This window comes from Aeromonas sp. R7-4, from assembly GCF_040908055.1.
Lineage (GTDB): Bacteria > Pseudomonadota > Gammaproteobacteria > Enterobacterales > Aeromonadaceae > Aeromonas > Aeromonas sanarellii.
In genome coordinates, this window is sequence record NZ_JBFODA010000018.1 from 1 (window position 1) to 51,956 (window position 51,956).

56 protein-coding genes and 2 pseudogenes are annotated in these 51,956 nt (G+C 62.6%); 51 read left to right on the forward strand and 7 right to left on the reverse strand.

Translation table 11 applies throughout. The features are described from left to right. Positions 1-427 (reverse strand): annotated as a pseudogene (locus AB5Y72_RS03290) (IS1595-like element ISKpn3 family transposase); the annotation flags it as partial. A 446-nt stretch (positions 428-873) separates the two neighbouring features. On the opposite strand from AB5Y72_RS03290, the gene AB5Y72_RS03295 reads away from it, so the two are divergent. Beyond that, positions 874-1,314 (forward strand): antitoxin Xre/MbcA/ParS toxin-binding domain-containing protein, encoded by a 441-nt coding sequence (locus AB5Y72_RS03295; protein ID WP_232105312.1) that lies wholly within the window; start codon positions 874-876, stop codon positions 1,312-1,314. A gap of 667 nt (positions 1,315-1,981) precedes the next feature. Here AB5Y72_RS03295 and AB5Y72_RS03300 read toward each other — a convergent pair. Continuing rightward, positions 1,982-2,209, reverse strand: coding sequence for a helix-turn-helix domain-containing protein (locus AB5Y72_RS03300; protein WP_042019791.1), 228 nt, complete (start codon positions 2,207-2,209; stop codon positions 1,982-1,984). Between the two features lie 110 nt (positions 2,210-2,319). On the opposite strand from AB5Y72_RS03300, the gene AB5Y72_RS03305 reads away from it, so the two are divergent. The 43 genes and pseudogenes from AB5Y72_RS03305 to AB5Y72_RS03515 all read left to right on the forward strand — a co-directional run bounded on the left by AB5Y72_RS03305 (position 2,320) and on the right by AB5Y72_RS03515 (position 41,011). Beyond that, the gene (locus AB5Y72_RS03305) at positions 2,320-2,571 is read left to right on the forward strand and encodes a hypothetical protein (protein WP_017778755.1); all 252 of its coding nucleotides are present in this window, start codon (positions 2,320-2,322) and stop codon (positions 2,569-2,571) included. 81 nt (positions 2,572-2,652) lie between these two features. Further along, positions 2,653-2,752, forward strand: a pseudogene (locus tag AB5Y72_RS03310) (IS630 family transposase); the annotation flags it as partial. A gap of 51 nt (positions 2,753-2,803) precedes the next feature. Continuing rightward, complete coding sequence (locus AB5Y72_RS03315; RefSeq protein ID WP_042878961.1) at positions 2,804-3,106, forward strand: hypothetical protein; 303 nt, start codon at positions 2,804-2,806, stop codon at positions 3,104-3,106. 574 nt (positions 3,107-3,680) lie between these two features. Further along, positions 3,681-4,457 (forward strand): hypothetical protein, encoded by a 777-nt coding sequence (locus AB5Y72_RS03320; protein ID WP_325782553.1) that lies wholly within the window; start codon positions 3,681-3,683, stop codon positions 4,455-4,457. A 160-nt stretch (positions 4,458-4,617) separates the two neighbouring features. After that, positions 4,618-4,935 carry a flagellar hook-basal body complex protein FliE gene (gene fliE, locus AB5Y72_RS03325; protein WP_325782552.1) on the forward strand — a complete coding sequence of 106 codons (318 nt, stop codon included), beginning with the start codon at positions 4,618-4,620 and terminating at the stop codon, positions 4,933-4,935. A gap of 55 nt (positions 4,936-4,990) precedes the next feature. Then, a complete protein-coding gene (gene fliF / locus AB5Y72_RS03330; RefSeq protein ID WP_368198591.1) occupies positions 4,991-6,697 on the forward strand; it encodes a flagellar basal-body MS-ring/collar protein FliF in 1,707 nt (568 codons plus the stop codon). Beyond that, a complete protein-coding gene (fliG, locus tag AB5Y72_RS03335; RefSeq protein ID WP_042076986.1) occupies positions 6,690-7,751 on the forward strand; it encodes a flagellar motor switch protein FliG in 1,062 nt (353 codons plus the stop codon). The genes fliF and fliG overlap by 8 nt, the downstream gene beginning before the upstream one ends. Before the next feature lie 70 nt (positions 7,752-7,821). Next, entirely contained in the window at positions 7,822-8,625 is an 804-nt protein-coding gene (gene fliH, locus AB5Y72_RS03340; RefSeq protein WP_368198592.1) for a flagellar assembly protein FliH, read from the forward strand. A gap of 59 nt (positions 8,626-8,684) precedes the next feature. After that, the gene (fliI, locus tag AB5Y72_RS03345; RefSeq protein ID WP_368198593.1) at positions 8,685-10,016 is read left to right on the forward strand and encodes a flagellar protein export ATPase FliI; all 1,332 of its coding nucleotides are present in this window, start codon (positions 8,685-8,687) and stop codon (positions 10,014-10,016) included. 26 nt (positions 10,017-10,042) lie between these two features. Next, complete coding sequence (fliJ, locus tag AB5Y72_RS03350) at positions 10,043-10,483, forward strand: flagellar export protein FliJ (RefSeq protein ID WP_104455532.1); 441 nt, start codon at positions 10,043-10,045, stop codon at positions 10,481-10,483. Between the two features lie 83 nt (positions 10,484-10,566). Then, positions 10,567-12,744: a flagellar hook-length control protein FliK gene (locus tag AB5Y72_RS03355; protein WP_368198594.1), complete on the forward strand. Its 2,178-nt coding sequence runs from the start codon at positions 10,567-10,569 to the stop codon at positions 12,742-12,744. A 57-nt stretch (positions 12,745-12,801) separates the two neighbouring features. Continuing rightward, positions 12,802-13,308: a flagellar basal body-associated protein FliL gene (gene fliL, locus AB5Y72_RS03360; protein ID WP_209793468.1), complete on the forward strand. Its 507-nt coding sequence runs from the start codon at positions 12,802-12,804 to the stop codon at positions 13,306-13,308. 10 nt (positions 13,309-13,318) lie between these two features. Continuing rightward, positions 13,319-14,389 (forward strand): flagellar motor switch protein FliM, encoded by a 1,071-nt coding sequence (fliM, locus tag AB5Y72_RS03365; RefSeq protein WP_042076826.1) that lies wholly within the window; start codon positions 13,319-13,321, stop codon positions 14,387-14,389. A gap of 44 nt (positions 14,390-14,433) precedes the next feature. After that, positions 14,434-14,829, forward strand: coding sequence for a flagellar motor switch protein FliN (gene fliN / locus AB5Y72_RS03370; protein ID WP_010673924.1), 396 nt, complete (start codon positions 14,434-14,436; stop codon positions 14,827-14,829). Next, positions 14,826-15,209 (forward strand): flagellar biosynthetic protein FliO, encoded by a 384-nt coding sequence (fliO, locus tag AB5Y72_RS03375; protein ID WP_042076828.1) that lies wholly within the window; start codon positions 14,826-14,828, stop codon positions 15,207-15,209. The genes fliN and fliO overlap by 4 nt, the downstream gene beginning before the upstream one ends. Next, positions 15,196-15,951, forward strand: coding sequence for a flagellar type III secretion system pore protein FliP (gene fliP / locus AB5Y72_RS03380; RefSeq protein WP_042076830.1), 756 nt, complete (start codon positions 15,196-15,198; stop codon positions 15,949-15,951). Before fliO ends, fliP begins: the two co-directional genes overlap by 14 nt. A 26-nt stretch (positions 15,952-15,977) precedes the next feature. After that, complete coding sequence (gene fliQ / locus AB5Y72_RS03385) at positions 15,978-16,247, forward strand: flagellar biosynthesis protein FliQ (RefSeq protein WP_042076832.1); 270 nt, start codon at positions 15,978-15,980, stop codon at positions 16,245-16,247. Between the two features lie 52 nt (positions 16,248-16,299). Further along, positions 16,300-17,097, forward strand: coding sequence for a flagellar biosynthetic protein FliR (fliR, locus tag AB5Y72_RS03390; RefSeq protein WP_042076833.1), 798 nt, complete (start codon positions 16,300-16,302; stop codon positions 17,095-17,097). A gap of 86 nt (positions 17,098-17,183) precedes the next feature. After that, entirely contained in the window at positions 17,184-18,314 is a 1,131-nt protein-coding gene (gene flhB, locus AB5Y72_RS03395; protein ID WP_368198595.1) for a flagellar biosynthesis protein FlhB, read from the forward strand. Positions 18,315-18,588: 274 nt separating this feature from the next. Then, positions 18,589-20,691 carry a flagellar biosynthesis protein FlhA gene (gene flhA, locus AB5Y72_RS03400; RefSeq protein ID WP_368198596.1) on the forward strand — a complete coding sequence of 701 codons (2,103 nt, stop codon included), beginning with the start codon at positions 18,589-18,591 and terminating at the stop codon, positions 20,689-20,691. Between the two features lie 16 nt (positions 20,692-20,707). Further along, positions 20,708-22,207: a flagellar biosynthesis protein FlhF gene (flhF, locus tag AB5Y72_RS03405; RefSeq protein WP_368198597.1), complete on the forward strand. Its 1,500-nt coding sequence runs from the start codon at positions 20,708-20,710 to the stop codon at positions 22,205-22,207. 1 nt (position 22,208) lies between these two features. Next, positions 22,209-23,084 carry a MinD/ParA family protein gene (locus AB5Y72_RS03410; RefSeq protein WP_209428960.1) on the forward strand — a complete coding sequence of 292 codons (876 nt, stop codon included), beginning with the start codon at positions 22,209-22,211 and terminating at the stop codon, positions 23,082-23,084. Beyond that, positions 23,077-23,793: an RNA polymerase sigma factor FliA gene (locus AB5Y72_RS03415; RefSeq protein ID WP_042076843.1), complete on the forward strand. Its 717-nt coding sequence runs from the start codon at positions 23,077-23,079 to the stop codon at positions 23,791-23,793. The genes AB5Y72_RS03410 and AB5Y72_RS03415 overlap by 8 nt, the downstream gene beginning before the upstream one ends. 110 nt (positions 23,794-23,903) lie before the next feature. After that, on the forward strand, positions 23,904-24,287 hold the full coding sequence (gene cheY, locus AB5Y72_RS03420) for a chemotaxis response regulator CheY (RefSeq protein WP_010673934.1): 384 nt from the start codon (positions 23,904-23,906) through the stop codon (positions 24,285-24,287). 12 nt (positions 24,288-24,299) lie between these two features. Further along, on the forward strand, positions 24,300-25,040 hold the full coding sequence (locus AB5Y72_RS03425) for a protein phosphatase CheZ (protein WP_042076845.1): 741 nt from the start codon (positions 24,300-24,302) through the stop codon (positions 25,038-25,040). An 11-nt stretch (positions 25,041-25,051) separates the two neighbouring features. After that, the gene (locus AB5Y72_RS03430) at positions 25,052-27,184 is read left to right on the forward strand and encodes a chemotaxis protein CheA (protein ID WP_325782544.1); all 2,133 of its coding nucleotides are present in this window, start codon (positions 25,052-25,054) and stop codon (positions 27,182-27,184) included. A 31-nt stretch (positions 27,185-27,215) separates the two neighbouring features. Continuing rightward, a complete protein-coding gene (locus AB5Y72_RS03435) occupies positions 27,216-28,328 on the forward strand; it encodes a chemotaxis response regulator protein-glutamate methylesterase (protein WP_042076849.1) in 1,113 nt (370 codons plus the stop codon). Between the two features lie 2 nt (positions 28,329-28,330). Then, the gene (locus tag AB5Y72_RS03440; protein WP_042076851.1) at positions 28,331-29,068 is read left to right on the forward strand and encodes a flagellar motor protein; all 738 of its coding nucleotides are present in this window, start codon (positions 28,331-28,333) and stop codon (positions 29,066-29,068) included. Positions 29,069-29,070: 2 nt separating this feature from the next. Beyond that, positions 29,071-29,979 carry a flagellar motor protein MotB gene (locus AB5Y72_RS03445; RefSeq protein ID WP_279987666.1) on the forward strand — a complete coding sequence of 303 codons (909 nt, stop codon included), beginning with the start codon at positions 29,071-29,073 and terminating at the stop codon, positions 29,977-29,979. Between the two features lie 4 nt (positions 29,980-29,983). Continuing rightward, complete coding sequence (locus tag AB5Y72_RS03450; protein ID WP_209793473.1) at positions 29,984-30,778, forward strand: ParA family protein; 795 nt, start codon at positions 29,984-29,986, stop codon at positions 30,776-30,778. Next, complete coding sequence (locus AB5Y72_RS03455) at positions 30,775-31,635, forward strand: chemotaxis protein CheW (protein ID WP_368198598.1); 861 nt, start codon at positions 30,775-30,777, stop codon at positions 31,633-31,635. The genes AB5Y72_RS03450 and AB5Y72_RS03455 overlap by 4 nt, the downstream gene beginning before the upstream one ends. A 69-nt stretch (positions 31,636-31,704) precedes the next feature. Further along, positions 31,705-32,193, forward strand: a complete 489-nt coding sequence (locus AB5Y72_RS03460; RefSeq protein WP_005333026.1) for a chemotaxis protein CheW — start codon at positions 31,705-31,707, stop codon at positions 32,191-32,193. A gap of 79 nt (positions 32,194-32,272) precedes the next feature. After that, positions 32,273-32,659, forward strand: coding sequence for a DUF2802 domain-containing protein (locus tag AB5Y72_RS03465; RefSeq protein ID WP_010673943.1), 387 nt, complete (start codon positions 32,273-32,275; stop codon positions 32,657-32,659). Between the two features lie 214 nt (positions 32,660-32,873). Continuing rightward, positions 32,874-33,509, forward strand: a complete 636-nt coding sequence (gene ccmA / locus AB5Y72_RS03470) for a cytochrome c biogenesis heme-transporting ATPase CcmA (RefSeq protein WP_325782541.1) — start codon at positions 32,874-32,876, stop codon at positions 33,507-33,509. A gap of 3 nt (positions 33,510-33,512) precedes the next feature. After that, entirely contained in the window at positions 33,513-34,181 is a 669-nt protein-coding gene (gene ccmB / locus AB5Y72_RS03475) for a heme exporter protein CcmB (RefSeq protein ID WP_042076860.1), read from the forward strand. 165 nt (positions 34,182-34,346) lie between these two features. Continuing rightward, positions 34,347-35,087 carry a heme ABC transporter permease gene (locus AB5Y72_RS03480; RefSeq protein ID WP_325782540.1) on the forward strand — a complete coding sequence of 247 codons (741 nt, stop codon included), beginning with the start codon at positions 34,347-34,349 and terminating at the stop codon, positions 35,085-35,087. Between the two features lie 2 nt (positions 35,088-35,089). After that, positions 35,090-35,296, forward strand: a complete 207-nt coding sequence (gene ccmD / locus AB5Y72_RS03485; protein ID WP_209793477.1) for a heme exporter protein CcmD — start codon at positions 35,090-35,092, stop codon at positions 35,294-35,296. Further along, the gene (gene ccmE, locus AB5Y72_RS03490; protein WP_325782539.1) at positions 35,293-35,784 is read left to right on the forward strand and encodes a cytochrome c maturation protein CcmE; all 492 of its coding nucleotides are present in this window, start codon (positions 35,293-35,295) and stop codon (positions 35,782-35,784) included. The genes ccmD and ccmE overlap by 4 nt, the downstream gene beginning before the upstream one ends. Positions 35,785-35,866: 82 nt before the next feature. After that, entirely contained in the window at positions 35,867-37,822 is a 1,956-nt protein-coding gene (locus AB5Y72_RS03495) for a heme lyase CcmF/NrfE family subunit (RefSeq protein WP_368198599.1), read from the forward strand. Further along, the gene (locus AB5Y72_RS03500; RefSeq protein ID WP_119196864.1) at positions 37,819-38,349 is read left to right on the forward strand and encodes a DsbE family thiol:disulfide interchange protein; all 531 of its coding nucleotides are present in this window, start codon (positions 37,819-37,821) and stop codon (positions 38,347-38,349) included. The genes AB5Y72_RS03495 and AB5Y72_RS03500 overlap by 4 nt, the downstream gene beginning before the upstream one ends. Before the next feature lie 10 nt (positions 38,350-38,359). Continuing rightward, on the forward strand, positions 38,360-38,842 hold the full coding sequence (locus AB5Y72_RS03505) for a cytochrome c-type biogenesis protein (protein ID WP_325782536.1): 483 nt from the start codon (positions 38,360-38,362) through the stop codon (positions 38,840-38,842). After that, positions 38,839-40,122, forward strand: a complete 1,284-nt coding sequence (gene ccmI, locus AB5Y72_RS03510; RefSeq protein WP_325782534.1) for a c-type cytochrome biogenesis protein CcmI — start codon at positions 38,839-38,841, stop codon at positions 40,120-40,122. Before AB5Y72_RS03505 ends, ccmI begins: the two co-directional genes overlap by 4 nt. Positions 40,123-40,201: 79 nt before the next feature. Continuing rightward, the gene (locus tag AB5Y72_RS03515) at positions 40,202-41,011 is read left to right on the forward strand and encodes a VacJ family lipoprotein (RefSeq protein ID WP_325782533.1); all 810 of its coding nucleotides are present in this window, start codon (positions 40,202-40,204) and stop codon (positions 41,009-41,011) included. 112 nt (positions 41,012-41,123) lie between these two features. Here AB5Y72_RS03515 and sodB read toward each other — a convergent pair whose 3' ends face one another. Beyond that, positions 41,124-41,708, reverse strand: a complete 585-nt coding sequence (sodB, locus tag AB5Y72_RS03520; protein WP_325782532.1) for a superoxide dismutase [Fe] — start codon at positions 41,706-41,708, stop codon at positions 41,124-41,126. Between the two features lie 287 nt (positions 41,709-41,995). Between sodB and AB5Y72_RS03525 the strand changes: the two genes are divergently transcribed. Next, on the forward strand, positions 41,996-42,337 hold the full coding sequence (locus AB5Y72_RS03525) for a Grx4 family monothiol glutaredoxin (RefSeq protein ID WP_325782531.1): 342 nt from the start codon (positions 41,996-41,998) through the stop codon (positions 42,335-42,337). 209 nt (positions 42,338-42,546) lie between these two features. On the opposite strand, the gene AB5Y72_RS03530 is transcribed toward AB5Y72_RS03525, so the two are convergent. After that, positions 42,547-43,758: a methyltransferase domain-containing protein gene (locus AB5Y72_RS03530; RefSeq protein WP_325782530.1), complete on the reverse strand. Its 1,212-nt coding sequence runs from the start codon at positions 43,756-43,758 to the stop codon at positions 42,547-42,549. Positions 43,759-43,968: 210 nt separating this feature from the next. On the opposite strand from AB5Y72_RS03530, the gene AB5Y72_RS03535 reads away from it, so the two are divergent. The 5 genes from AB5Y72_RS03535 to AB5Y72_RS03555 all read left to right on the forward strand — a co-directional run bounded on the left by AB5Y72_RS03535 (position 43,969) and on the right by AB5Y72_RS03555 (position 48,756). After that, entirely contained in the window at positions 43,969-45,954 is a 1,986-nt protein-coding gene (locus tag AB5Y72_RS03535; protein WP_325782529.1) for a reprolysin-like metallopeptidase, read from the forward strand. Beyond that, positions 45,951-46,274 (forward strand): hypothetical protein, encoded by a 324-nt coding sequence (locus AB5Y72_RS03540; protein WP_042076881.1) that lies wholly within the window; start codon positions 45,951-45,953, stop codon positions 46,272-46,274. Before AB5Y72_RS03535 ends, AB5Y72_RS03540 begins: the two co-directional genes overlap by 4 nt. 163 nt (positions 46,275-46,437) lie before the next feature. Further along, positions 46,438-47,076 carry a pyridoxamine 5'-phosphate oxidase gene (pdxH, locus tag AB5Y72_RS03545; RefSeq protein WP_325782528.1) on the forward strand — a complete coding sequence of 213 codons (639 nt, stop codon included), beginning with the start codon at positions 46,438-46,440 and terminating at the stop codon, positions 47,074-47,076. A 134-nt stretch (positions 47,077-47,210) separates the two neighbouring features. Beyond that, entirely contained in the window at positions 47,211-48,158 is a 948-nt protein-coding gene (locus AB5Y72_RS03550; protein ID WP_325782527.1) for a GNAT family N-acetyltransferase, read from the forward strand. A 91-nt stretch (positions 48,159-48,249) separates the two neighbouring features. After that, positions 48,250-48,756, forward strand: coding sequence for a GNAT family N-acetyltransferase (locus AB5Y72_RS03555; RefSeq protein ID WP_209793489.1), 507 nt, complete (start codon positions 48,250-48,252; stop codon positions 48,754-48,756). Between the two features lie 72 nt (positions 48,757-48,828). Here AB5Y72_RS03555 and AB5Y72_RS03560 read toward each other — a convergent pair whose 3' ends face one another. After that, positions 48,829-49,329: an SRPBCC domain-containing protein gene (locus AB5Y72_RS03560; protein ID WP_042076887.1), complete on the reverse strand. Its 501-nt coding sequence runs from the start codon at positions 49,327-49,329 to the stop codon at positions 48,829-48,831. Positions 49,330-49,511: 182 nt separating this feature from the next. Between AB5Y72_RS03560 and AB5Y72_RS03565 the strand changes: the two genes are divergently transcribed. Further along, positions 49,512-49,946 (forward strand): GNAT family N-acetyltransferase, encoded by a 435-nt coding sequence (locus AB5Y72_RS03565; RefSeq protein WP_325782526.1) that lies wholly within the window; start codon positions 49,512-49,514, stop codon positions 49,944-49,946. Between the two features lie 462 nt (positions 49,947-50,408). On the opposite strand, the gene umuC is transcribed toward AB5Y72_RS03565, so the two are convergent. Both umuC and AB5Y72_RS03575 read right to left on the reverse strand, forming a co-directional pair. Next, positions 50,409-51,668, reverse strand: a complete 1,260-nt coding sequence (gene umuC / locus AB5Y72_RS03570; protein WP_368198600.1) for a translesion error-prone DNA polymerase V subunit UmuC — start codon at positions 51,666-51,668, stop codon at positions 50,409-50,411. Continuing rightward, the coding region (locus AB5Y72_RS03575; protein WP_368198601.1) for a LexA family protein at positions 51,649-51,956 on the reverse strand (308 nt) is incomplete at its 5' end. The genes umuC and AB5Y72_RS03575, both read right to left, overlap by 20 nt.

Here is a 51,956-nt window from a genome sequence, read left to right on the forward strand (position 1 = left end):
GCTGAATGATGCCGCTGATGGGCTGCTTGTCATCGGACTCTTTCATGGCTTGCAGCAGCTTGTGCTTGAGCATCCAGGCGGTGTCATATTTGACGCCCAACTGGCGCTTTAGCTCCATCGCTGACAAGCCTGTTTTGGTTTGTGACAACAGGTGCATTGCCAGAAACCACTTGGTCAGTGGGAGCTTGGTGTTTGCGAAAATCGTGTTTCCAGTCAATGACATCTGGTGACGGCAGTGATTGCATTGCCACACACGTGGCCGCCTTCTCAGGCGACAACAGGTCTTGTTGGCACATTCAGGGCAGACAAAGCCGTTAGGAAAACGCCAAGTGAACAGCGCGTTTTCGCACTGAGCCTCAGTGCCATAGTCCTTGAGAAACTCAAACAGGCTGTAGCCTTTCTGGAATTGGATTTTGCTTTTGGCCATGATCTCGCACCTCGATAACTGTACGTAAGATCAGTATAGTTCGTGGTAACTGACTGCTAATCATGGGTAATCTTGATCTGCTATGAAACTATGTAGCTAAAAATTAAATCCAAGTGGTAGTGAGCGTTGAGACCACCTCACCAGATGAGCCGATGAAGGATCTTGTTCGGCTCACGAAATGAGCCGATAGGACAATATCATTGGCTCACAGAATGAGTCGATGATAAGAAATATTTCTCTCCACACAAACTAGAGTATGGAAGCATATTATTCTTATTATCTCCCTATCCAAGTTCAATGCCTAAACCTGATTCAGTACAGACCAACTCGGTCATCAGCTCTCCTCAATGCAGGGGCATTTTGTTGCTAATCTTCTACTGAAAACGACAGTTTGGGGTAGGATAGCTCATGAGAGGTCGTGTTTGTATAATGAGGAATGCTACATGATGCCCTATGCAACCTATCAAGCAGCTACTGCGAACTTTCTCCTAGAAGCTCTTGGTATTCCTCGTGACCCACTAGGAGCACATCTATGGATCGTGGCTGGCGTATCACCGGACATACTCTATCGGCTCGCTGAATTGATGAAGACGGATGTGGGGACGGTTTGCCAATGGGCTGGTATTAGCCGGAGTGCACTGGCCCGAAAGCTTCGGATTGAGGTTCCCCTATCAATATCGCAGGGTGCTAGGGTATACGGAGTTGCACAGGCCCTCGATGTGGTACTCCTCTTCCACAGGAACGATGCCATCAAGGCTGTGTCATGGTTAAACCGCACAGCCTGGGGGCTCGGTGGCGCGGCTCCAGCCACGTTGTTGACTACACAGATGGGAGTCCAGGCTGTTGTCGAGCTTGTAGGGCGGATTGAGCATGGGGTTTGTCAATAAGTAATAAGTCGGCTGGCCTATATGCTAAAACTAGCATAGTAGATTGAAATTTGATCAGCCAGATTGATTTTGAAGATTTTTTCACATCCCCCCACTTGAAAAAATTGGAAAACTGTCCATTTACTAATTATGAGAGCTATAAATAAATTTTTTCCATTTCAACATTCCGCTGCTGCGCAGCGAAGAGAGACCAGTTTTACAAACCCACACCTTATTTTTATTCAATCGGTGAGTTGGTGTTGATGAATTAAAATTCATTAAGTTAGCTTGAAAATCAATGCACCATCACTTGGTAATGGTTTTTCTATGATCTGACAGAAAATAGAAAATAGAAAATAGAAAATAGAAAATAGAAAATAGAAAATAGAAAATAGAAAACATAGTATCAATAAAATATGGCTATATTCGCCCATGTTGGGCGGAAATAAAAAACGTGCTTTTGCAGAGTATGATTGTTTTACCAATGCAAACTCTTCTCTGCTGCGCCTGTCGCAGGTTGTCACAACCAGATCGTTTTCTTGCACCCGTTGAATCCCAGAACAATCAGATCCCGTCGGACTCCATCTGACCTTCAAGTCGATGGATGCGTTGTGCTATGGCTCCTAGACAAGCGAGAAAATCCCCCCATGCTGGAACGTGCAATATTTGGTTAGAGTAACAGCTATGGTTATGGCAGCAATGATGCAGGCGAGACCCCAAGAGCTTTGGCGATCAGATAAACTTTTTCCAAGGTTACCCTAGTCTCCCCACGTTCGATTTTTCCCATGTGACCACGATCTATACCAGCAATTAGCGCAAGTTTTTCCTGTTGCATACCGCGTGCAGACCGCAGTTCCCGTACATTTTTACCGAATGCAGTTGCGAGCACCGCAAGATCAAACTCGTCAGAATCCATGTTATCTCCTCACAAGAGGAGATATGGTCTACATTATACGGCACACTGTACACGGCTATGAGTACACGCCTATAATGACACTGCATATAAGCATCATTTGAGGGTGGAAAATGTCCAATCAACAGATCGTTTTGAGTCAGAATCAAAAAAGTAGCACCGTGACACTAATTTTTCAAAACGCGGATTTCTTAGCCGCAGTAGGAGATTCTCTGAGAGTGGAGTCATTCTTACATGTCACTATTAATCAATCCACATATGATGAATTTGTTAAGGGTGTTATGGCTTCGTTTGTTGCCGAATTTATGGATTTTAAGGAGCAATGGCCGATACCTCAGGAGCTTCAGGAGCTAAGGAAGGTCTGAACAAGTCTCTGGCATGGGATGTCGGAATTCATACGGATCTTCATCTCGGAGGGGTGGTCATTAGTAATGCTTGGTATTCCACAGTCAGTCTACAGCCCTTGGGTGAATCACATAGAGCGGCAGTAGCAAAGTTAGAGAGACCATCACACGCAATCATCAATGCAGAGGAGTGGTCAACCTGCGGACTCGATGCAGTTGATTCGCAGATGCTGCATGAATGGAGTAACAGGATATGAAAATCATGACCAAAAAAGAGGTCGAGGTAATCAGCGATATTCGCTGTGATGTTTGTGAAGAGAGTTGCCAAACGGAGGGGGCTGTTAGCAATATCGAGTTTGGCACATTGAGTGCCCACTGGGGTTATGGAACTCAGCACGATGGCGAAAGTTACGAGGTTCACCTGTGCGAGAGTTGCTTTTTTCAGGCCATAGCAAATCTGAAAGAGCAGCGGCGAGGTGCACTGATGTTTTCAGAGAAAGGGTATGAACCAGTTGCTGATTTTGGATTGATTAACCGGCACCTTGAACTTATCTGAACAGATTCGATATTGATCTTTGTAGGTTGTGTTTGAGCCAAGTTGCTTCAACTTTGATGTCTTCCAACGGAAGACCGCCGCTCTTCGCTCATCGTGGTTTGTCGCAGCGGTGGATGCATTTGTCGCTGGACCTCGTAAAGTAATGCTAACCCAGCCTCAGCTTGTTTTGGATTATAACCGGCGCTAAGTGATGGGATACCGCTAGCACAAGCCTGACTGTATTAGATGTGGATTGGTCTTGCGATCTTAGGTCAACCCAAGGAGACGAATCCTACTTTGGGGGCCTGTTTTGTGTTGGACATCGCTCAATCACTCTTAGGTGGCTCTTATTCAAGGGCGCGGATTTTACCGGAATGGCTAACCAAAAACTATACAACTGGCGTCGCTGGTCCGAACATTCTTTCGCGCCACGGCAAGGCCTGCCCCCGTGCGGCCGTGTGCCTGCCCGGAAAGGACGGGAACGGGCCCGTGGCGGTTTCATTGACGCAGGCTGAACGGGAGAGAATCAAGCCCTTCTTCGAGTAAGCTTGAGTCTGTTAGGCTGAGTCTTGGCACAACGAAAGAGGAGCTGATCATGAAGAGCCGATCCTGGCTGATTGCCGCCACCCTGGTGCTGGCGTCGACCCCCGGCCATGCCGACTGGGCGAAGTTGAAGGAGGCCGCCTCCGAACTCGGTACCGCGGTGAGCGATACCGGCAAGGAGGCGTGGAAGGGGATCACCGATTTTTCCAAGGAGACCTGGGAGTCTGTCTCCAACTGGGGGGCTGAGGCCTACAACAAGGCCGGTGCCTGGACGGCGGAGAGCGCGGCCACCGGCAAGGAGTGGCTGGCGGCCGCCGACAAGAAGCTCGACACCATGCTCGAGCCCAAGACCCCGGAGGAGGCCCGCACCGCCCTCGACACCATGGCCGATACCGCCCTGGTGCGGCTGTTCAACGAGCAGCCCTCTGCCAAGCTGTTGTTTGACAAGGCTTATGGCTATGCGGTGTTCGATTCGCGCAAGTTCTCCCTGATGGTGCACACCAACCAGGGATCCGGGGTGGCGGTGAACCGCTCGAGTGGCAAACACACCTATATGAAGATGTTCGGCGCCGGCATGGCGGCTGGCTTCGGCGGCAAGTTCTACCAGCAGGTGATGTTGTTCGAGACCAAGCAGACCTTCGACAACTTCGTGAACAAGGGCTGGGAGGCGACCTCGGAGGCGGGGGTCGTGGCCGGCAAGGAGAGCGCCTCCCTCGACTCGGGTTACAACGGGGGCATGGCCATCTACCAGCTTGGGGAGAAGGGGCTGCTGTACGGCGTCAGCGTCACGGGATCCAAATACTGGATCGACGAGGATCTGACTCAATAACCTCAGGATCCGTCCTGATGATGGCCCGCACCCTGCGGGCCATTTTTATGTCTGCCGGGCGGGTCCATCCCCTGGCGGTGAGGCTTTTACGGATCCTTCCTGATTGGCACTCTAATTGCTTAAGGCTTGCCAGTGTCAATGATTTGTCTGGGAAGGGAAGATGGAAATAAGCGCAAGCAGTCTGATGCAAGAGATGCAGGCTCTCAGGGTGGAAGCCGGTGCCACGCCGCTGACCCAGCCCGGTCGTCCGGTCAATTCGGACTTCGGCCAGATGCTCCAGCAGGCCCTCGACAACGTCAACGAGTTGCAGGGCAGCGCCAACGATCTGCGCACCCGGTTCGATCTGGGTGACAAGTCGGTGGATCTCTCCGAGGTGATGATCGCCGGGCAGAAATCCTCCATCGCCTTCGAGGCGACGGTGCAGGTGCGCAACAAGATGGTCGAAGCCTACAAGACCATCATGAACATGCCGGTGTAACTCGGGCCCATGGCGACCGAGCATCATGAACATGTCAGCAATAAGGACATAAACCGTGGCTAACGATCCAAACGGCGATCTGCTGATGAACAACGAGGGGGCGGCGGCCCTCGACGAGAACGAGCAGAAGAGCTCGGCGCTGGGCTTCCTGTCCAACACCGATGTGCTGCGCCAGATCACCCTGATCCTGGGGCTGACCATCTGTCTGGCCATCGCCGTCTTCATCCTGCTGTGGGGCAAGGAGCCGGAGATGCGCCCCCTCGGCACCTTCAACACCCAGGAGCTGGTCTCCACCCTCGACTATCTGGATCAGCAGAAGATCCCCTACCAGGTCGACGGCAAGAGCGTGCTGGTCAGTGCCGAAAACTACGCGGACATCCGTCTGCGCCTGACCCGGGCCGGCCTGGCCGGCAGCAGCGAGGTCAGCAACGACGGGGAAGCCATCCTGCTCAAGGACTCCAGCTTCGGCGTCAGCCAGCGCATGGAGAGCGAACGCCTGAAACTGAGCCGCGAGCGCCAGCTGGCGAGCGCCATCGAGCAGTTCCAGAACGTGGCCAAGGCCCAGGTGCTGCTGGCCATCCCGAAAGACAACGTGTTCGCCCGCAACGAGCGCAAGCCGAGTGCTACTGTGGTGCTGAGCCTGAAAGGGGCTGCGCTGGGCCAGGGGGAGGTGGACTCCATCGTCGACATGGTGGCCTCCGCCGTCCACGGTCTGGAGCCGACCCGCGTCACCGTGACCGATCAGAACGGCCGTCTGCTCAACTCCGGCTCCCAGGATCCCCTCTCTGCCCAGACTCGCAAGGAGTTTGCGATGCAGCAGAAGCAGGAGCTGGAATACAAACAAAAAATTGACGCCATCCTGATCCCGGTATTGGGGGCGGACAACTACACCGCCGAGGTGGATCTCTCCCTCGACTTCTCCCAGCAGGAGCAGACCCGCAAGACCTACAACCCGGATCTGCCCGCCGTGCGCTCCGAGATGACGGTGGAGGAGAACAGCGCCAACGGCAGCAACGGCGGCGTGCCCGGCGCCCTCTCCAACCAGCCGCCCGCCGCCTCCAGCATTCCCGAGCAGGCCGCCGGCGGGGAAGGGGGAACCGGCTCTTCCGGCCGTTCTCGCAAGGAGGCGACCCGCAACTTCGAACTGGACACCACAGTCAGCCACATCCGGCGCCAGCAGGGCGGCATTCGCCGCATGACGGTGTCGGTGGCGGTGGACTACAAGGCCGTCCCCGGTGCCGACGGGGCCGTGACCCGGGAGGCGCGCAGCCAGGCCGAACTCGATACCCTGCGCCGTCTGCTGAGCGGCGGCCTGGGTTTCGACGTGACCCGGGGCGATACCCTGGAGGTGGTCGCCATCCCGTTCAACCGTCCGGAGCTGGAAGCCGTCGCCGAGACGCCGCTCTACGAGCAGCCCTGGTTCTGGCGCGCGGTGCGCATCGCCGCCTCGGTGCTGGTCATCATAGTGCTCATCGTCACCGTGGTAAGGCCCATGCTCAAGCGCCTGCTCTACCCGGATGCCAAGCCGGAAGGGGAGCTGGACTTCGACAACCACACCGTACTGGGTGGGGACGACGAACTGAGCCTGCTGGCGGCCCAGGCGGAAGCCGAACCCGTGTTCGGTCTGCGGGATGGCCAGCTGAAGCTGCCGGATCTGCACCGTGACGAGGACCTGCTCAAGGCCGTGCGCGCCCTGGTAGCAAACGAACCCGACCTGGCCGCTCAGGTCATCAAAGAATGGGTAACGAACCGAGATGCCTGAAGAGAAGAAAACCCAAGTCACCGGTAACGAGATTACCGATACCCAGCGTCAGATCCTGGATCAGATGAGCGGGATGGAGATGGCGGCGGTGCTGATGCTGAGCCTGAGCGAGGAAGATGCCGCCCAGATCTTCCGCCACCTCGAGCCCAAGCAGGTGCAGCGGCTCGGCATGTCCATGGCCTCCATGTCGGATTTCAGTCACGACCGGGTGGCGGCGGTGCATCGTCAATTTATCGACGACATCCAGAAATACACCAACATCGGCATCGGCAGCGAAGACTTCGTGCGCAAGGCCCTGGTGGCGGCGCTCGGGGAGGACAAGGCCAGCAACCTGGTGGATCAGATCATCCTGGGCTCGGGTGCCCGCGGCCTCGACTCCCTCAAGTGGATGGATGCGCGCCAGGTGGCCAGCATCATCCAGAACGAGCACCCTCAGATCCAGACCATAGTCCTCTCCTACCTGGAGCCGGAGCAGTCCGCCGAGATCCTGAGCCAGTTCCCGGAGCAGGTGCGCCTGGATCTGGTGATGCGGATCGCGAACCTGGAAGAGGTGCAACCGGCGGCGCTGCAAGAATTGAACGACATCATGGAGAAGCAGTTCGCCGGTGCGGCGGGCGCCCAGGCGGCCAAGATGGGTGGCCTCAAGGCCGCCGCCAACATCATGAACTACCTGGACACCAACATCGAAGGCCAGCTGATGGACTCCATCCGCGAGTCGGACGAGGAGATGAGCCAGCAGATCCAGGATCTGATGTTCGTGTTCGAGAACCTCATCGACGTGGACGATCGCGGCATCCAGACCCTGCTGCGGGAAGTGCCGGGGGATCTGCTGCAACGGGCCCTCAAGGGGTCGGACGATCAGATGCGGGAGAAGGTCTTCAAGAACATGTCCAAGCGGGCCGCCGAGATGCTGGCGGACGACCTGGAGGCCATGGGGCCGATCCGGGTCTCCGAGGTGGAGGCCGCCCAGAAGGAGATCCTCTCCACCGCCCGCCGTCTGGCGGATGCGGGCGAGATCATGCTGGGGGCCGGCGGTGGCGAAGAGTTCCTCTAAGCCATCGGCCATCATATGTGCGATGATGTCGGGCCCTGCATCCGGCTCTCGATAGGAGTGTCTTCGGCACATGAACAACAAGAACAACAAGCTGCGCGGTTACCTCAGGCCCGAGGCTGACGAGGTGCAGATTGAAGCCTGGGGCTGGCCCGAGATGGAGACCGAGGCCGAAGTCGAGACCAACGCCTTGGGGCTGGCCCCGGACTGGTATCGCCAGGAGCAGGCTCCCGAGCTCCCGCCGGATGCCCCTGTGGAGGAGCCCGCTCCCAGCATCACCGCTGAGGAGGTGGAGGCGATTCGCCAGGCCGCCTGGGAGGAGGGCATGCGCGAAGGCCGGGAAGCCGGCTTCGCCAAGGGGCTGGAAGAGGGCAAGCTGGAGGGGCTGCAACAGGGCCATCAGGCGGGTCTGGAGCAGGGCAGGGAAGAAGGGCTCGCCCTGGGCCGGGATCAGGTGGAGCAGGAGGTGGCCCGCTGGCAGGCGCTCGCCACCCGCCTCGCCACGCCGCTCAGCGAACTGGATGGGGCGGTGGAGCAGCAGCTCATCGCCCTGGTGCAACAGCTCGCCCGCGCCCTCATCCGCCATGAGGCGCAAACCTCCCCCACGCTGCTGCTGGAGGCACTCAAGCAGGGGTTGGCCCTGCTGCCTGCCGCCGAGCAGGGGGTCACCCTGATGCTGCACCCGGAGGATGTGACCCGGGTAGAGGCCGCCTTTGGCGCCGAGGAGTGCGCCAGGCGCCACTGGCGGCTGCAAAGCGAGCCCACCTTCTCCCCCGGCGATCTGCAACTGGCCACCGAGCTCTCCAGCATCGATCTCACCCTCTCCGGGCGCATCGATCAACTGCTGCGCAATTTCCTGCGTGACAATGCGGGCTGAGCCGTGGCCTGGCGCTTGAACACCCTGGGCATCTTCCACGATCTATCTTCGGAGGCGACATGACTGCATCCCTGCTCAACCGGCTGCAAGGCTACCGGGTGCGCGATCAGGCCCCCATACCGCCGGTGGCGGGCAAGCTCACCCGGGTGGTGGGGTTGACCCTGGAAGCCATTGGCTGCCGCGCCGCCATCGGCTCCCTGTGCCGGATCGACACCCAGGATGGGGCCCTGGAGGCCGAGGTGGTGGGCTTCTCCGGAGATCGCCTGTTCCTGATGCCGAGCGAACAGCTCAAGGGGGTCATTCCCGGCGCCCGGGTGGTGCCCGTCACCGAGGATCACGGCATTCCGGTGGGCATGAACCTGCTCGGGCGCGTCATCGACGGCATCGGCCAGCCCCTGGACGGGATGGGCCCCATCATCTCCTCCCAGACGGTGCAGTTCGCCCAGCACCGCATCAACCCGCTGGCCCGCCGCCCCATCCACCAACCGATGGACGTGGGGGTGCGCGCCATCAACGCCGTGCTCACCGTGGGCCTGGGCCAGCGCATGGGGCTGTTTGCCGGCTCCGGCGTCGGCAAGTCCGTGCTGCTCGGCATGATGACCCGGGGCTCGGTGGCGGACGTGGTGGTGGTGGGCCTCATCGGCGAGCGGGGCCGGGAGGTGAAGGAGTTCATCGAGGAGATCCTGGGTGCTGAGGGGCGCGAGCGCGCCGTGGTGGTGGCGGCCCCCGCCGATGCCTCCCCACTGATGCGTCTCAAGGGGTGCGAGACGGCGCTCGCCATCGCAGAATACTTCCGGGATCAGGGGCTCAACGTGTTGCTGCTGATGGACTCCCTCACCCGTTACGCCCAGGCCCAGCGCGAAATCGCCCTGGCGGTGGGAGAACCGCCGGCCACCAAGGGCTATCCCCCCTCGGTGTTTGCCAAATTGCCGGCGCTGGTGGAGCGGGCCGGCAACGGCAGCGACGGTCAGGGCTCCATCACGGCGTTCTTCACCGTGCTGACGGAGGGGGACGATCTGCAGGACCCCATCGCCGATGCGGCGCGGGCCATCCTCGACGGCCACATCGTGCTGGCGCGGGAGCTGGCGGATGCGGGGCACTACCCGGCCATCGACATCGAGAAGTCCATCAGCCGGGTCATGCCCATGGTCACCTCGCCGGAGCACATGGAGCTGGCGCGCACCTTCAAGCAGTTCTACTCCCTCTACCAGCAGAACCGGGATCTCATCACCATAGGCGCCTACAGCCAGGGATCGGATCCCAGGATCGACCGGGCCATCATCCAGAAACCCTATCTGGATCAGTTCTTGCAACAGAAGATGCGCGAGGTCATCCCCTACGACGAAGGCCTGCAATCCCTGCACATGGTCGCCATGCCATTGATGCGTTGAGCCGATAATGCCGCTGGAGTGCCGAGATGAGTAAAGGATTGGAGTTGCTGGCGACTCGATTGGTGGAGGCCGAGAACCAGGCCGCCATGGCGCTGGCCAAGGCGCAGCAGGACTTGAAGCTGTTTATGGAGCAGCAAGAGGCGCTGAATCAGTACCGCCAGATCTACCACCAGCAGTGGACCGACCGCGGTCTGCAGGGGATCAGCCCCCAACAGAACAGTCAGTATCACGCCTTCATCAACAAGCTCGAGAATGCGGCCACCCAGCAGTACCAGGGGGTGCTTCAGGTGCGCGAGGCGCTGGCCCAGTGCCGTACCCAGTGGCTCGAGGCCCAGCAGCGGCGCAAGGCGGTGGAGCTGCTGCTGGAGAAGAAGGCGGACAAGGTGCGCCAGAAGGCCCAGCGCCAGGAGCAGAAGATGCTGGACGATTACGCCATCCAGCGTCGGTACCACCAATCTGGCCTGTAACTTGCTTTCCATAGTCTGAACGGGCACGTGGCCTACCCCGCTGCTCGTGCTGTCATCACCGAATCGTCGCCAGGGATCCCAGCATGATACAGACCCAGTTGATTAAAACGCCCGCTCAGGTGCTTTCCAGCGACAGCAGTGCGTCCTCGGCGCTTCCCATCGGGGGAGTAGAGGGGGGTCAGCTGCCGGTCGATGGCAAGGTTGCCTTCTCCGACGTCATGGTCAGGGCCCAGCTGATGGGCAAGGCCCCCGCCAGTCAGGCCGCGATGACGCCTCAGGTGAGTGACGATATCCCGCAGACGAACGGCGCTGATGCCAAATCTTTGGCGTCTGGCGAGCTGGCTGGCGAGGAGACCCAAGCCGCCAAGGCCTCAGGTGACGAGCCGGCCCTGCCCCCCGACGATTTCCTTCAGCAGTTGCAGGCCTCCCTGCGCCAGGACGTGAGCCTGGTGCACCCCGCCGTGCCTCCTTCACCTCAGGGAGAGAGTGCGCCCGTCGACGGCAATGACTTGCCGCCCGAGTCGCAGCCGCCGGTCGAGTCCCGTGTCCTGTCCGGGCCCGGTGCCGAAGGCAAGGGCGTTACCGCAAAGCCTGCACCGATGCCGCCGAGCGGCCCTGTGCCGGGCAGCGCAGGACTGACCGAGCTGGCACAGACCGATCCGGTCCAGACCGTGGCGACGGCGCATGGCCCGATGCAGAATGCGTTGGCAGAAACCGGCTTGGCACAAACAGATCTGGCACAGACCGGGGCGACAGCCCGTGGCCCGATACAGAGTGGCCAGGCACAGGGCGACGTGACACAAAGCGACCTTGCCAGAGGCGCCCTGGCTCAGACCGGATTCGCAAAGGCTGAGCCAGCACTAGCAGCGGACGGCGAGACGACGCAAACCGCGGTGCGCGGCGATGTCCAGAGCGTGGATAAATCTGCTACGACCGAGGCTGGCGCAAGCAAGGGGGGACAAGGGACCCTGGCAGACGCCCTTGTGGCGAGCGACGCAGAGCTCGGATCCGCCGCTCCCGACCAGATTGCGGAGAAAGGCACGGAGAAGGGGACAGACAAGGCCGCCGACACTGGCGCCACACGGGCCAAGACCGAGGGGCCATCCCCCCTGTCCGGCGCGGAGCGGGCGGCTTTGCTATCAAAAGTGATCCCGAGCCCGGAGGCCGCTGCTGACAAGGGAACCGGCACTGCGGTACACCTCGAAGCCCCAACGGCGCAGGCCGGTGCGGCCAGGTCCTTCGGCGAGGGGCTGGTCAAGGTTGGTCTGGACAGCCAGGTGACAGCCCAGGGTGACGCGCCCAATGCCGCTGGGAACCTGCCCCGTGAGGCCAGCACCCGGGACGGGCTGACGGGCACGACCGGGGACGGCAAGCCCGGCTCGGCTCAGGACGCACCGGAGAACAAGCCGGTGCAGGCAGCCAGGCTCGAACAGAATACGACCAAGCCGGAACAGAATACGGCTCAGACCGGCAGCCCCAGCCCGGCAGCCGCCCCCGTGAGCACCCCGGAGCCGACGCTGGCGGCGCCGCAACAGATCCTGGCACGCCAGGAGTCCCAGGGGCCCCAGGCCTCTCTGACGGCCTTGTCGGACGGCATCCAGCAGATGGAGTCGGCCCCCGCGATGGTCAAGGTTGCCGCCGAGTTCAAGAAGAGCGATATGAAGGGATCCCTGGACGAAGTGGGCAAGCCTGGCGGGGTTGAGACCAAGGGGGCGGGACAGACCGACGCCACGGCCTCCCTGCCGCCTGCCCAGACGGCGGCTGGCGAGAGCAAGCCCGCGGCCGAGCTCGCCGCACGGCGGGAGCCCCAGAGCCTGCCCCACCTCAAGCTGGCGACCCCGGAGGCGCCGGCCCAGTTGCACCAGAAGGTGAACCTGATGCTGGCGGACAAGCTGCAACAGGCGGAGATCCAGCTCGACCCCCTGGGCCTTGGCAAGATGAAGATCCAGATCCAGATTGATGCCTCCAGCCAGGCCAACGTCCACTTCGTGGTGCAGCATGGCCAGACCCGGGAGATGCTGGAGCAGGCCATGCCGCGGCTGAGGGAGATGCTGGCGGGACAGGGGATCCAGCTCGGCCAGACCCAGGTGCAGCAACAGGGCCAGCAGCAATCCCAGGGCCAGTCAGCCTTCGGCGGTCAGGGTCAACAGGGGGGGCGCGGCTTCGGTGGCGGCGAGCAGACGGGGGGCGAGGGCGGATCCCGCACCCTGAGCCTGCTGGTGGAATCGGCAAACGATGCCGGGATCGATTTCTATGCTTGATGCATTCATAAGTAAGTTTATGATACCGAACAAGTTTAAGACTAGGGTGGACAAGGGATGGCAGAGGATAACGAGCTGACGCTGAAAGACCCGGCGGCGGCCAAGAAAAAGAAGTTGATCATGATAGTCGCCCTGGTTGTCGTCCTGCTGGGCGGCGGCGGGGCCGGCGCCTGGTTCATGTTCGCCGGCTCGGATACACCGCCGGCCGAGCAGGCCGAGGCCAAGCCTGAGGCCAACACGCCCCAGCCCTCGCTCTATGTGGGCATGCCGCGCCCCTTCGTGTTCAACGTGGCGGGCAGCCAGCGGGATCGGCTGGTGCAGATCAAGATCCAGCTGATGGTGCGGGGGGCCCCCGACGAGACCCTGGCCAAACAGAATATTCCCCTGATCGAAGGCACCCTGCTGCGGGTCTTCAGCGCGGCGACCGCCGAACAGCTGATGACCTTCGAAGGCAAGGAGAAGCTGCGACAGGACTCGCTGGAAGAGTGTCGCCGGGTGCTGAACGACCTGGTCTCTTCCCCCGTAATCGAACAAGTGCTGTTTACCGGCTTTGTCATGCAATAGAAGGTGAAGCGTGAGCGATCTGTTAAGTCAGGACGAAATTGATGCCCTGCTGCACGGTGTCGATGATGTCGAAGAGGAAGAGTTAGGGCCTGCCGGGGATCCCGGCATCACCCAGTTCGACTTTTCTTCCCAGGACCGCATCGTCCGTGGCCGCATGCCGACCCTGGAGCTGGTGAACGAACGCTTCGCCCGCCACATGCGCATCAGCCTGTTCAACATGATGCGGCGCACCGCGGAGGTGTCGATCAACGGCGTGCAGATGCTGAAGTTCGGCGAGTACGTGCACACCCTGTTCGTGCCGACCAGCCTGAACATGGTGCGCTTCCGCCCCTTGAAGGGCACGGCGCTCATCACCATGGAGGCCCGCCTCGTCTTCATCCTGGTGGAGAACTTCTTCGGCGGTGACGGCCGTTACCACGCCAAGATCGAGGGGCGCGAGTTCACCCCCACCGAGCGGCGCATCATCCAGATGCTGCTCAAGCTGGTGTTCGAGGACTACAAGGATGCCTGGGCGCCGGTGATGGACGTGGGCTTCGAGTACCTCGATTCCGAGGTGAACCCGGCCATGGCGAACATCGTCAGCCCCACCGAGGTGATAGTGGTGAGCTCCTTCCACATCGAGCTGGACGGCGGTGGCGGCGATTTTCACGTGGCCATGCCCTACTCCATGTTGGAGCCCATCCGCGAGTTGCTCGATGCCGGGGTGCAGAGCGACAAGGGCGACACCGACGTGCGCTGGAGCAAGGCCCTGCGCGACGAGATCATGGACGTCAAGGTGGAGCTGAGGGCCAAGCTGCTGGAGACCGAGCTCTCCCTGCGGGAGCTGATGGAGCTGAGGCCCGGCGACATCATTCCGGTGGAGATGCCGGAGAACCTGCTGGTCTTCGTGGAGGACCTGCCCACCTTCCACGCCAAGATGGGGCGTACCAAGGAGAACGTGGCGCTCAAGATAGTCGACAAGATCAAGCGCCCTGACGGGGTCAAGACAGAGATGCATCTGGTGACCCGGGGGGGCGTGCGCATCGATGGCGAGGCCGAGCTGGAAGAGCTCGAACGCAGCATAGCGGACAAACACCCCTGAATTGATCCTCCCCGAGGGGAGCTTGCAACACTGAGGAATTGAAGATGAGCGGAACCGATGACGAGCAGGATTTGATGGCTGACGCCTGGGCGGCCGCGCTGGAGGAGCAGGTCACGGCCGAGGCCAAGCCCGCCCCCCTGGAAGAGCTCAAGGACGAAGCCCCCATCAGCGCCGAGGAGCGGCGCAAGCTGGACACCATACTGGACATCCCGGTGACCATCGCCATGGAGGTGGGACGCAGCCAGATCAGCATCCGCAACCTGCTGCAGCTGAACCAGGGTTCTGTCGTGGAGCTCGACCGGGTGGCGGGCGAGCCGCTGGATGTGCTGGTCAACGGCACCCTGATCGCCCACGGCGAGGTGGTGGTGGTGAACGACAAGTTCGGCATCCGTCTGACCGATGTCATCAGCCAGATTGAAAGGATCAAGAAGCTCAAATGATCCGTCTCTTGCCGCTGTGGCTGTTGTCCCTGCCCGCCCTGGCCAACCCGGGGACGGGCGCCAACCCTCCCAGCATCACCTCCTGGCTGCTCTCCAGCCTGATGGTGATCGGCCTCATCCTGGTGCTGGGCTTCCTGCTCAAGAAGAGCAAGCTCACCCAGGTGATGGGCGGGGGCCAGATGAAGGTCGTCGCCACCCTGCCGCTCGGCTACAAGGAGAAGCTGATGGTGGTCAAGGTGGGGGAGCAGCAGCTGCTCATCGGGGTGACGCCGCAGCAGGTCAATTTCCTCTATCGCCTGGAGACGCCGCTGGACGAGAGCCAGCCCCAGGCCTTCTCCCAGCAGCTCGGCAAATTGATGGGCAAGCATGAAAAACGTTAACTGGACTGGATGGCTGGCCCTGATCTCCCTGCTGCTGTCGCCCCTGGCGATGGCCCAGGACGGCATGTCGGCTCTCACCGTCAAGACCATGGCGGATGGCAGCCAGGAGTACAGCCTGACCCTGCAGGTGCTGGCGCTCATGACCGCGCTCTCCTTCCTGCCGGCCATGGTCATCATGATGACCTCCTTCACCCGTATCATAGTGGTGCTCGGGATCCTCAGACAGGCTATCGGCCTGCAGCAGAGCCCCTCCAACCAGGTTCTGATCGGCATCGCGCTCTTCATGTCCTTCTTCATCATGTCGCCTGTGCTGGATCGCATCAACGACGAGGCGCTGCAGCCCTACCTGGCCGAGACCATAGGGGCCAAGGAGGCCCTGGAGAAGGCGGAGCTGCCCATCCACCAGTTCATGCTGGCCCAGACCCGGGTCAAGGATCTCAATACCTTCATGGAGATAGCGAACGTCCAGGTGGCGCAACCCGAGGAGGTGCCCCTGCGGGTGCTGATCCCGGCCTTCGTCACCAGCGAGCTCAAGACCGCCTTCCAGATAGGCTTCATGCTGTTCCTGCCCTTCCTGGTCATCGATCTGGTGGTCGCCAGTATCCTGATGGCCATGGGGATGATGATGCTCTCCCCCATGCTGGTCTCCCTGCCGTTCAAGCTGATGCTGTTCGTGATGGTAGACGGTTGGAACCTGATCCTGGGCTCGCTCGCCAACAGCTTCGGGCTGGGTGCAGGCTAAGCCGGTCAATGGAAAGGAGCCGATAGATGAGCCCTGAAACCTTTGTCGACGTCTTTCGCGAGGCGCTCTGGCTGGTGACCATCATGGTCTGCGCCGTGATCCTGCCGAGCCTGATGGTGGGCCTCATCGTCGCCATCTTCCAGGCCGCGACCTCCATCAACGAACAGACTTTAAGCTTCCTGCCCCGCCTGGTGGTGACCCTGCTGGCCCTGGGGGCCGGTGCCCACTGGGGCCTGCAGAGCCTGATGGACTTCTTCTTGCTGATGGTGAGCCAGATCCCCGAGGTGGTGGGGTGAGTCAGGGGGAGGCCGTGGTGGTGCCGGCATCACGCAGCCACGAGGTAGGGGCATGAGCTACACCACGGCGGTGATCATGGAGTGGCTGACCAGCATCCTCTGGCCGCTCGCCCGGGTGAGCAGCCTGCTGATGGTGATGGCGGTGTTTGGCAGCCGGCTGGCCCCTGCCCATATCCGCATCGGCCTGGCGCTCGCCATCACCCTCATCATCGCGCCCCTGCTGCCCCCCATGCCCAAGATTGAGCTCTTCTCCGTCGGCAGCTTCCTGGTGCTCGGCCAGCAGCTGCTCATCGGCATCGCGCTGGGCCTGATGACCCAGTTCCTGCTGGAAACCTTCGTGATGGCGGGCCAGGTCATCGCCATGCAGACCAGCCTGGGCTTCGCCACCCTGGTGGACCCCATGAACGGTCAGTCGGCCCCCGTGGTGGGCCAGTTCTACCTGATGCTGGCGACCCTGGTGTTCCTGGCGGTGGATGGTCACCTGCTGATGCTGCGCATGGTGGTGCTGAGCTTCGAGACCCTGCCGGTGTCGGACAGCGGGCTGACCCTGCCCGCCATCCGCAGCCTGGTGAGCTTCCTCGGGATCATGTACCAGGCCTCATTGGTGATGGCGCTGTCGGCCATCATCGCCCTGCTGCTCATCAACTTCGCGTTCGGGGTCATGACCCGGGCGGCGCCCCAGCTCAACATCTTCAGCATCGGCTTCGCGGTGAGCATGATGTCGGGTCTCTTCATCCTCTGGTTCACCATAGGCGGCTTCATGGGGCACTTCGATGCCCTCTGGGAGCGGGTGCAGGAGACCAGCTGCGAGCTGATCAACGTCCAGTGCCTGGGGGGTCAGCATGGCTGATCTCGTTCGGGGCGATGGCATCGAACAACCGAGTGGGCTGCCATTGTGGCAGGCTGCTGGCGGGATGATCCCCATCGGAGGTCAGCATGGCTGATACCGATCAGGAACGCACAGAACAACCCACGGGCAAACGACTGCAACAGGCCCGGGAAAAAGGGCAGATTGCACGCTCCAAGGAACTGGGTACCGCCAGCGTCCTGCTGGCGACCGTGTTCGGGCTTCTGATGATCAAGGAGAGCCTGGCCGATGCCATGGTCAAGGTGCTCACCATGGGCTTCACCCTGGACCGGGATCAGGCGTTCGATCCCAACGCCATGGGGGTCATGGTGCCGGCCCTGCTGGGAGAGCTGCTCCAACCCCTGGGGCTGCTGTTTCTGCTGGTGATCATCGCCGCCTTCGTCGGCAATACCCTGCTCGGCGGGATGAACTTCTCCTCCGAGGCCATGCTGCCCAAGTGGAGCAAACTGAGCCCCTTGAGTGGTTTGAAGAGGATGTTCGGGGTGCAGTCCCTGGTGGAACTGGTCAAGTCCATCGCCAAGGTGTTGTTCATCTCCCTGTTCGCCTGGTGGATGCTCTCCAGCCAGTTCAACCACCTGCTCAACCTCTCCCAGGAGGGCTTCCCTGGTGGCATCATAGACGCCCTGGACCTGCTGCTCTGGATGCTCATTATCCTCTGCTGCGCCCTCATTCCCATCGTCGCCATCGACGTGCCGTTCCAGACCTGGAACCACAATCGCCAGCTCAAGATGACCAAGCAGGAGGTCAAGGACGAGTTCAAGGACAGCGAGGGCAAGCCCGAGGTCAAGGGGCGGATCCGCCAGCTGCAGATGCAGATGGCGATGCGCCGCATGATGGGGGACGTGCCCAAGGCGGACGTCATCATCACCAACCCGACCCACTACTCGGTGGCCTTGAAATACGATGCGGGCAAGCCGGGGGCGGCGCCCAAGGTGCTGGCCAAGGGGGTCGACGAGGTGGCCATGAAGATCCGGGAGATAGCGCGCGAGTACGACATCCCCGTGATGTCCTCGCCGCCGCTGACCCGGGCCATCTACCACGCCACCGAGATTGGCCAGGAGATCCCCGAGGGGCTCTTCGCCGCCGTGGCCCAGGTATTGGCCTATGTCTACCAGCTCAAGAAGTTCCGCCGCGGCCGTGGCCGGCGGCCGACCCCCCTCGCCAAGGATCTGCCCATCCCGCCCGAGTTTCGCAAGTAAGGCGCTGGCTGCTGTCTGGCTTTGTCGCCAGGGGCTGCTCCAAGCTTCCACTTGAGCGTCGTAAGGCGCTAGCTGGAGCCTGACCTGTTCGCCTGGGACCCGTCCCCAATGTTCTCCCGGCAGGGAGACGCCAGCCTCCTTGCCGCCCCGGCCCGGAAAGCCTGCGACGGACTTCTGACAGCATCAAAATAAAACCCATGTAGATCAATGGACTGAATCATTGGCTTGATATTTGCTTTAATCCGGCATCGGTAGTTGAACATTGAGAAGCACGATGGGATTGAAGGCAGGGCTGGGCCGTTTCAAAGAGTACAGGTGGTTGCTGACCAAGGGGATCGGGACCCCGCTGCTGGTGCTCGCCTCCCTCGGCATGGTGGTACTCCCCATTCCGCCCCTGATGCTGGATATCCTCTTCTCCTTCAACATCGCCCTCTCCATCGTGGTGCTGCTGGTGGCCGTCTATACCCGCCGGCCGCTGGAGTTTGCCGCCTTCCCCACCGTGTTGCTGATAGCGACCCTGCTGCGACTCGCCCTCAACGTGGCCTCCACCCGGGTGGTGCTGCTGGAGGGGCACAACGGCAGCGCGGCGGCCGGCCACGTGATCGAGGCGTTCGGCAACGTGGTGATCGGCGGCAACTACGCGGTGGGCATCATCGTCTTCATGATCCTGATGATCATCAACTTCGTGGTGGTCACCAAGGGTGCGGGGCGGATCTCCGAGGTGAGCGCCCGCTTCACCCTGGACGCCATGCCCGGCAAGCAGATGGCCATCGACGCGGACCTGAACGCCGGCCTCATCAACCAGGAAGAGGCCAAGAAACGCCGTCAGGACGTGACCCAGGAAGCGGACTTTTACGGCTCCATGGACGGTGCCTCCAAGTTCGTGAAGGGGGATGCCATCGCGGGCATCATGATCCTCTTCATCAACATCATCGGCGGCTTCATCATCGGCATGCTGCAACACCAGCTCACCTTCGCCGAGGCGGCCCAGATCTACACCCTGCTCGCCATCGGCGACGGCCTGGTGGCCCAGATCCCCTCGCTGCTGCTCTCCATCGCCGCCGCCATCATAGTGACCCGCCAGAACACGGATCAGGACATGGGCACGGCCGTGCTCGGCCAGCTGTTCGAGAACCCCAAGGCCCTGGTCATCTCCGCCGGCATCCTCTTGATGATGGGCAGCGTGCCCGGCATGCCGCATCTGGCCTTCCTGAGCCTGGGGGCCGTGGCGGCCGCCGGTGCCTGGTGGCTGCTGCGCCGGGAGAAGCAGAACAAGGCGAGGGCGGCGAGCGGCGAACTCCTGCCGGCCCAGGGGGATGCCCCGGTGGAGCAGAAGGATCTGAGCTGGGACGACGTCATGCCGGTGGACATCATCGGCCTGGAGGTGGGCTATCAGCTCATCCCGCTGGTGGACAAGAACCAGGGCGGCGAGCTGCTCAACCGGATCAAGGGGGTGCGCAAGAAGCTCTCCCAGGAGCTCGGTTTCCTGGTGCCTGCGGTGCACATTCGCGACAACCTGGATCTCGCCCCCAACCAGTACCGCATCACCCTCATGGGGGTGAGCACCGGCGAGGCCACCGTCTATCACGACAAGGAGATGGCCATCAACCCGGGCCAGGTGTTCGGCCAGATCCACGGCATCGCCACCCAGGACCCGGCGTTCGGGCTGGAGGCGGTCTGGGTCGCCAAGGAGCAGGTCTCCCAGGCGCAGACTCTGGGCTATACCGTGGTCGATGCGGCCACCGTGGTGGCCACCCACCTGAGCCAGATCCTCTCCAACCACGCCGCCCTGCTGCTTGGCCACGACGAAGTGCAGCAACTGCTGGACATGATAGGGAAACACCAGAGCAAGCTGGTGGAAGGGCTGGTTCCCGAGGTGATCAGCATGGGCAACCTGGTGAAGGTACTGCAAAATCTCCTCAATGAAGGCGTGCCAATTCGCGATATGCGCACTATCCTGCAGACCCTCGTGGAATATGCGCCCCGCAGCCCGGACCCGGAAGTGCTGACCGCGGCCTGCCGCATCGCCCTGCGCAGACTCATCGTGCAGGAGATCGCCGGCCCAGAGCCCGAGCTGCCGGTGATCACCCTGTCACCGGAGTTGGAACGTATATTGCATCAATCCCTGCAGGCAGGTGGGGGAGATGGCGCCGGCATCGAGCCGGGACTGGCGGAGCGGATGCAGCGCTCCCTGGTGGAAGCCACTCAACGACAAGAACTGGAAGGCCAGCCGGCCGTGCTTCTGACATCGGGGATATTGCGCAATACCCTGGCGAAATTTGTCAAGAATGCCATTCCTGGATTACGCGTGCTGTCCTATCAGGAAGTGCCTGACGACAAGCAGATCCGCATCGTCAGTGCGGTGGGACAGGGCTAGTTAGCGGAGATGACGGGTGAAGATTAAGCGGTTTTTTGCCAAAGACATGCGCACGGCGCTGGCCGAGGTCAAGGAGACTCTCGGGCCCGATGCCGTCATCATGTCCAACAAGAAGGTCACCGGTGGGGTGGAGATAGTCGCGGCCGTCGATTACCAGTCCCAGGTGCCGGGGCCCAAAGACGCGCCGGTTCGCCGTCAGTTGAACGAAGAGAGCGTCAATATCTCGTCTGCGGGCAAGCAGATGACGCGTGCGGCGCCGCCCAAGGAACAGAACGAATACTATGCCGATACCCTGGCCGCCCTGCTGGCGCGCCAGCAGAAGCTCAACCCGGCCAACCCCGCGGGCGGCAATGCAGCCCAGGGCCCCTGGTCCGGGAATGGGGCGGGCAACGGCAATGCTGCGCCGGCCTCCTGGCAGACCAATAGCGCTGCCGGCACCCAGTCCGCCGGGCTGGCCGCGGCCGGCAGCGCCCCCAGAACCCTGGCCGAACAGGGCCAGTGGGGGGCGGCGCCCGAGCCCGCCAAGCCCAAGCCGCGTCCGGCCGCCGCGTCCCGTCCTGCCCAGTCCCCCCAGCGGGATCAGGAGATGGAGGGGATGCGCAAGGAGATGGCCAGCATCCGCAAGTTGCTGGAGCACCAGATCTCCGGCCTGATGTGGCAGGAGGTGGAGCGCCGTGAGCCCATGCGCGCCCTGCTCATCAAGGAGCTCAAGAAGATGGGCTTCGACGACGCCTTCGCCGATCAGCTGGCGGGGCTCATCCCCGAGGACATGCCCATCCATCAGGCCATGGCCCAGCTGGCCGAGGTGCTGACGGCCCAGCTCAAGATCAGCGAGGACGAGATCCTGCGTCAGGGCGGCGCCGTGGCCCTGCTCGGCCCGACCGGGGTGGGCAAGACCACCACCATCGCCAAGCTGGCGGCCCGCTTCGCCATGAAATATGGCGCCGAGCAGGTGGCGCTCATCACCACGGACAACTACCGGATCGGCGCCCACGAACAGCTGCAGACCTATGGTCGCATCATGGGCTGCCCGGTGCGCCAGGTGCGGGACGCCGAAGAGCTGGCCAATGCGCTCTACCAGTTCCGCCATCGCCGGCTGGTGCTCATCGACACCGCCGGGGTGGGTCAGCGGGACATCCGCCTGACCGAGCAGCTCGATACCCTGGTGAAGAACGCCAAGGTGCGCATTCGCAGCTATCTGGTCATGTCGGCCACCTCCCAGCGGCGGGTGATGCAGGAGGCGGTGGATCATTTCAGGCGCATTCCGCTCTCCGGCTGCATCCTGACCAAGCTCGACGAGAGCCTGAATCTGGGGGAAGTGATCAACGTCTGCATTCAGAACGCCCTGCCCATCAGCTACATCACCGACGGGCAGCGGGTGCCGGAAGATATTCAAGTTGCCAACGCGGCGCTGCTGGTCGGTGCCGCCATGGGGTCGCTGGAGCGGGAAGCAGAGGATCCCTATTTCTGGGGATCGGGTTTCGGCGAGACCGAAGATTCGGAGTTTTATGAGTAACATGTATATGGATCAGGCGAGTGGTCTGCGCAAAATGCGTCAAAACAATCGAGTGAAAGTGATCGCCGTGTCCGGAGGCAAGGGGGGCGTCGGCAAGACCAACGTGACCCTGAACGTGGCGGGAGCCATGGCCGCCCAGGGCAAACGGGTGTTGGTGCTGGATGCCGACCTGGGTCTGGCCAACGTCGACGTCATGCTGGGGCTGCGGGTGCACCGCAACCTCTCCCACGTGCTGGCGGGGGAGTGCACCATAGACGACATCATCGTCGAGGGCCCCTACGGCATGATGATAGTGCCGGCCACCTCGGGCACCCAGTCCATGGTCGAGCTGTCGCCGGTGCAGCACGCCGAGCTCATCCGCGCCTTCGGCGAGATGAAGACCCAGGTGGACGTGCTGCTGGTGGACACGGCGGCGGGGATCTCCGACATGGTGCTGAGCTTCACCCGCGCCGCCCAGGACATCATGGTGGTGGTGTGCGACGAGCCCACCTCCATCACCGACGCCTACGCCCTCATCAAGATCCTCTCCAAGGATCACGGCGTGTTCCGCTTCAAGGTGGTGGCCAACATGGTCCGCTCCCTGCGCGAGGGGCAGGAGCTGTTCGCCAAGCTGACCCGGGTCACCGACCGCTTCCTCGACACCTCCCTGGAACTGGTGGCCTGCGTCCCTTACGACACCAACCTGCGGGCCGCCGTGCGCAAGCAGAAGCTGATCGTCGAGGCGTTTCCGAAATCCCCCGCCTCCCTGGCATTCCGTGCCCTGGCCAACAAGGCGGCGAGCTGGCCCATCCCGAACCAGCCGGGGGGGCACCTCGAATTTTTCCTGGAAAACTTGTTGCAAAAGCCGGTCATAACACAGGAAGACTCCCGTGAATAAAGCCCAAGCATACTTGCGTCATCAGGATTCCTACGTGCTGGTCGAGCGTCACGCTCCGCTGGTCAAGCGGATTGCCCAGCATTTATTGGCTCGCCTGCCAAGCAGTGTCTTGCTGGATGACCTGATCCAGGCAGGTATGATTGGGCTGCTCGAAGCCTCCCGCAATTTTGACGGCAGCAAGGGCGCCAGCTTTGAAACCTATGCCGGCATCCGCATCCGCGGCGCCATGCTCGACGAGATCCGCCGCGGGGACTGGGTGCCCCGCTCGGTGCACCGCAACAGCCGCGCCATCGCCGAGGCGATCGAGAACGTGGAGCAGGCCCATGGCCGGGATGCCAGGGACACCGAGGTGGCCGCCAACATGGGGGTCTCCCTCGGGGAGTATCACGCCATGCTGCAGGATGTCTCCTGCGGCAAGATCATCGGCATCGAGGATCTGGGGGTCAGCGAGGATGTGATAGGGCATCCCGATGATGCCAGCCACGGCGGTTACGACGATCTGGCGGCCGAGCGCTTTCAGGGCGCCCTGGCCGAGCACATCGCCCGACTGCCGGAGCGGGAGGCCCTGGTGCTCTCCCTCTATTACGACGAAGAATTGAACCTGCGCGAGATCGGCGAGGTATTGAGCGTGAGCGAGTCTCGCGTGAGCCAGATCCACAGCCAGGCCATGCACAGACTGCGCGCCCGTCTGCGAGATTGGAATGTATAAGTGACTGTACTGGCTACACTGGAGCGCAACTCTAAGGCATAATCCGCACCATAAAACCTGCGATCTGCATCATGTAAGCGAGCCGTCTTGACGGCTATTTAGGAGGAACTTTGGACAAGAACATGAAAATCCTCATCGTCGATGATTTTTCAACGATGCGCCGGATTATCAAGAACTTGCTGCGTGACCTGGGATACAACAACACCCATGAAGCAGACGATGGCAACACGGCGCTGCCGATGCTCAAGAACGGCGACTTCCAGTTTGTGGTCACCGACTGGAACATGCCGGGCATGCAGGGCATCGACCTGCTCAAGGCCATTCGCCTCGATGACAAACTCAAGCACCTGCCGGTCCTGATGGTGACTGCCGAAGCGAAGCGCGAGCAGATCATCGAAGCCGCCCAGGCAGGGGTCAATGGCTACATCGTCAAGCCGTTCACCGCCGCCACCCTCAAAGAGAAGCTCGACAAAATCTTTGAACGAATCGGCTAAGGAGCGGCAGGGATGAAGGCCAAAACGAGTGCCATGATCTCGCTTGAACAGGCAAGGATGCTGGTTGCCCACCTGGAGCGAGAGGAGTTTGAACAGGCCGACAACATCCTCGCCGATGTGTGTGCCCCCAACGCGGCAGCCCTGTTTGACAAGGTGGGGCAGTTGACCCGCCAGTTGCACAACTCATTGCAAGATTTTCGCCTGGATCCCAGGATCCCCGACCTGGCCACCCATGAGATCCCGGATGCCCGGGAGCGCCTCAGCTATGTCATCGACATGACGGACAAGGCGGCCAACCGCACCATGGATGCGGTGGAGGCCAGTCTCCCCATCGCCGATCGACTCAATGACAACATTCAGCTGGTCATGCCCAATTGGAATGCCCTGATGAGCCGGGATCTGGAGCTGGGTCAATTCAAGGCGCTCTGTCATCAACTGAATGATTTTATTAAGGCTTCGGAAAGCGATGCCGATAAGTTACGACAACTGCTGACGGAGATCCTGATGGCTCAGGATTTCCAGGACTTGACCGGTCAGATGATCCGCAAGGTGATCAAGCTGGTGCAGGAAGTTGAAACAAAGTTGATAGAGATGCTGACCATGTTTGGTGAGGGCGTTATCGATCATTCGGCGCGCAGCCTGCCGGCGAGCGGCATCGAGGCGGAAGGTCCCATCATGAACCCGCAGACGAGGTCCGACGTGGTCAATGGTCAAGATGATGTGGACGATCTGCTGTCTAGCCTGGGATTCTAATGGAGTGACGCATGGCCTTCGAAGTTGATGAAGACATACTGCAAGACTTTTTGGTCGAAGCATCAGAAATATTGGAACAGTTGTCTGAACAACTGGTCGACCTGGAAAAGCGACCCGATGACAAGAATCTGTTGAATGCCATCTTCCGCGGCTTCCATACCGTCAAGGGGGGGGCTGGCTTCCTCTCCCTGACCGAGCTGGTGGACGTCTGCCACGGCGCCGAGAACCTGTTCGACATGCTGCGCAACGGCAAGCGGACCCTCAGCGCCGAGCTGATGGACGTCATCTTGCAGGCGCTGGACGCCATCAACGTCATGTTTGCCCAGGTGCAGAACCGCGAGGAGATAAGCCCGGCCTCTCCCGACCTGCTGCACGATCTGCACGAGCTGTGCAAGCCCGAGGGGCAGGAGCAGCTGCGCACCGCCAGCGTCGCCGCCCAGTCACAGCCAGAACCCGAGCCCGAACCCGAGCCCGTCATCGTCGCCCCGAGCGAGCCGGTGGCCGTCAATGGCGGCGGCTCCATCGACGAGATCTCCGCCGACGAATTCGAGCGCCTGCTCGACGAGCTGCACGGTGTCGGCAAGGCCCCGACCGTCTCTGCCGTCCCCGTGCTGAGCGGTTCAGGGGACATCACAGACGACGAGTTCGAGGCGCTGCTCGACCAGCTCCACGGCCAGGGCCAGCACGGTGGTGCCCCCGATCTGACGCCGCTTCAGTCGGTCCAGAAAGAGGTGGACGAGCTCATCGACGACGACGAGTTCGAGCGCCTGCTGGACGAGCTGCACGGTCGTGGTCAGGGGCCCCAGCACAGCATGGCTGCTGCTGCCCCGACCCCCGAGCCCAAGGCGCCAGCCTCCCCCCCCGTGACGCCCCCCAAGGCGCCGGTGGCGGCCAAGCCCGCCTCCGAACCCGTTGCCGCGCCGGCCAAGGCCGCCCCTGCCAAGCCGGCCGCCCCCGCCGAGAGCGGCGCGGTGCAGAGCGACACCACGGTGCGGGTGGACACCAAGACCCTGGACGTCATCATGAACATGGTGGGGGAGCTGGTGCTGGTGCGTAACCGCCTGGTGAGCCTCGGCATCGCCAGCAACGACGAAGAGATGTCCAAGGCGGTGGCCAACCTGGATGTGGTGACCGCCGATCTGCAGGGCGCGGTCATGAAGACCCGCATGCAGCCCATCAAGAAGGTGTTCGGCCGCTTCCCGCGGGTCGTGCGCGATCTGGCCCGCACCCTCAAGAAAGAGATCGAGCTGGTGATGGTGGGGGAGGAGACGGATCTGGACAAGAACCTGGTGGAGGCCCTGGCCGACCCCCTGGTTCACCTGGTGCGCAACTCCTGCGACCACGGCATCGAGATGCCGGACGTGCGCGAGAAGGCGGGCAAGCCCCGTCAGGGCACCATCACCCTGAGCGCCTCCCAGCAGGGGGATCACATCCTGCTCTGCATCGAGGATGACGGCGCCGGCATGGATCCGGAGAAGCTGAAATCCATCGCCATCAGCCGCGGCGTGCTGGATGCCGACAGCGCGGCGCGCATGAGCGACAACGACGCCTATAACCTGATCTTCGCCCCCGGTTTCTCCACCAAGTCCGAGATCTCCGACATCTCCGGCCGCGGCGTCGGCATGGACGTGGTGAAGACCAGCATCGTCAGCCTCAATGGCTCGGTACACATCGATTCCACCTGGGGCAAGGGCACCCGGCTGGAAATCAAGGTGCCCCTGACCCTGGCCATACTGCCGACCCTGATGGTGGAAGTGGGCCAGCAGACCTTCGCCCTGCCGCTCGGCTGCGTGAACGAGATTTTCCACCTGGACCTGAAGAAGGCCAACGTGGTGGACGGCCAGCTCACCATCATAGTCCGCGACAAGGCTATCCCGCTGTTCTACCTGCACAAGTGGCTGGTGCGTGGCGCCAAGTCTGCGCGCCAGGACACAGGCCACGTGGTCATCGTCCAGATCGGCACCCAGCAGGTGGGCTTCGTCGTGGACAACCTCATCGGCCAGGAAGAGGTGGTGATCAAGCCCCTGGACAACCTGCTGCAGGGGACCCCCGGCATGGCCGGTGCCACCATCACCAGCGACGGCGGCATCGCCCTCATCCTGGATGTGCCCAGCCTGCTCAAGGCCTATGCCCGTCGCCACTGAGCGTCTGGCTCAAGGAGTTAAAAGAATAACAATGGCAGTCAAGGTATTAGTGGTCGACGATTCGAGTTTCTTCCGTCGTCGGGTCAGCGAGATCATCAATCAGGATCCCCTGATGACGGTGATCGACACGGCCCAGAACGGACGGGAGGCGGTAGACAAGGCGCTGCAGTTGCGGCCGGACGTCATCACCATGGACATCGAAATGCCGGTGCTCGACGGCATCAGCGCCGTGCGCGAGATCATGGCCAAGTGTCCGACCCCCATCCTGATGTTCTCCTCCCTCACTCACGAGGGGGCCAAGGCGACCCTGGATGCGCTGGATGCCGGTGCCCTCGATTTTCTGCCCAAGAAATTCGAAGACATCGCCCGGGACAAGGACGAGGCGGTCAGCCTGCTGCAGCAGCGGGTCAAGGAGATCGCCCGCAAGCGTTTCCTGATGACGACCCGGCCCCGGGCGCCCGAGCCCCTGGTGCGGCCCGCCCTCGGCGGTGCCCTGACCCGCCCCACCGAGCGTCAGCCAGAACCCGTGCGTGCACCGAGCGCCCCCGCCAGCTTCAAGCGCAGCGGCAAGAGCTACCAGCTGGTGGCCATCGGCACCTCCACCGGCGGGCCGGTGGCATTGCAGAACGTGCTGACCAAGCTGCCGGGCGATTTCCCCCATCCGATCCTGTTAATCCAGCATATGCCGGCCACCTTCACCGCGGCCTTCGCCGCCCGTCTCAACGGCCTGTGCCAGATCGGGGTCAAGGAGGCGGAGGACGGCGACGTGCTGAGGCCTGGTCACGCCTACCTCGCCCCGGGCGGCAAGCAGATGCTGCTGGAAGGGCGCGGGCCCGGTGCCCGCCTTCGCATCATCGAGGGCAACGACAAGGTCAACTACAAGCCCTGCGTCGACATCACCTTCGCCTCGGCCGCCAAGACCTATGGCGACAAGGTGCTGGCCATCGTCTTGACCGGCATGGGGGCGGATGGCCGGGATGGTGCCCGCCTGCTCAAGGAGCAGGGCGCCACCATCTGGGCCCAGGATGAAGCCTCCTGCGTGGTCTATGGCATGCCCCAGGCCGTCGCCAAGGCCGGCATCGCGAGCGAATCCCTGCCGCTGGACAGGGTGGCCCAGCGCATCCTGGTCGAGTTGGGTCGCTGACCATGGGCATGCTTGGCCTGGTGCTGGCGCTGGGGGCGCTCGCCGTTGCCCAGTGGTGGCACGGTGGCAGCCTGCTGACCCTGCTCGACGGCCCGGCCTTCGTCATCGTGGTCGGCGGTACCTGGGGGGCGGTGATCCTGCAAACGCCCCGCAAGTACATGCTGTCCGCCCTCAGGCAGGCGGCCTGGATGCTGTTTCCGCCGCAGCGGGATCTGGTGCATCAGGCCGAGCGTCTGCAGGCCTGGGCCCAGTTTGCGCGCCAGCAGGGCTTGCTCGCGCTGGAGAACCAGGCCGAAGAGGAGCCCGATCCCTTCACCCGCCAGGGGCTCACCATGATAGTGGACGGGGTCCCCATCGAGGATCTGCGCCGCCTGCTGGAGGCGGACATCGACATCGAGCAGGAGCGCAACGAGCATGCGGCCAGGGTGTTCGAGGCCATGGGGGGCTACAGCCCGACCATCGGCATCATAGGGGCCGTGATAGGCCTCATCCAGGCCATGTTCCACCTGGAGGAGCCGGGCACCCTGGGAGCCGGTATCGCCGTCGCCTTCGTCGCCACCATCTACGGGGTCGGCTTTGCCAACCTCCTCTATCTACCCATCGCGAACCGCCTGCGGGCCTTCCACTACCATTACGGTCTCTATCAGGAGATGACCCTGGAGGGACTGCTGGCCATCGCCCACGGGGAGAACGGCCAGCAGGTTGAACGGCGGCTACGGGCTTATCTGAAAGGGGAATAGCCATGCGCAAGCGCTATCGTTTGCACCTGCAAGGACGAGAACATCTCGATCGCTGGCTGGTCTCCTACGCCGATTACATGACCCTCATCTTCGCCCTCTTCGTGGTGCTCTACTCCGTGGCCATCGTCAACAAGGAGGAGTACCGCGCCGTCATCGAGGGCATGACCAGGGCATTCAACCAGGTGCCGCGCAGCGATGGCCTGCTGGAGGGGCAGGGCAAGTCCCTGCTCAACAACCCGGTGTCGGCCGCCCCCTCCTTGCTGGAGAGCGAGGCGTCGCCATCTCCCTCGCAGGCCCCCATCACGGGTACGCCAGTTCAGCAAGATGGCACGGCCCTTGCCACGATAGATCTGCAGCTTCAGCAGGCCATGGGCGCCCTGGTCGACGCCGGCGTGGTCAAGCTGGCGAAGGACGACGACTGGCTGACGGTGGAGCTGAGCTCGGGTCTCTTGTTCAACAGCGGCAGTGCCTTCCTCGGCAGCAATGCCGGCCCCGTGCTCGATACGCTTTCAGGTATTCTGAAACCGGTCGATAACTATGTCAGGGTGCGGGGTTACACGGATAACCAGCCGATAAACAACGAGATTTTCCGCTCCAACTGGACGCTGTCCGCCGCCCGAGCCGAGGCGGTGCTCACCGCCCTGGTGGGCAAGGGAATCGCCCCAGAGCGGCTCGCCTACGAGGCCTACGGGGAGTTCTCCCCCTTCGCCGACAACGGCAGCGAGCAGGGACGATTACAGAATCGCAAGGTGGTGGTCGCCATCTCCAGATTCGCCTGGGTGCCGCCAGCTACCGTCAAACCGCTGACGGGGACGCCGGTGCAGGACGAGTTGCAGAGTGTCGACAGTGAAAACGTCAGGGTGGTCACGCTGCCGGGTGGTGGCATACGCATAACAACAAGGCAGGATTGATACAGTGATTGTTTGGACGGTTGCCAATCAGAAGGGTGGAGTCGGTAAAACCACCACGGTCGTCTCCCTGGCGGGCATTCTGGCCCAGCGTGGCCAGCGGGTACTGCTGATCGACACCGATCCCCATGCCTCCCTGACCTCCTATCTCGACTTCGACTCGGACCGGCTGGAGGGCACCCTGTACGAGCTGTTCCAGGCGGCCAAACCCAGTGCGGAGCTAGTCAACCGGATGACCCTCAAGACAAGGTTCGAGAACATCAGCCTGCTGCCCGCGTCCATCACGCTGGCTACCCTGGACCGGGTGATGGGCAACCGGGAGGGGATGGGGCTGGTGCTCAAGCGCGCCCTGCTGCGGGTGCAGGATCAGTTTGACTACGTGCTCATCGACTGCCCGCCCGTGCTGGGGGTGATGATGGTGAACGCGCTGGCGGCCTGCGATCGCATCCTGGTGCCGGTGCAGACCGAGTTCCTGGCCCTGAAGGGGCTGGAGCGGATGATGAAGACCTTCGAGATCATGCAGCGTTCCAAGCGGGAGAAGTTTCGCTACACCGTGATCCCGACCATGTTTGACAAGCGCACCCGGGCCTCCCTGATGACACTGCAGTCCATCAAGGAGCAGTATGGCGAGGCGGTGTGGAATGCGGTCATTCCCATCGACACCAAGTTCCGGGATGCGAGCCTGGTGCACATTCCCCCGTCCATCTATGCGCCGGGCAGCCGCGGCACCTATGCCTATGAGACCCTGCTCAACCATCTCGACGCCCTGGAGCGTCAACGGACCCAGGAGGTGAAGCCATGAGAGAGACCACCCAGGTTCGGGCCATGGACGACTATTTCCACTCCCTGTTGCTGGACGATGCCCTGCTGCGGGAGGATCCGGAGGACGAGGCGCCGGCCCCGGCGCTGCAGCGTCAGCCCGCTGCCTTGCCGGAGGTGACCGCCGCCCCCTATCTGGAGGCGGATGCCAGGCTGGCGCAACTGAGCGAGCTGCTCGCCCAGGTGGGCCAGGTGCAGTTCGAGATGGATGCCCTGAGCCACGAAGAGGTCCATGTCGAGCCATTTCAGCTCGAGGCCGAGGCGGTCGACACCGAGCCCGAGGTGGCCCTGGCGCCGCCCGAGGTCGTGGTGGCGGAGCCCGAACCCGTGGCCCTGGCGGTGGCCGAGCCCGAGCGTGCGCTTGAGGCGGCGCCCGCTCCCTCGACCTGGGAGAACCTGGACACCGGCAACGAGTTTCAGGCGCTCTTCTTCGATGTGGCCGGGGTGACCTTCGCGGTGCCCCTGACCGAGCTTGGCGGCATCCATCAGCTGGGGGAGGTGACCTCCCTGTTCGGCCAGCCGGGCTGGTACAAGGGGATCATGACCTCCAGGGAGCAGAAGATGAACGTGGTGGACACGGCCCAGTGGGTCATGCCGGGCCAGCATCTGGCGATGGACGATTACAAATATCTGATTATGCTGGGGGAATCACCCTGGGGACTGGCCTGTCATCAGTTGAAGGGCACCGAACTGCTGCACCGGGATCAGGTGAAGTGGCGCCATCAGGAGGGCAAGCGCCCCTGGCTGGCTGGCATGGTCAAGGAGAAGATGTGCGCCCTGTTGCACGTCAGGGAGCTGCTGGTGCTGCTCGGTCGCGGCGTGAACATCGAAGGGCGCTGACAAGATCGGCACTGCCATGGTTTTATTGCTAATTTTACCCGTTGACGGGTTCATACAAGGATCAAGAAGATGACAGAGAAGCGCAATATCGCACAGAATCTGGCCGAAGACGAAGTGCTGCAGTGGGTGACCTTCCAGTTGGAAAACGAGACCTATGGCATCAACGTGATGCAGGTCCAGGAGGTGTTGCGCTACACCGAGATCGCCCCGGTCCCGGGTGCACCGGACTACGTGCTGGGCATCATCAACCTGCGTGGCAACGTGGTGACCGTCATCGATACCCGCTCCCGTTTCGGCCTGCCGGCCGGTGACGTGAGCGAGAACTCCCGCATCGTCATCATAGAGGCGGAGAAGCAGGTGATCGGCATCATGGTGGACAGCGTGGCCGAAGTGGTCTATCTGCGCTCCTCCGAGATCGATGCCGCCCCGGCGGTGGGCACCGAGGAGAGCGCCAAGTTCATCCAGGGCGTCAGCAACCGCGATGGCCAGCTGCTGATCCTGGTGGATCTCAACAAGCTGCTCTCCGACGAAGAGTGGGACGATATCGGTTCCCTGTAACGGGAGCAGGGCGTGCAAGGCACCAGGCCGGGCGCCTGCGCTCCTTGTCCGTTTACCCTGATAGGAAGGTGATGGTTTGATGATTGAATTTGCAGCCTTGGGGTTGTCCTTGCTCGCACTGGTGCTGGCCCTTTACGGGATCCTGGGTCACCGTCGTCGCCAGCGAGAGTCCGAGGCCAGGGTGGAGGCGCTGCAGGGCCAGCTCGAGAGTCTGCGCAAGCAGATGATGGAGCTGCATACCGGTGCCATCGGCATGGGTCAGCGGCTGCAGGCCGCAGAGGGCGCCATGCAGAAGATCCACGACAGCCAGCAGGAGCTGACCCTGCAGGATCCTGAGCGCCGCCTCTACAGCCGGGCCGCCAAGATGGTGGAGCTCGGCGCCGATCTCGACGAGGTGATGAGCGAGTGCGAGTTGCCCCAGGCCGAGGCGGAGCTGCTGATCTCCCTGCGCAAGGGACGGAGCTGACGGATGTGTTGCGGGGAGGCCGAGGCCTCCCCGTTTTCCCTTCCATCCCCGTGCGGTGCCAAGACAGGGGTGGCCGATATTCCTTTGGTATCAAGCCTCTTTGATGGGGCGCGATCTTCCCCACAAATCTTGTTGATTATCGGCATCTTTGAAAAGACGCCTCCGGATCCTGTGTTAAGATGCAGGCCGCCTCATTTTCAACGATTCAATCCTCATGCTGCTTCAAGCGAACAATCTGAGCTGCGTACGTGAAGATCGCACCCTGTTTGAACATCTCTCCTTCGCGGTGCGCTCGGGGGATCTGATGCAGATTGAAGGGCCCAACGGGGTGGGCAAGACCAGCCTGCTGCGCCTGCTGACCGGCCTCTCCCAGCCCTTCGCGGGGGAGGTGTGCTGGAACGGGGAGGACATCCGCCGCTGCCGGGACGAGTACCATGCCAGCCTGCTCTACCTGGGCCATCAGCCCGGGGTCAAGGCGACCCTGACCCCCCTCGAGAACCTCTCCTTCTACCAGAAGCTGCACGGCACAGCCGGGGGCGAGGTGGATCTGTGGCGGGTGCTGGCCCAGGTCGGCCTAGCCGGTTTCGAGGACTATCCCGCGGGCCAGCTCTCGGCGGGGCAGCAGCGGCGGGTGGCCCTGGCCAGGCTCTGGCTGAGCGACCGGCCGGCGCTCTGGATCCTGGACGAGCCCTTCACCGCCATCGACAAGCAGGGGGTTCGGGTGCTGGAGCAGTTGTTCCTGACCCACGCGGATCGGGGGGGCATGGTGGTGCTCACCACCCACCAGGATCTGACCCTGATGCAGGGGCGTCTCAAGACCCTCTCCCTGTCCTCGCCGTTGCAGGAGTAGCCCATGCTGCGCGCCGTCTTCCACCTTATTCACCGCGAACTGCTGATGGCCCTGCGCCAGCGGGCCGACATCTTCAATCCGCTCTGGTTCTTCCTCATCGTCATCACCCTGTTCCCGCTCGGTATCGGGCCCGAGCCCCAGCTGCTGGCCCGCATCGCCCCCGGCATCATCTGGGTGGCGGCCCTGCTGGCGGCCATGCTCTCCCTGGAGCGGCTGTTTCGCGATGACTTCAGCGACGGCGCCCTGGAGCAGATGATGCTGATGCCCCATCCGCTCGGGCTGCTGGCCCTGGCCAAAGTGATCGCTCACTGGTTGCTGACCGGCCTGCCGCTGCTGCTCATCTCCCCGCTGCTGGCCATCCTGCTTTCCCTGGACATGAAGACCTATCTGGCCGTGGTGGCCACCCTGGCCCTCGGCACCCCTGTGCTGAGCCTGCTCGGGGCGGTCGGGGTGGCGCTGACGGCGGGGCTGCGCAAGGGGGGCGTGCTGCTCAGCCTGCTGCTGCTGCCGCTCTATATTCCGGTGCTGATCTTCGCCACCTCCGCCATAGACGCGGCGAGCATGGGGTTGCCCTATGCCGGACAGCTCGCCATCCTGGGGGCCATGCTGGTGGGGGCCGTCACCTTGACCCCCCTGGCCATCTCGGCGGCGCTGCGGGTCAGCGTCAACTGATTAATTTGGTGGAACGTCCTTTTTTGAGGCCGTTTTTTTGGCGATATTGTTGAGATAGATCAAGGGGATGGCGGCTTACTGCTTTCGGGGGATATGATGTTTCCCCCCCGTGGGTATGGTAGGCCTCGCCACTTAAGAATTAATAACTGAAAGGTTCTGTGAGCTATGTGGAAATGGTTGCACCCTTATGCCAAACCCGAGCGTGCCTATGGGCTGGCCGGCACCCTGTTGCCCTGGTTTGCCGCGACAAGCCTGCTCGCCTTCATCATAGGCACCGTCTGGGGGCTGGCTTTTGCCCCCGCTGACTACCAGCAGGGGGACTCTTTCAGGATCATCTATATTCACGTGCCCTCCGCCATCCTCTCCATGGGGGCCTACTCCACCATGGCGGTGGCGGCCTTCATCGGCCTGGTGTGGCAGCTGCGCATGGCGGACATGACGGTGGCGGCCATCGCCCCGGTGGGCGCCGTCTTCACCTTCATCGCCCTCTTTACCGGCGCCGCCTGGGGCAAGCCCATGTGGGGCACCTGGTGGGTGTGGGACGCACGGCTCACCTCGGAGCTCATCCTGCTGTTCCTCTACCTCGGCGTCATCGCCCTCTACAACGCCTTCAGCGACAAGGTGGTGGCGGGCCGTGCCGCCGGCATCCTGGCGCTGGTGGGGGTGATCAACCTGCCCATCATCCACTACTCGGTGGAGTGGTGGAACACCCTGCACCAGGGGGCCACCATCACCAAGTTTGACAAACCCTCCATCTCCCCCGAGATGCTGTGGCCGCTGCTCATCATGATACTGGCGTTCTCGGCCTTCCTGGGGGCCCTGACCCTGATGCGTTTCAGGAACGAGCTCCTGATGCGGGAGTGGCACCGCCCCTGGGTCGCCGACATCGCCAGCCAGGAGAAGTAAGCATGCACTTTGCCTCGTTCAGTGATTTCATGGCCATGGGGGGCTACGCCTTCTACGTCTGGCTCTCCTTCGGTCTGACCGGGCTCTGCCTGGTCGGCCTCGTCATTTCCACCCGGTTGAAGACCCGCAGCCTGCTCGGCGAACTGCGCAACAAGCAGGCGCGGGAGGCCCGCCGCAAGGCGGCCCAGCAGATGGAGAACACCCTATGAACCCGCGCCGCAAGAAACGCCTCACCATCATACTGGCGATCAGCCTGGGCCTCGCCGGCGTGATCGGCCTGGTGCTCTATGCCCTCAGCCAGAACATCGACCTCTTCTACACCCCGAGCGAGCTGGTGGAGGGCAAGGGGCCGGACAAGATCAAGCCGGAGGAGGGGCAGCGCCTGCGCATCGGCGGCCTGGTGGTGCCGGGCTCGGTCGAGCGGGACCCCCAGAGCCTCAAGGTTGCCTTCAAGCTGGTGGACAACGGCGGCCACATGGTGAAGGTGGAGTTTGACGGCATCCTGCCGGACTTGTTCCGTGAGGGGCAGGGCATAGTCGCCCAGGGCAATCTCAAGGATGCCACCACGGTGGCGGCCTTCGAGGTGCTGGCCAAACACGACGAAAACTACATGCCGCCGGAAGTGGCAGACGCCACCAGCGGCATGCACTTCAAGCCCGAATACACAGAGGCGCAGTTGCAGGGAGCCAAGCAATGATCCCGGAGCTACCCGCGCCCTTCTCCCCGTCTCTCTCCCGTGCACCGGTTCATGCCGCGGCTCGATTGAAAGGAAGCCAGTCATGATCCCTGAACTCGGTCAATTCGCCCTGATCCTGGCCTTTGCCACCGCCCTGCTGCTGGGGAGCTACCCCTTGATCGGGGCCCATCTCGGCCGACTCGGCATGATGTCGGCGGCCCGACCGCTCGCCTACAGCCAGTTCCTGCTGCTGCTGCTGTCGTTCCTCTGCCTCACCTGGGCCTTTATCGACAACGACTTCACCGTGCAGTACGTGGCCACCAACTCCAACAGCCTGCTGCCGCTGGCCTATCGCATCTCGGCGGTGTGGGGGGCCCACGAGGGGTCCCTGCTGCTCTGGGTACTGACCCTGGGGGGCTGGACCGCGGCCGTCGCCCTCTTCAGCCGCCGGCTGCCGCTGGATGCGGTGGCCCGGGTGCTGGGGGTGCTCGGGCTCATCTCGGTGGGCTTCACCGCCTTCGTGCTGTTCACCTCGGATCCCTTCACCCGCACCCTGCCGTACTTCCCGGTGGACGGGCGTGACCTGAACCCCCTGCTGCAGGATCCCGGCCTCATCTTCCACCCCCCCATGCTCTACATGGGCTATGTGGGCTTCTCGGTGGCCTTCGCCTTCGCCATCGCCTCCCTGATGACGGGGCGCCTCGACGCCACCTGGGCGCGCTGGTCCCGTCCCTGGACCATGGCGGCCTGGGTCTTCCTGACGCTGGGCATAGTGCTCGGCTCCTGGTGGGCCTATTACGAGCTCGGCTGGGGCGGCTGGTGGTTCTGGGATCCGGTGGAAAACGCCTCCTTCATGCCCTGGCTGGCAGGCACGGCCTTGCTGCACTCGCTGGCGGTGAGCGAGAAGCGCGCCACCTTCAAGGCCTGGACAGTGCTGCTGGCGCTCTCCGCCTTCTCCCTGAGCCTGCTGGGGACCTTCCTGGTGCGCTCCGGCGTGCTGGTGTCCGTCCATGCGTTCGCCTCGGACCCGACCCGGGGCCTCTTCATCCTGGGCTTCCTGCTGGCGGTGATAGGCTCATCCTTGCTGCTGTTTGCCTTCAAGGGCTCCCAGGTGAAGAGCCACGGCAAGCACGAGCTGTGGAGTCGCGAGACCCTGCTCCTTGGCAACAACATCCTGCTGGTGGCGGGCCTGCTCACCGTGCTGCTCGGCACCCTGCTGCCCCTGGTGCACAAGGAGCTGGGGCTCGGCAGCATCTCCATCGGCACCCCCTTCTTCAACCACATCTACAGCTGGCTCATCATCCCGTTCGCCCTGCTGCTGGGGGTGGGCCCCCTGTTTCGCTGGCGCCGCCAGGAGCTGGGGGAGCTCAGGCTCAAGGTGGTGGTTGCCCTGGTGCTGAGCCTGGCCGCCGCCTTCCTGCTGCCCCTCGCCTTCGCGGAAGACTTCAAGCCCTGGGCCGCACTCGGCATCGGTCTGGGCGTCTGGATCATCGTCACCAGCGTGCAGGAGACCTGGGTGCGCGCCACCCACAAGCACGGCTTCGCCACCGGCGTGCGCAGGCTGGGCAACAGCCACTGGGCCATGATCCTGGGCCACGTGGGGCTCGCGGTCAGCATCATCGGCATCGCCTGCACCCAGAACTACAGCATCGAGAAGGACCTGCGCATGCAGGCAGGCGATCGCGTCCAGTTCGCCGATTACGAGTTCGTCTTCACCGGCATCAAGGAGAAGAACGGTCCCAACTACGACGGCTTCAAGGGTGTGCTGGAGGTGCACCGGGACGGCAGGCAGGTGGCCCTGCTCAAGCCCGAGAAGCGGATGTACACCGTGAGCCGCATGCCGATGACCGAGGCGGCCATCGATGCGGGCTTTACCCGGGATCTCTATGCGGCGCTCGGCGAGCAGCTCGACAACGGCGCCTGGGCGGTGCGGATCTACTACAAACCCTTCGTGCGCTGGATCTGGTTTGGCGGCGTCTTCATGGCCATCGGCGGCGTGCTGGCCATGCTGGACAAGCGCTACCGGTTCGGCCGTCGTGACGAGGAGGTCAAGGCATGAATAAGAAGACCTGGCTCTATCTGCTGCCCTTCATCATCTTCCTGCTGGGGGCCCTGTTCCTGTTCAAGGGGCTCTACTCCGATCCCACCAAGCTCGAGTCCGTGATGGTGGACAAGGAGGTGCCCGTGTTCACCCTGCAGGACATCTACGATCTCGGCAAGCAACACGACAGGAGCATCCTCAAGGGGCGCCCCATGCTGCTCAACGTCTGGGCCACCTGGTGCCCGACCTGCTACGGGGAGCACACCTACCTCAAGGAGCTGGCGGGGCAGGGGATCTACATCGTCGGCATGAACTACAAGGACGAGCGGGACAAGGCCATCAAGTGGCTGGCGGAGCTCGGCAACCCCTACCAGATCAACCTCTATGATCCGGACGGCATGCTGGGGCTGGATCTCGGGGTCTACGGCGCCCCCGAGACCTTCTTCATCGACAGTCAGGGCATCATCCGCTATCGCCACGTGGGGGACGTGAACCCGGAAGTCTGGGCCAGTACCCTCAAACCCATCTTCGATGCCATGAAGTGAGGCCGTCTTGATGAAAACACTGATCGCATCCCTGTTGCTGCTAGCCGGTCTCGTCTGCGCCGGACAGGCCCGCGCCGCCATCGATGTCTACACCTTCGACAGCGACGCCCAGGAGCAGACCTTTCGCGAGCTGACCCGCGAGCTGCGCTGCCCCAAGTGCCAGAACCAGGACATCGCGGACTCCAACGCCGGGCTCGCCAAGGACTTGCGGGACAAGACCTACCAGATGGTGCGGGAGGGCAAGGAGAAGCAGGAAGTGGTGGACTACATGGTGGCCCGCTACGGCAACTTCATCCTCTATGATCCCCCCCTGATGGCCTCGACCCTGATCCTCTGGCTCGGCCCCTTGCTGGTCATCGTCATCGGCGTGGTCACCCTGGTGGTGCGCAGCCGCCGCCACGTCCCCGCTACCCTGCAACAGCCTGAAGGTGCCCTGAGCGCAGAAGAGCAGGCACGGCTTGCCGCCCTGCTCAAAGAGGAAGAGAAACCATGACCCCATTCTGGATACTGGGCGCCGCCCTGCTGGTGCTGGCGAGCCTGGCGCTGATCGTGCCGCTCTGGCGCGGCGAGGGGCGCCAGAGCATCAGCCGCTCGGCCCTCAACAAGCAGCTCTATCGCCAGCGCCTGCTGGAGATTAGCGAGGAGCGTGAACAGGGGGTGCTGGCCGAGGAGTCGGAGTCCCTGGTGGAGCTGCAGCGCAGCCTGCTGGACGACATCCCCGACGTGGAGCAGACCGCCCGCGGCGGCAAGAGCCTGATCTGGATCCCCGGTGTGCTGGTGCTGGCGGCGGTGAGCGTCGGCCTCTACGCCAAGCTTGGCGCCTGGCAGGAGGTGAGCCGCTGGCAGGATGCCAGCAGCAGGCTGGGAGAGCTCAGCAACCGCATCCTGGTGGAGCGGGACGCCCAGGTGACCGAGCAGGATCTGCTGGACTTCACCCTGGGGCTGCGCACCCGGCTGAAAGAGGAACCGAATGACTATCGCGGCTGGCTGTTGCTGGGGCGTCTGACCCTGGATGGCAATGACCCAGAGATGGCCCGCGAGGCGCTGGAGCGGGCCTATGCCCTGGCGCCCCAGAAGGCGCTGGTGGCGGTGCCCTATGCCCAGGCCCTGATGATGACGGGGGAGGAGGCCAGGGCGGATCAGCTGTTGCAGGCCGTCATCGCCGAGGATCCGGCCAACATCGAGGCCCGCTCCGTCCACGCCTTCATGGCGCTGCAAAAAGAGGACTTCCAGACCGCCCTCGCTCGCTGGCAGGCCATGCTGCCGCTGCTGGAGAAAGGCTCGACCCGCCACACCATGGTGGAGCGCTCCATCGACTATGCGAAGCAGCAACTGCGCCAGCGCGGACTGGCGGTGAACGCCGCCTCTGCTGCACAGGAAGGGGAGGCGCCTGCACAGGCGCAGGAGGCCCAGGTGCTGGCGGTGAAGGAGGGGGAATTCCCGCTTCACATCACCCTGGCGCCGGGGATCCAGCTGCCTGAGGATGCCCACCTGTTCGTGTTCGCGGTGATCCCCAACGGGCCGCCCATGCCCATCGCGGTCAAGCGCATCCCGGGTCCTCACTTCCCGCTCACCCTCTCCCTGGGTGACGGGGATGCCATGATGGAGGGCAGCAAGCTGGCGGCCCATGCCGAGCTGCAGTTCAAGGCGCGCCTCTCCCGCGGCGGCAACGTCATGAACAAGGAGGGCGCCTTTGAGGGGGTCTCCGTCACCGTGCCGACAGGCACTCTTCCTACAGCGCCGATTGACATCCGCATCGATCACGCCCTCTAATACGTCTTTGGCCCGCCCAGAAGGGGCGGGCCATCATATAATTCATACCAATACCCAATAAAAAGCTTAGGACTTTCATATGTATCTGCGTTCAGGAGCATTGGCAGTGGCGTTGCTGCTTGGGGGCTGTGCGGGCGGCCCTCCCAAGGCGGGCCCAGAGAGCCTGAATATCGGCGAAACCCCCAGCCACCCCGAAGCAACCAGCACGGCCAGCGATCCCCGCGATCCCTTCCAGGGGGCGAACCGGGCCATGTGGGCCGTCAACTACGACGTGCTGGAACCCTATGTGGCGCGTCCCGTGGTACACGGCTATGCCCGCTATGTCCCGCAAGGGGTGAGGGACAGCATCGAGAACCTGGTGGACAACTTCGACGAGCCGAGCAGCATGGTGAACCACCTGCTGGTGGGGGATTTGAAGGGGGCCGGCACCAACCTGGGCCGCTTCACCCTCAACACCACAGTGGGTCTGCTGGGCCTGTTCGACGTGGCCAGGCATGCGGGTCTCGAGCGCAACATGCTGGAGATGGACACCGTGCTCGGCAAGGCCGACATCGGGGATGGCGCCTATCTGATGATGCCGGTCTACGGCCCGACCACGACCCGGGAGCTGGTGGGGGATACCATCGATACCATCTATTTCCCCTATGCCTTGCTGACCTTCCCGCTGCGGGTGGTGCACTGGGCGCTGGATGGTCTGGGTACCCGCGCCAAGCTCATCGATCAGGAGCGGATCATCGACAACGCCCTGGATCCGTACGCCCTGACCAAGGACTTCTACCTGCAGTACAACGACGGCAAGGTGACGGGTCGCAAGCCCGAGCTTCAGGAGCAGAAGCCGCAAGGGGATGAAGGCAACCTGGACGACTACATGGACGAGATCGACCAGTAAGGCCGACCCGGTTCGACAAGGCGCCCACGGGCGCCTTTTTCATGGGCGGGAAACGCCGCCCATAAAAAAACGCCCCGCAAGTGCGGGGCGTTTTGGCAAGAGTGCTGTGCTATCAGGCAGCCAGGTTCTTGGCCACGAATTCCCAGTTGACCAGGGCCCAGAAGGTTTCCATGTACTTCGGACGCAGGTTGCGGAAATCGATGTAGTAGGCGTGTTCCCACAGGTCGACGGTCAGCAGCGGAGTGGTACCGACTTCGGTCAGCGGGCAGCCCGCGTTGGAGGTGTTGACGATGGCCAGGGAGCCGTCAGCCTTCTTCACCAGCCAGGTCCAGCTGGAGCCGAAGTTGCCGATGGCAGACTTGGTGAACGCATCCTTGAACTCGGCGAAGGAGCCGAACGCCTTGGTGATGGCATCGGCCAGGGCGCCGGTGGGCTCGCCACCGCCGTTCGGGGAGAGGCAGTGCCAGTAGAAGGTGTGGTTCCAGATCTGGGCGGCGTTGTTGAAGACACCGCCAGTGGAGGTTTTGATGATCTCTTCCAGAGACTTGCCTTCAAACTCGGTACCCGGCACCAGGTTGTTCAGGTTGACCACGTAGGTGTTGTGGTGCTTGCCGTGGTGGTATTCCAGGGTTTCCTGGGAGATGTGCGGTTCCAGAGCGTTGATTGCATAGGGCAGAGCGGGAAGTTCGAAAGCCATTTTCTACTCTCCATTGGCTGGTCCGTGCGAAGGCGACGGTTGCAAGACATTGCGTACTCTTTTCTGTCTCGAAAAGAATTGTTCTTGAAATGAGGGGGCCTGGCGGCCCAAAGCCCGTCGATTGTAGCAGCATCAAAGATGGGCGAACAACTCTTGATTCTCGCCATGATCCGGATCAAGCTGCGTCGTAATGATGCATGACTTCTTTCGTTATGAACGGTTTGCCAGTTTGTGGTCTGCCCGGATTGCAGTAGAATGGCCGCCGAAATCGCTCCAGTGAGGCATTTATGGAAACTATCGAAAAGATCAAACAGCAGCTGGCTGAGAATCCCATCATCCTGTACATGAAGGGATCCCCCAAGCTTCCCAGCTGCGGTTTCTCTGCCCAGGCCTCCCAGGCCCTGATGTCCTGCGGCGAGCCCTTCGCCTACGTCGACATCCTGCAGAACCCGGACATCCGCGCCGAGCTGCCGAAATTCGCCAACTGGCCCACCTTCCCGCAGCTGTGGGTCGAGGGGGAGCTGGTCGGTGGCTGCGACATCATGATCGAGATGTTCCAGGCCGGCGAGCTGCAGACCCTGATCAAGGAAGTCGCCGCCAAGCACAAGGATGATGCCGCCGCCGAATAAGGTCGCATCCGCATCATGCAAAAAGGGGAGCCATTGGCTCCCCTTTTTTATTCATCGTGTCGACAGCCAGAACCTGTTCACGATTTGTCACGAGAGGCTGTCAGCAAGGTGAAGAGCAGCGGAGGAACCGGAGTGTGTAAATACACATGAGGATTCCGAGCAGCACATGAGCCTTGATCACGGCCTCGCAGTCAGATCGTGAGCGGTTCTCAGGCGATGCGCTCGAGGCGCGCCATGTAGAAGCCGTCGAAGCCGGTGGCGGCCGGGCTCACGGTGTGATCCTCCAGCAGACGGAAGTGCGCGTTGGCGGCGAGGAACTTGTCCACCTGCTGGCGGTTCTCCTCGGGCAGGATGGAACAGGTCGCGTAGACCAGCAGGCCGCTCACCTTCACCATCTGGCTGTAACGTTGCAGAATTTCTTCTTGCAGGGCGACCAGCACCGGCAGACGCTCGGCGGTGTCGCGCCACTTGGCATCCGGGTTGCGCTTGAGCACGCCCAGGCCAGAGCAGGGCACGTCCAGCAGCACGCGATCAGCGCTCTCCTTGAGGCGCTTGACGGTCTTGCTGCTGGTGATGACCCGGGTCTCCACGTTGTGGGCACCGGCACGGCGGGCGCGCTGCTTGAGGTTCTCCAGCTTCCACTCTTCCACGTCCATGGCCAGCAGGCGGCCCTTGCCCTGCATCATGGCGGCCAGGTGCAGGGTCTTGCCGCCGGCACCGGCGCAGGCATCGATGACGCGCATGCCGGGCGCCACGTCCAGGGCCGCGGCCACCAGCTGGGAGCCGGCGTCCTGCTGCTCGAAGCAGCCGTCGGCGAAGGCCTGGGTGCGGAACAGGGCGGCATCCGAAGTGACCTGCAGGGCGGTTTCCACCCCCTCGACGGGCACTGTGGTGACATGCTCCTTGGCCAGCATGGCTTGCAGCTCGTCCCGGGTGCACTTGAGGGTGTTGACCCGCAGGTAGCGCTTGGGCATCCAGGCCAGGGCGGCGCGTTCGGCAGGCCAGGCCTCACCCAGCTGCTCGCTGCCGAGTTTTTCCAGCCAGGCGGGGCAGCCATCCATCAGCACCGGGTTCTTCTTGGCCTCGGTCAGGCGGCGACGGAACGCCTCTTCGTTGAAGCGATCCAGGGTCGGATGGTTGGGCTGGTCTATCTTGTGGAAGGCGTGCCAGCTGTGCAGCAGCGGCCAGACGTTCTTCTCGGCCTGACGGACCTGAATGCCGGTGAGGAAGCAGTAGAGGCTGAGGCGACGCAGCAGGTCGCCGGTGACCAGGGCAATCCTTGCCTGTTCTTGCGGCTTGAGTTCGATGCCGGAGAAGTGACGGGCATAAGCGCGGTCGAGGGTGAGACCCTGACCCAGCACATCGTCAACGATGGCAACGACCAGATCCCCGAAACGGGGCAACAGTGGGGACTTGAGCATGAGATTAACCTTGGCCAAAGAAAGGGTGAACCGGCCCCGTCGGAGAGGGGTTCTGAAACGGACAAATCCGCGCCATGATAGGGGCTAGTCTGCATTGGTGCAACCTTCCCCATTCGGGGAATGTACAGAGGATGGTGCTGGACTAATCGGACCAGCAGGCAAATGATGCCGTGGCAGTTCAGGCGAACGCATTTAAAAAGGAATAAAAAGATGCAGTTGATGAAATATTCTCCGCTGGCGTTGCTGGTGGCCGGTCTGATGACCTCCAGCGGCCTGGCCGCCAGGGAGTGGAATACGGTGGCGGCACGGGCCACTGCCGCCGATGGCTATGAGGTGAGGGCCAACCAGTACCGCATCGTGACCGTGTCCACCGACTATCTGGCCGAGCTGAAGGCAGGCAAGCGCCAGCTGACCCTGCCTCTGCCGGACGGCCAGGAGGTGACCTTCAGCCTGCAACCCTATGATCTGCTGCCGGCGGACCTCGCCGCCAAGTACCCCGGGATCCGGACCTTCAAGGGACACGACGAAGCGAACCCGGTCGAGACCGGGCGCGTCGATCTCGGTCCCCAGGGCTTCCACGCCATGTTCAGCCACCAGGGCAAGATGGTGTTCGTCGACCCTCTTCGCAATGGCGAGGGCTACGCGGTCTATTACCAGCAGGACGCCCACAGCCGGCTGGAAGAGGAAGCTGACAAGGTTATCGGTGGCGAGGCCAAAAAGCTGGCCCGCCAGGTGCTGGTGGATGGCAACGAGCGCAAACGCTATGTCATCGCCATCTCGGCGGCGGGGGAGTACACCCAGTATCACGGCGGTACCGTCGAGGCCGGTCTTGGCGCCATCACCACACTGCTCAACCGGGTCAACGAGGTGTACCAGCGTGACGTGGCGGCCGAGTTCCAGCTGGCCAGCGGCAACGACACCATCATCTTCACCGACGCGGCCACGGATCCCTTCTTCAACGGGGATGATCCCTCCGGCTCTGGCCTGAACGACGTCGACGTCAACATGCAGGTGCAGGCCGTGGCGCAGACCCTAGGGCTGGGCGCCTTCGACATCGGCCACGTGGTCAACACCGGGGGCGGCGGCCTGGCGGGCCTGGGCGTGCTCTGTACCGGCGAGAAATCGGCGGGGATGACGGGCTCCCCCAACCCGGTGGGAGATGCCTTCTTCATCGACTACGTGGCCCACGAGATCGGTCACCAGTTCGGCGCCGAGCACACCTTCAACGGCACCACAGGCAGTTGCGGCGGTGGCAACCGGGAGCCCAGCCAGGCCTGGGAGCCCGGCAGCGGTAGCTCCATCATGGCCTATGCGGGGATCTGCGGGGAGGAGAACCTGCAGGCCAACAGCCTGCCCTATTTCCACAGCAAGTCCATCGAGCAGATGCGGGCCCACATGGCCACCGTACCCAGTTGTGGTACCAGCCAGACGCTCGTCAACAACGCGCCCCAGGTGGCGGCGGGCAGCGACCATGTGATCCCGGCCAACACCCCCTTCGTGCTCAAGGGGGCAGGCACCGATCTGGACAACGACGCCCTGAGTTACACTTGGGAGCAGATCGATCTCGGCACCGAGTCCTTCAGCGTCGCCAGCATGGTGGACGACGGCAGTCGCCCGCTGTTCCCCTTCGTGGCGCCGACCAGCGTGCCGGAACGTATCCTGCCAAGCTTGCCTTCCCTGCTCACCAACACCCTGGCGAAGGGAGAGGGCTGGCCCACCACCAACCGGGATCTCAACTTCCGCCTCACGGCACGGGATGGCAAGGGGGGGGTCAGCAGCGACGACATGAAGGTGCAGGTGGTCGACACCGGCAAGGCCTTTGCCCTGACCAGCCCGCTGGTGACCCCGCTGGCGGCCGGCCAGACGCAGACCATCGGCTGGGAAGTGGCCGGCACCAATGTGGCGCCCATCAACTGCAGCAAGGTGGATCTCTACATGACCCGGGACGAGGGGGTGAACTGGACCCTGCTCGCCGGCGGCCAGCCCAACTCGGGAGCGGCGAGCGTCGCTATTCCGGCGGGCAAGGACGGCACCGCCAGATTGAAGGTGGCCTGCAGCAACAACCTCTTCTTCGCCATCAGCCCCCTCAAGCTGTCGGTGACCCAGCGCGTGGAAGGCGGCGGTGGCGGCGGCGGTGCCCTCGGCATCTGGACCCTGGCGCTGGCCCTGCTGGGCTGGCGGCGGAGGCGGGCATGAGGCTGCTCGGCACGCTGCTGCTCGCCCTGCTCGGCGGTTGTCAGGCCGATGCCGATACCCTGGCACAGGCCATCGACGACAGCCTCGCCAGGCAGGACTACCGGTTGATCGTGCGGGCCGGGCGCGGCGAGGTGGCGCCCGGCATCGCGGCGGAGCAGCAGGTCTCGGCCAAGGCGCGCTGCGGTGTGCGCTACCTCGACGGCTTCGGCGATGTCATCAAGCCGGAGCAGAAGGAGGCCCACGCCAGGCTGAGCGCCTATGCGGCGCAATACAACCAGCGCATGCTGGCCCATTGCCCGCCGGTTGACGGCAAGCCATAGGCAGGCGGCAGCCAGTTGGCAGAAACAGGGAGGCATGAGCCTCCCTTTCTTTTTTTGCACGGCCATTTGGCCGCCCCGAGGCTTGTACCCATGGCGTGCTCGTCGCACAATGCCTGCACCCATAGCCGCACGGGCGGCAAAGAAAGAGAGAAGGAAAATCAAGATGATGGATGTGGCTGATCTGCGTCGTGAATACACCAGGGGCGGACTGCACCGGGCCGATCTGCCGGCCGAGCCCCTCGCCCTGTTCGAGAAGTGGCTGGCCCAGGCGTGCGAGGCCAAGCTGACCGACCCCACCGCCATGGTGGTGGGCACAGTGGACACAGACGGCCAGCCCTGGCAGCGCACCGTGCTGCTCAAGCACTACGATGCCGAGGGCATGGTGTTCTACACCAACATGGGCAGCCGCAAGGCGCGCCAGTTGGAGGACAATCCCCGCATCAGCCTGCTCTTCCCCTGGCACACCCTGGACCGCCAGGTGCACGTCACCGGCCGGGTTGAGAAGATGAGCACCTTCGAGGTGATGAAGTACTTCCACAGCCGCCCCAAGGACAGCCAGATAGCGGCCTGGGTCTCCCAGCAGTCGACCCGCATCTCGGCCCGTGGCGTGCTGGAGGCCAAGTTCCTCGAACTCAAGCAGAAATTTGCCAAGGGCGAGGTGCCGCTGCCGAGCTTCTGGGGCGGTTTCCGGGTGCGCATCGACACCGTCGAGTTCTGGCAGGGGGGGGAGCATCGCCTGCACGATCGCTTCTACTACACCCGAGAGGGGGACGGCTGGCACATCGAGCGTCTGGCCCCCTGATGAACCTTGCCAGGCTCTCCCTGCAAGGGCGGTTGTGTATTGGTGAGCGCGGTTGAGCGCCGGATCCGTGGGCGTCGCTCGGTAATGGTCACGGTTTCTTCCCGTGTCAGCATCCTGTTGTCGCAGGAGGGTGCATGGATCTGTTGATAGAGGGAAGGCTCTGGCAGCCCCGCTGGCAAGGCGTGTTGCAGGCCTGGCAGTGGCAGGGGAACCGCTGGTGGCTGCTGCTCGGCAAGGGGGAGGCGAGAGAAATGGCACCCTGGGCGGCCTGCCCGCCGGACGGCAGCCTCTCGGCCAGCGGCCTGCTCGCCGCTTGGCTCGAGGCGGATGCCGCCCCCCTCATGACTGGGGAGCCGAGCCGGCAGATCCTGATCGCCAGCTCCGGCTCTCTGCTGACCCTGGCGAAGGAGAGCGGCCTGATCACCCTGGGACCCAGGGGGGCTGACCAGACCCTCGGCGCCGATGAGGATCTGGCCAGCGCGCTGCAAGCGCTGCTCGCCCGGCGCCTGACCACGCCGGTGCTGCGCGACACCGGCTGGCAGGACGCATTGGTGCTGCGCCCCCTCGCGCCTGCCGATGAGAGCGCCATCCAGCACTATTGCTCGGACGCGGCGCTCGCCCGCTACACCCTCAACATTCCCCATCCTTATCCCGACGGGGCGGCCAGGGACTGGCTCGCCCTGAGCGGGCGCAAGGCGGCCCTCGGGATGGGGCGAACCTGGGCCCTGACCTTGCCGCAGGGGCGCGAAGACGAGCCCGCTCCCCTGGTCGGTACCATCTCCCTGCACTGGCACGGGGAGCTGGCCTGGTGGGTGGGCGTGCCCTGGCAGAACCGGGGGCTGGCCACGCGCGCCGGGTTGCTGATCAGGGCGTTTGCGTTCGATCGGCTCCACCTGGCTGCCCTGACCGCCCGCCACCTGCCGGGCAACCTCGCCTCCGCCCGGGTGATGGCCAAGCTCGGCATGCGCCACTGCGGGCGGTGGCCCGACTCGGCTCGCCAGCCCCTGGCACTCGATCACTGGCGACTGGACAGGGCGCTCTCCCTGTCGGCGGCCAGGACGCATCCTCGCCCCTTTTCCTGAGTCCGTCCTCCCATTTTCAGACAAAGGCACTCAAGCCGGGTGCCACTTTTGTGGAATAATGGCCGACCTGCTGTACGAGGAGTAACCCTGTATGTTGAGAACCGAGCGTCCCGGCGACATGCTGCCAGTCTATGAGCTGGTGAGCGCCGCCTTTGGTCGTCCCGACGAGGCCGAACTGGTCAACCGCCTGCGCGAGTGTGGGGCTGCCGTGGTCACCATGGTCGAAGAGGAAGAGTACGAGTTCATGGGGCACCTGATGCTGAGCCCGATCACCATTGACGGGCAGGAAGGACCCTGGCTCGGACTGGCTCCCGTGGCCGTCCATCCCGACTGGCAGGGGCAGGGCATCGGCTCGGACCTGGTGCGGGAGGGGCTGGATACCGCCCTGGAGATGGACTGGAAGGCGGTGGTGGTGCTCGGCGATCCCGCCTACTACGGCCGTTTCGGCTTTCGGCCCGCCAGTGACTTCGGCCTGCACTGCATCTACGAGGTGCCCTCGGAGTGCTTCATGGCGATGGAGCTGCAGCCCGGTGGGTTAGACGGCGTGCGGGGCGAAGTGCTCTACCACCCCCTGTTCGATGAGGAGCCGGTGGCGTGACCGCCTGCCCATCCACGAAAAAGGACCCTGAACGGGTCCTTTTTCGTGCCATGCCCATCGCTTGAATGGACGTCACTGGGCCAGGGATTTCAGCTGCTGCTTGCCCGGTGGATTGCTCCAGTCGATGGGGCCATGGGTGAAGCGGTACTGCAGCCTCGGCAGGCTGAGCTCCAGCCACTCCTCCCGGAAGTAGGCATAACCCTGATCCCAATCCGGGTCATTGGCCCAGCCGGTCTGCAGGAAGTGGAGCCGGGTGCCCTGACCTTCCGGCACGAAGCGCAGGCTGACCTGGGTCTTCTGCTGGCGGATATGGGGAAACTGGGGCGGGAAATTCCAGCTGAAGCTGAGCAGGTCATGGGGCATGACCGCCATCACCCTGCACCCCTCGCTGCCGCGCTCTCCCAGCGGGGCATCGGGTCTGAAATAGATTTCGAAAGGTCCGTTGGGTTCCGGCACCATGAGGCATTCCGGCGCCAGGAAACTGCGCAGCCCGCTCTCCGTGGTCCAGGCGCGCCAGACATCGTCAATGTGGGCGGGTACCAGAATACTGCCTTCTATTTGCTTGTTATCCATAAATCAGTGAACCTCAAACCAGTCATGGACGGGACCTCGGCAGTATAGCCCGTCGGGCGATAAAATAGGCAGCCCTGTGTCACACCGTCATGTATTCAAGAGGGTCCAGATTGCCGATTTGACAGCACGGCAGGATCCATCGAGAGTGGGAAACCGTGAGAACCTAATTCAAGGATGGCACCATGATCAGAATGATGAGAGATGCCGACGAATCCCAGCTGGCACAGCTGTTTCTCAAGGGGAGGCGTCAGGCTTTTCACTGGGTCGATCCCTCCCTGTTCCGGCTGGAGGATTTTGCCGAGCAGACCCGGGGTGAGCGGATCTGGGTGGCGGAGAAGGGGGGCAACCCTTGCGGATTCGTCTCCATCTGGGGCGAAGGCAGCTTCGTGCATCACCTCTACGTGGTGGCCGACTGGCACGGGCAGGGCATGGGGCGTGCCTTGCTGGCGGCAGGGTTGGCCGGATACCCGTCACCGGCCTCCCTCAAGGTGGCCACCCGCAACACCACGGCGATGGCCTTCTACCACCGCCTGGGCTGGCAGAACACGGACGAGACCGGTCACTGCGACATCACGGGGCCCTGGCGCAGGCTCATTCTGGAGTCAGGTTCGGCATGAGGGAACCCGACAGGCAACGCCATCTCCCCGCAGCCCGCGCCCCATGGTAGCGCCATGTCTTCGGCGACTGACAGGCCCTGTTTCCGACTACAGGCAGAAAAAAGGGCCACCTCTTGCGAGGCGGCCCTTTCCAAACGTTTGGTGGGCTGGGGGATGTTGAACCCAATGACTAACTAATTGATCTTAAATTAAAATCGCCAATTCAGAAAATTCATGTATGCCTAACCGTATGCCTAACATCAGAACTTCTGCAATAACATAGTGTTATCTGGGCTGGAATGGTCATATGTGGTTAATTGGCCTTGGAGGAAATTTTAACTCTCACCTTTCTCAAAAGGTAACTGACTCTTGCGAAAGTTGGCGCTCTCTGTTGTATCAGTTCCTCGTTTGGAAAAAAATTTCCCGTCCAAAATTTACCTGTCCAGCGAGCTTTGAATAGACTGTTTCAACCTTCTGTGGCTTTTACCTCGCCACCGGCAGGTCCTCCCAGCGGGTGGTGTAACAGGGGCTCAGGTGCTCTTGTCGCATCATCCACTCAGGCGACCCCGAGCCTTGGCTGGCAAAGCCTACGCGCCCCAATCCCTTGGCTTTGATCTGGTCCATCACTGCCATCAGCGCATCTGATTGAGCGGAGGACGGGGCAAACAGATCGGCCTGTTGCTGCCCCTTGGGGGTGAACTCACTCAGCATGACGCCCCCCTTCTGATAGCGGTAACCGTCGCGCCAAATCTGCGGTAGCAGCACGTTCACTTGCTGCAGCAGCAACCGGGTATCATCGCTAGGGCAGACCAGCCGGACGCCAGCCTGCTCACTGTAGTAAGGCGCTCGTTCGTCAAAGGGGCTGGTTCGCACGAACAGGTGCACCCGTTGGCAACACATCCCCTCGGCCCGCAACTTCTCGGCTGCGCGAGCCATAAAGCCTGACAACGCTTGGGCCATTTCTCCACGGTCAGTCACGCGCTCACCAAAGGAACGGCTCGAGAGGATCTGCTGCTTCGCCGCCGGTTCAACGGTCAGCTCTGCGCAAGGCAGGCCACGCAGCTCCTGTACGATCCGCTCGACCACCACGCCGTATTGGGCGCGTAACCCTTTGGCGTCGCTAGCCACCAGGTCAGCAACGGTGTTGATGCCTTGTGCCACCAACTTGGCTCCCAAGCGCCGTCCTATGCCCCACACCTCGTTCACCGGGGTGATAGCCATCAGCCGGGCACGGCGCAGCTCGTCACGCAAGTCCACGACGCCGCCCGTGGCAGGCCACTTCTTGGCTGCATAGTTGGCCAGCTTGGCGAGGGTCTTGGTGGGACCAATCCCGACCCCTACCGTTAGGCCGGTCCACTGCCACACTCGCTGCCGGATCTGTTGTCCATAGGCTGTCAGGTCACCGGCAAACGACTCCGACAGTGACAGGAATGCTTCATCAATGGAGTAGACCTCCAGCTCGGGGGACATGGTCTCCAACGTGTTCATCACCCTGCCAGACATGTCTCCATAGAGCGCGTAGTTGGAGCTGAATGCCACACCGCCATGCGCCTCGAACTGCTCGCGGATCTTGAAGTAGGGCCCGGCCATCTTGATACCCATCGCCTTGGCTTCGGGGCTGCGCGACACCACGCATCCATCGTTGTTGGAGAGCACCACGATCGGGCGGCCACGCACCTCAGGGCGAAACAACCGCTCACAGCTGGCGTAGAAGTTGTTTACATCAACGAGCGCTATAGCCATCACGCTGCCTCAGATTGCCAATCACATGGGTGACCACTCCGAACAACTCCAGGGAGAGGCTCATACAAGGGTCGATAGGCGTGAACGCCGGATTGGCTGGCAACAGCCGCAACCTCGGCTTGAGCTGCAAGGTCTTTACCGTGAAGCCGCCATCGAGTAGTGCAATCACCACATCACCATGGCGAGGGGTGAGGCTCTTATCGACCACCAGCAAGTCACCGGGAAAGATGCCGACCCCGGTCATGCTCTCCCCCTCGGCACGCAGATAGAAGGTTGCTGCAGGGTGCG

Bases quoted from the DNA above. Each gene is read 5' to 3' on its own strand.
- umuC (WP_368198600.1), bottom strand. From the start codon at position 51,668: ATGGCTATAGCGCTCGTTGATGTAAACAACTTCTACGCCAGCTGTGAG.
- AB5Y72_RS03480 (WP_325782540.1), top strand. From the start codon at position 34,347: ATGTGGAAATGGTTGCACCCTTATGCCAAACCCGAGCGTGCCTATGGG.
- AB5Y72_RS03300 (WP_042019791.1), bottom strand. From the start codon at position 2,209: ATGGATTCTGACGAGTTTGATCTTGCGGTGCTCGCAACTGCATTCGGT.
- AB5Y72_RS03465 (WP_010673943.1), top strand. From the start codon at position 32,273: ATGATTGAATTTGCAGCCTTGGGGTTGTCCTTGCTCGCACTGGTGCTG.
- AB5Y72_RS03560 (WP_042076887.1), bottom strand. From the start codon at position 49,329: ATGGATAACAAGCAAATAGAAGGCAGTATTCTGGTACCCGCCCACATT.
- fliL (WP_209793468.1), top strand. From the start codon at position 12,802: ATGGCAGAGGATAACGAGCTGACGCTGAAAGACCCGGCGGCGGCCAAG.
- pdxH (WP_325782528.1), top strand. From the start codon at position 46,438: ATGATGGATGTGGCTGATCTGCGTCGTGAATACACCAGGGGCGGACTG.
- AB5Y72_RS03530 (WP_325782530.1), bottom strand. From the start codon at position 43,758: ATGCTCAAGTCCCCACTGTTGCCCCGTTTCGGGGATCTGGTCGTTGCC.
- ccmA (WP_325782541.1), top strand. From the start codon at position 32,874: ATGCTGCTTCAAGCGAACAATCTGAGCTGCGTACGTGAAGATCGCACC.
- AB5Y72_RS03525 (WP_325782531.1), top strand. From the start codon at position 41,996: ATGGAAACTATCGAAAAGATCAAACAGCAGCTGGCTGAGAATCCCATC.
- AB5Y72_RS03500 (WP_119196864.1), top strand. From the start codon at position 37,819: ATGAATAAGAAGACCTGGCTCTATCTGCTGCCCTTCATCATCTTCCTG.
- ccmB (WP_042076860.1), top strand. From the start codon at position 33,513: ATGCTGCGCGCCGTCTTCCACCTTATTCACCGCGAACTGCTGATGGCC.
- AB5Y72_RS03550 (WP_325782527.1), top strand. From the start codon at position 47,211: ATGGATCTGTTGATAGAGGGAAGGCTCTGGCAGCCCCGCTGGCAAGGC.
- AB5Y72_RS03355 (WP_368198594.1), top strand. From the start codon at position 10,567: ATGATACAGACCCAGTTGATTAAAACGCCCGCTCAGGTGCTTTCCAGC.
- ccmI (WP_325782534.1), top strand. From the start codon at position 38,839: ATGACCCCATTCTGGATACTGGGCGCCGCCCTGCTGGTGCTGGCGAGC.
- AB5Y72_RS03315 (WP_042878961.1), top strand. From the start codon at position 2,804: ATGAAAATCATGACCAAAAAAGAGGTCGAGGTAATCAGCGATATTCGC.
- AB5Y72_RS03295 (WP_232105312.1), top strand. From the start codon at position 874: ATGCCCTATGCAACCTATCAAGCAGCTACTGCGAACTTTCTCCTAGAA.
- fliQ (WP_042076832.1), top strand. From the start codon at position 15,978: ATGAGCCCTGAAACCTTTGTCGACGTCTTTCGCGAGGCGCTCTGGCTG.
- AB5Y72_RS03425 (WP_042076845.1), top strand. From the start codon at position 24,300: ATGAAGGCCAAAACGAGTGCCATGATCTCGCTTGAACAGGCAAGGATG.
- flhA (WP_368198596.1), top strand. From the start codon at position 18,589: ATGGGATTGAAGGCAGGGCTGGGCCGTTTCAAAGAGTACAGGTGGTTG.
- AB5Y72_RS03440 (WP_042076851.1), top strand. From the start codon at position 28,331: ATGGGCATGCTTGGCCTGGTGCTGGCGCTGGGGGCGCTCGCCGTTGCC.
- AB5Y72_RS03495 (WP_368198599.1), top strand. From the start codon at position 35,867: ATGATCCCTGAACTCGGTCAATTCGCCCTGATCCTGGCCTTTGCCACC.
- AB5Y72_RS03320 (WP_325782553.1), top strand. From the start codon at position 3,681: ATGAAGAGCCGATCCTGGCTGATTGCCGCCACCCTGGTGCTGGCGTCG.
- fliR (WP_042076833.1), top strand. From the start codon at position 16,300: ATGAGCTACACCACGGCGGTGATCATGGAGTGGCTGACCAGCATCCTC.
- fliE (WP_325782552.1), top strand. From the start codon at position 4,618: ATGGAAATAAGCGCAAGCAGTCTGATGCAAGAGATGCAGGCTCTCAGG.
- AB5Y72_RS03455 (WP_368198598.1), top strand. From the start codon at position 30,775: ATGAGAGAGACCACCCAGGTTCGGGCCATGGACGACTATTTCCACTCC.
- AB5Y72_RS03445 (WP_279987666.1), top strand. From the start codon at position 29,071: ATGCGCAAGCGCTATCGTTTGCACCTGCAAGGACGAGAACATCTCGAT.
- AB5Y72_RS03565 (WP_325782526.1), top strand. From the start codon at position 49,512: ATGATCAGAATGATGAGAGATGCCGACGAATCCCAGCTGGCACAGCTG.
- AB5Y72_RS03435 (WP_042076849.1), top strand. From the start codon at position 27,216: ATGGCAGTCAAGGTATTAGTGGTCGACGATTCGAGTTTCTTCCGTCGT.
- fliH (WP_368198592.1), top strand. From the start codon at position 7,822: ATGAACAACAAGAACAACAAGCTGCGCGGTTACCTCAGGCCCGAGGCT.
- fliJ (WP_104455532.1), top strand. From the start codon at position 10,043: ATGAGTAAAGGATTGGAGTTGCTGGCGACTCGATTGGTGGAGGCCGAG.
- fliP (WP_042076830.1), top strand. From the start codon at position 15,196: ATGAAAAACGTTAACTGGACTGGATGGCTGGCCCTGATCTCCCTGCTG.
- flhB (WP_368198595.1), top strand. From the start codon at position 17,184: ATGGCTGATACCGATCAGGAACGCACAGAACAACCCACGGGCAAACGA.
- AB5Y72_RS03535 (WP_325782529.1), top strand. From the start codon at position 43,969: ATGCAGTTGATGAAATATTCTCCGCTGGCGTTGCTGGTGGCCGGTCTG.
- AB5Y72_RS03430 (WP_325782544.1), top strand. From the start codon at position 25,052: ATGGCCTTCGAAGTTGATGAAGACATACTGCAAGACTTTTTGGTCGAA.
- fliN (WP_010673924.1), top strand. From the start codon at position 14,434: ATGAGCGGAACCGATGACGAGCAGGATTTGATGGCTGACGCCTGGGCG.
- AB5Y72_RS03540 (WP_042076881.1), top strand. From the start codon at position 45,951: ATGAGGCTGCTCGGCACGCTGCTGCTCGCCCTGCTCGGCGGTTGTCAG.
- AB5Y72_RS03460 (WP_005333026.1), top strand. From the start codon at position 31,705: ATGACAGAGAAGCGCAATATCGCACAGAATCTGGCCGAAGACGAAGTG.
- sodB (WP_325782532.1), bottom strand. From the start codon at position 41,708: ATGGCTTTCGAACTTCCCGCTCTGCCCTATGCAATCAACGCTCTGGAA.
- fliI (WP_368198593.1), top strand. From the start codon at position 8,685: ATGACTGCATCCCTGCTCAACCGGCTGCAAGGCTACCGGGTGCGCGAT.
- AB5Y72_RS03305 (WP_017778755.1), top strand. From the start codon at position 2,320: ATGTCCAATCAACAGATCGTTTTGAGTCAGAATCAAAAAAGTAGCACC.
- AB5Y72_RS03555 (WP_209793489.1), top strand. From the start codon at position 48,250: ATGTTGAGAACCGAGCGTCCCGGCGACATGCTGCCAGTCTATGAGCTG.
- fliO (WP_042076828.1), top strand. From the start codon at position 14,826: ATGATCCGTCTCTTGCCGCTGTGGCTGTTGTCCCTGCCCGCCCTGGCC.
- ccmD (WP_209793477.1), top strand. From the start codon at position 35,090: ATGCACTTTGCCTCGTTCAGTGATTTCATGGCCATGGGGGGCTACGCC.
- AB5Y72_RS03410 (WP_209428960.1), top strand. From the start codon at position 22,209: ATGTATATGGATCAGGCGAGTGGTCTGCGCAAAATGCGTCAAAACAAT.
- ccmE (WP_325782539.1), top strand. From the start codon at position 35,293: ATGAACCCGCGCCGCAAGAAACGCCTCACCATCATACTGGCGATCAGC.
- fliG (WP_042076986.1), top strand. From the start codon at position 6,690: ATGCCTGAAGAGAAGAAAACCCAAGTCACCGGTAACGAGATTACCGAT.
- AB5Y72_RS03505 (WP_325782536.1), top strand. From the start codon at position 38,360: ATGAAAACACTGATCGCATCCCTGTTGCTGCTAGCCGGTCTCGTCTGC.
- AB5Y72_RS03515 (WP_325782533.1), top strand. From the start codon at position 40,202: ATGTATCTGCGTTCAGGAGCATTGGCAGTGGCGTTGCTGCTTGGGGGC.